Annotated in this window: 49 protein-coding genes, 4 tRNA genes and 1 riboswitch (2 of these 54 only partly in view); of the genes, 38 read left to right on the forward strand and 15 right to left on the reverse strand. The window is 59.7% G+C overall.

All coding sequences use genetic code 11. The features are described 5' to 3' along the window. Positions 1–4,640, reverse strand: partial view of a leucine-rich repeat domain-containing protein gene (locus tag HBO23_RS22510; protein ID WP_170039818.1) — the 5' portion only. It extends 397 nt beyond the left edge of the window; only the first 4,640 of its 5,037 coding nucleotides appear in the window; its start codon is at positions 4,638–4,640; its stop codon lies beyond the left edge, outside the window. Positions 4,641–4,939: 299 nt separating this feature from the next. Here HBO23_RS22510 and HBO23_RS22515 point away from each other — a divergent pair, with 299 nt between their 5' ends. From HBO23_RS22515 to astE, 7 genes are all read left to right on the forward strand, one after another. After that, positions 4,940–6,160, forward strand: coding sequence for an aspartate aminotransferase family protein (locus HBO23_RS22515; RefSeq protein ID WP_017138425.1), 1,221 nt, complete (start codon positions 4,940–4,942; stop codon positions 6,158–6,160). 246 nt (positions 6,161–6,406) lie between these two features. Further along, positions 6,407–7,426 carry an arginine/ornithine succinyltransferase subunit alpha gene (gene aruF, locus HBO23_RS22520; protein ID WP_017138424.1) on the forward strand — a complete coding sequence of 340 codons (1,020 nt, stop codon included), beginning with the start codon at positions 6,407–6,409 and terminating at the stop codon, positions 7,424–7,426. Positions 7,427–7,475: 49 nt separating this feature from the next. Continuing rightward, positions 7,476–8,501 carry an arginine N-succinyltransferase gene (gene astA, locus HBO23_RS22525; RefSeq protein ID WP_017138423.1) on the forward strand — a complete coding sequence of 342 codons (1,026 nt, stop codon included), beginning with the start codon at positions 7,476–7,478 and terminating at the stop codon, positions 8,499–8,501. After that, positions 8,498–9,967, forward strand: a complete 1,470-nt coding sequence (gene astD, locus HBO23_RS22530; RefSeq protein WP_170039867.1) for a succinylglutamate-semialdehyde dehydrogenase — start codon at positions 8,498–8,500, stop codon at positions 9,965–9,967. Before astA ends, astD begins: the two co-directional genes overlap by 4 nt. A 153-nt stretch (positions 9,968–10,120) precedes the next feature. Next, complete coding sequence (astB, locus tag HBO23_RS22535; protein WP_170039820.1) at positions 10,121–11,467, forward strand: N-succinylarginine dihydrolase; 1,347 nt, start codon at positions 10,121–10,123, stop codon at positions 11,465–11,467. 37 nt (positions 11,468–11,504) lie between these two features. Further along, positions 11,505–11,795: a hypothetical protein gene (locus HBO23_RS22540; RefSeq protein WP_003214319.1), complete on the forward strand. Its 291-nt coding sequence runs from the start codon at positions 11,505–11,507 to the stop codon at positions 11,793–11,795. A gap of 11 nt (positions 11,796–11,806) precedes the next feature. After that, positions 11,807–12,811: a succinylglutamate desuccinylase gene (gene astE / locus HBO23_RS22545; protein WP_170039822.1), complete on the forward strand. Its 1,005-nt coding sequence runs from the start codon at positions 11,807–11,809 to the stop codon at positions 12,809–12,811. A gap of 166 nt (positions 12,812–12,977) precedes the next feature. On the opposite strand, the gene HBO23_RS22550 is transcribed toward astE, so the two are convergent. Next, positions 12,978–13,487, reverse strand: a complete 510-nt coding sequence (locus HBO23_RS22550; RefSeq protein WP_003233516.1) for a 6,7-dimethyl-8-ribityllumazine synthase — start codon at positions 13,485–13,487, stop codon at positions 12,978–12,980. 114 nt (positions 13,488–13,601) lie between these two features. Next, positions 13,602–13,771, reverse strand: a riboswitch (FMN riboswitch). A 182-nt stretch (positions 13,772–13,953) separates the two neighbouring features. Here HBO23_RS22550 and ltaE point away from each other — a divergent pair. The 8 genes from ltaE (at position 13,954) to mgtE (ending at position 21,694) form a co-directional block, all read left to right on the forward strand. Next, on the forward strand, positions 13,954–14,958 hold the full coding sequence (gene ltaE, locus HBO23_RS22555) for a low-specificity L-threonine aldolase (RefSeq protein ID WP_138450940.1): 1,005 nt from the start codon (positions 13,954–13,956) through the stop codon (positions 14,956–14,958). Between the two features lie 146 nt (positions 14,959–15,104). Beyond that, positions 15,105–17,723 (forward strand): alanine--tRNA ligase, encoded by a 2,619-nt coding sequence (alaS, locus tag HBO23_RS22560; protein ID WP_138450939.1) that lies wholly within the window; start codon positions 15,105–15,107, stop codon positions 17,721–17,723. Between the two features lie 97 nt (positions 17,724–17,820). Continuing rightward, positions 17,821–19,062, forward strand: coding sequence for an aspartate kinase (locus tag HBO23_RS22565; RefSeq protein WP_017138417.1), 1,242 nt, complete (start codon positions 17,821–17,823; stop codon positions 19,060–19,062). A gap of 174 nt (positions 19,063–19,236) precedes the next feature. After that, positions 19,237–19,425 carry a carbon storage regulator CsrA gene (gene csrA / locus HBO23_RS22570; RefSeq protein ID WP_003175645.1) on the forward strand — a complete coding sequence of 63 codons (189 nt, stop codon included), beginning with the start codon at positions 19,237–19,239 and terminating at the stop codon, positions 19,423–19,425. A 62-nt stretch (positions 19,426–19,487) separates the two neighbouring features. Then, positions 19,488–19,578: transfer RNA gene (locus HBO23_RS22575), tRNA-Ser, on the forward strand. Positions 19,579–19,686: 108 nt separating this feature from the next. Next, positions 19,687–19,763 (forward strand) — tRNA-Arg (locus HBO23_RS22580). Positions 19,764–19,835: 72 nt separating this feature from the next. Next, a tRNA-Arg gene (locus HBO23_RS22585) sits at positions 19,836–19,912 on the forward strand. Positions 19,913–20,251: 339 nt separating this feature from the next. After that, a complete protein-coding gene (gene mgtE / locus HBO23_RS22590; protein ID WP_017138415.1) occupies positions 20,252–21,694 on the forward strand; it encodes a magnesium transporter in 1,443 nt (480 codons plus the stop codon). A gap of 123 nt (positions 21,695–21,817) precedes the next feature. Here the strand turns inward: mgtE and HBO23_RS22595 are convergent, their stop codons facing one another. From HBO23_RS22595 to HBO23_RS22605, 3 genes are all read right to left on the reverse strand, one after another. Next, positions 21,818–22,144, reverse strand: a complete 327-nt coding sequence (locus HBO23_RS22595; RefSeq protein WP_003193592.1) for an Arc family DNA-binding protein — start codon at positions 22,142–22,144, stop codon at positions 21,818–21,820. Positions 22,145–22,536: 392 nt separating this feature from the next. After that, positions 22,537–22,716, reverse strand: coding sequence for a PA3371 family protein (locus HBO23_RS22600; RefSeq protein WP_170039824.1), 180 nt, complete (start codon positions 22,714–22,716; stop codon positions 22,537–22,539). Positions 22,717–22,727: 11 nt separating this feature from the next. Then, positions 22,728–22,955 (reverse strand): hypothetical protein, encoded by a 228-nt coding sequence (locus HBO23_RS22605; protein WP_099548206.1) that lies wholly within the window; start codon positions 22,953–22,955, stop codon positions 22,728–22,730. 325 nt (positions 22,956–23,280) lie between these two features. Here HBO23_RS22605 and HBO23_RS22610 point away from each other — a divergent pair. Both HBO23_RS22610 and HBO23_RS22615 read left to right on the forward strand, forming a co-directional pair. Next, positions 23,281–23,357: transfer RNA gene (locus tag HBO23_RS22610), tRNA-Arg, on the forward strand. Between the two features lie 282 nt (positions 23,358–23,639). Further along, positions 23,640–25,031 (forward strand): MFS transporter, encoded by a 1,392-nt coding sequence (locus HBO23_RS22615; RefSeq protein WP_017138393.1) that lies wholly within the window; start codon positions 23,640–23,642, stop codon positions 25,029–25,031. Positions 25,032–25,092: 61 nt separating this feature from the next. On the opposite strand, the gene HBO23_RS22620 is transcribed toward HBO23_RS22615, so the two are convergent. The 4 genes from HBO23_RS22620 to flgA all read right to left on the reverse strand — a co-directional run bounded on the left by HBO23_RS22620 (position 25,093) and on the right by flgA (position 27,702). Then, positions 25,093–25,842, reverse strand: a complete 750-nt coding sequence (locus tag HBO23_RS22620) for a flagellar brake protein (RefSeq protein ID WP_170039835.1) — start codon at positions 25,840–25,842, stop codon at positions 25,093–25,095. A 96-nt stretch (positions 25,843–25,938) separates the two neighbouring features. After that, a complete protein-coding gene (locus tag HBO23_RS22625) occupies positions 25,939–26,409 on the reverse strand; it encodes a flagellar protein FlgN (protein ID WP_170039837.1) in 471 nt (156 codons plus the stop codon). Positions 26,410–26,457: 48 nt separating this feature from the next. Further along, on the reverse strand, positions 26,458–26,784 hold the full coding sequence (flgM, locus tag HBO23_RS22630; protein WP_138452185.1) for a flagellar biosynthesis anti-sigma factor FlgM: 327 nt from the start codon (positions 26,782–26,784) through the stop codon (positions 26,458–26,460). A 159-nt stretch (positions 26,785–26,943) separates the two neighbouring features. Next, positions 26,944–27,702 carry a flagellar basal body P-ring formation chaperone FlgA gene (gene flgA / locus HBO23_RS22635; protein WP_026013793.1) on the reverse strand — a complete coding sequence of 253 codons (759 nt, stop codon included), beginning with the start codon at positions 27,700–27,702 and terminating at the stop codon, positions 26,944–26,946. Positions 27,703–27,797: 95 nt separating this feature from the next. Between flgA and HBO23_RS22640 the strand changes: the two genes are divergently transcribed. Further along, a complete protein-coding gene (locus HBO23_RS22640) occupies positions 27,798–28,730 on the forward strand; it encodes a chemotaxis protein CheV (RefSeq protein WP_017138388.1) in 933 nt (310 codons plus the stop codon). Positions 28,731–28,774: 44 nt separating this feature from the next. After that, positions 28,775–29,602: a protein-glutamate O-methyltransferase CheR gene (cheR, locus tag HBO23_RS22645; protein ID WP_017138387.1), complete on the forward strand. Its 828-nt coding sequence runs from the start codon at positions 28,775–28,777 to the stop codon at positions 29,600–29,602. Between the two features lie 89 nt (positions 29,603–29,691). Here cheR and HBO23_RS22650 read toward each other — a convergent pair whose 3' ends face one another. Continuing rightward, the gene (locus HBO23_RS22650; RefSeq protein WP_170039839.1) at positions 29,692–30,471 is read right to left on the reverse strand and encodes a hypothetical protein; all 780 of its coding nucleotides are present in this window, start codon (positions 30,469–30,471) and stop codon (positions 29,692–29,694) included. A gap of 325 nt (positions 30,472–30,796) precedes the next feature. Here HBO23_RS22650 and flgB point away from each other — a divergent pair, with 325 nt between their 5' ends. From flgB to HBO23_RS22675, 5 genes are all read left to right on the forward strand, one after another. Then, positions 30,797–31,204, forward strand: coding sequence for a flagellar basal body rod protein FlgB (gene flgB / locus HBO23_RS22655; RefSeq protein ID WP_003214246.1), 408 nt, complete (start codon positions 30,797–30,799; stop codon positions 31,202–31,204). A 3-nt stretch (positions 31,205–31,207) separates the two neighbouring features. Further along, positions 31,208–31,660, forward strand: coding sequence for a flagellar basal body rod protein FlgC (gene flgC, locus HBO23_RS22660; RefSeq protein ID WP_017138385.1), 453 nt, complete (start codon positions 31,208–31,210; stop codon positions 31,658–31,660). A gap of 16 nt (positions 31,661–31,676) precedes the next feature. Next, entirely contained in the window at positions 31,677–32,408 is a 732-nt protein-coding gene (flgD, locus tag HBO23_RS22665) for a flagellar hook assembly protein FlgD (protein ID WP_017138384.1), read from the forward strand. 31 nt (positions 32,409–32,439) lie between these two features. Beyond that, on the forward strand, positions 32,440–33,750 hold the full coding sequence (gene flgE / locus HBO23_RS22670; RefSeq protein ID WP_017138383.1) for a flagellar hook protein FlgE: 1,311 nt from the start codon (positions 32,440–32,442) through the stop codon (positions 33,748–33,750). A 327-nt stretch (positions 33,751–34,077) separates the two neighbouring features. Continuing rightward, positions 34,078–35,013 (forward strand): hypothetical protein, encoded by a 936-nt coding sequence (locus HBO23_RS22675; RefSeq protein WP_262378213.1) that lies wholly within the window; start codon positions 34,078–34,080, stop codon positions 35,011–35,013. Positions 35,014–35,098: 85 nt separating this feature from the next. Here HBO23_RS22675 and HBO23_RS22680 read toward each other — a convergent pair whose 3' ends face one another. Then, entirely contained in the window at positions 35,099–37,993 is a 2,895-nt protein-coding gene (locus HBO23_RS22680; RefSeq protein WP_099548171.1) for a ribonucleoside-diphosphate reductase subunit alpha, read from the reverse strand. 716 nt (positions 37,994–38,709) lie between these two features. Here HBO23_RS22680 and HBO23_RS22685 point away from each other — a divergent pair. Next, positions 38,710–39,435, forward strand: coding sequence for a response regulator (locus tag HBO23_RS22685; protein WP_138451494.1), 726 nt, complete (start codon positions 38,710–38,712; stop codon positions 39,433–39,435). Next, positions 39,432–41,042, forward strand: a complete 1,611-nt coding sequence (locus tag HBO23_RS22690) for an ATP-binding protein (protein ID WP_017138380.1) — start codon at positions 39,432–39,434, stop codon at positions 41,040–41,042. The genes HBO23_RS22685 and HBO23_RS22690 overlap by 4 nt, the downstream gene beginning before the upstream one ends. Positions 41,043–41,131: 89 nt before the next feature. Here HBO23_RS22690 and HBO23_RS22695 read toward each other — a convergent pair whose 3' ends face one another. After that, complete coding sequence (locus tag HBO23_RS22695; protein WP_017138379.1) at positions 41,132–41,848, reverse strand: 4'-phosphopantetheinyl transferase superfamily protein; 717 nt, start codon at positions 41,846–41,848, stop codon at positions 41,132–41,134. Between the two features lie 138 nt (positions 41,849–41,986). Between HBO23_RS22695 and HBO23_RS22700 the strand changes: the two genes are divergently transcribed. Genes HBO23_RS22700 through HBO23_RS22710 form a run of 3 tightly spaced genes read left to right on the forward strand, consistent with a single transcriptional unit; the run spans position 41,987 to position 44,334 of the window. Next, positions 41,987–42,295, forward strand: coding sequence for a hypothetical protein (locus tag HBO23_RS22700; RefSeq protein ID WP_170039843.1), 309 nt, complete (start codon positions 41,987–41,989; stop codon positions 42,293–42,295). Between the two features lie 18 nt (positions 42,296–42,313). Beyond that, a complete protein-coding gene (locus HBO23_RS22705; protein WP_017138377.1) occupies positions 42,314–42,991 on the forward strand; it encodes a response regulator in 678 nt (225 codons plus the stop codon). Further along, complete coding sequence (locus HBO23_RS22710; protein WP_058420767.1) at positions 42,988–44,334, forward strand: ATP-binding protein; 1,347 nt, start codon at positions 42,988–42,990, stop codon at positions 44,332–44,334. The genes HBO23_RS22705 and HBO23_RS22710 overlap by 4 nt, the downstream gene beginning before the upstream one ends. A 360-nt stretch (positions 44,335–44,694) precedes the next feature. Here HBO23_RS22710 and HBO23_RS22715 read toward each other — a convergent pair whose 3' ends face one another. Then, a complete protein-coding gene (locus tag HBO23_RS22715) occupies positions 44,695–45,693 on the reverse strand; it encodes an AraC family transcriptional regulator (protein WP_017138375.1) in 999 nt (332 codons plus the stop codon). Positions 45,694–46,032: 339 nt separating this feature from the next. On the opposite strand from HBO23_RS22715, the gene HBO23_RS22720 reads away from it, so the two are divergent. From HBO23_RS22720 to HBO23_RS22730, 3 genes are all read left to right on the forward strand, one after another. Continuing rightward, positions 46,033–47,364: a dicarboxylate/amino acid:cation symporter gene (locus HBO23_RS22720; RefSeq protein WP_017138374.1), complete on the forward strand. Its 1,332-nt coding sequence runs from the start codon at positions 46,033–46,035 to the stop codon at positions 47,362–47,364. A 138-nt stretch (positions 47,365–47,502) separates the two neighbouring features. Then, on the forward strand, positions 47,503–48,489 hold the full coding sequence (locus HBO23_RS22725) for an XdhC family protein (RefSeq protein ID WP_017138373.1): 987 nt from the start codon (positions 47,503–47,505) through the stop codon (positions 48,487–48,489). After that, positions 48,489–49,076 carry a nucleotidyltransferase family protein gene (locus HBO23_RS22730; RefSeq protein ID WP_170039845.1) on the forward strand — a complete coding sequence of 196 codons (588 nt, stop codon included), beginning with the start codon at positions 48,489–48,491 and terminating at the stop codon, positions 49,074–49,076. Before HBO23_RS22725 ends, HBO23_RS22730 begins: the two co-directional genes overlap by 1 nt. A 173-nt stretch (positions 49,077–49,249) precedes the next feature. Here the strand turns inward: HBO23_RS22730 and rne are convergent, their stop codons facing one another. Then, on the reverse strand, positions 49,250–52,426 hold the full coding sequence (rne, locus tag HBO23_RS22735) for a ribonuclease E (protein ID WP_170039847.1): 3,177 nt from the start codon (positions 52,424–52,426) through the stop codon (positions 49,250–49,252). 756 nt (positions 52,427–53,182) lie between these two features. Between rne and rluC the strand changes: the two genes are divergently transcribed. From rluC to HBO23_RS22750, 3 genes are read left to right on the forward strand one after another with little or no spacing between them, the layout of a single operon-like run. Continuing rightward, positions 53,183–54,142: a 23S rRNA pseudouridine(955/2504/2580) synthase RluC gene (gene rluC, locus HBO23_RS22740; protein WP_056861649.1), complete on the forward strand. Its 960-nt coding sequence runs from the start codon at positions 53,183–53,185 to the stop codon at positions 54,140–54,142. Then, positions 54,129–54,788, forward strand: a complete 660-nt coding sequence (locus HBO23_RS22745; protein WP_017138370.1) for an HAD-IA family hydrolase — start codon at positions 54,129–54,131, stop codon at positions 54,786–54,788. Before rluC ends, HBO23_RS22745 begins: the two co-directional genes overlap by 14 nt. Positions 54,789–54,812: 24 nt before the next feature. Continuing rightward, the gene (locus tag HBO23_RS22750) at positions 54,813–55,796 is read left to right on the forward strand and encodes a S49 family peptidase (RefSeq protein WP_017138369.1); all 984 of its coding nucleotides are present in this window, start codon (positions 54,813–54,815) and stop codon (positions 55,794–55,796) included. A gap of 133 nt (positions 55,797–55,929) precedes the next feature. On the opposite strand, the gene HBO23_RS22755 is transcribed toward HBO23_RS22750, so the two are convergent. Beyond that, positions 55,930–56,508 carry a nucleoside triphosphate pyrophosphatase gene (locus tag HBO23_RS22755; protein ID WP_138449123.1) on the reverse strand — a complete coding sequence of 193 codons (579 nt, stop codon included), beginning with the start codon at positions 56,506–56,508 and terminating at the stop codon, positions 55,930–55,932. Positions 56,509–56,613: 105 nt separating this feature from the next. Here HBO23_RS22755 and HBO23_RS22760 point away from each other — a divergent pair, with 105 nt between their 5' ends. The 3 genes in view from HBO23_RS22760 to plsX are tightly spaced (at most 13 nt apart) and all read left to right on the forward strand, a layout consistent with a single transcriptional unit that may run on beyond the window. Further along, positions 56,614–57,144 (forward strand): YceD family protein, encoded by a 531-nt coding sequence (locus tag HBO23_RS22760; protein WP_005790551.1) that lies wholly within the window; start codon positions 56,614–56,616, stop codon positions 57,142–57,144. Positions 57,145–57,157: 13 nt separating this feature from the next. After that, positions 57,158–57,340: a 50S ribosomal protein L32 gene (rpmF, locus tag HBO23_RS22765; protein ID WP_004371305.1), complete on the forward strand. Its 183-nt coding sequence runs from the start codon at positions 57,158–57,160 to the stop codon at positions 57,338–57,340. 4 nt (positions 57,341–57,344) lie between these two features. Beyond that, positions 57,345–57,671, forward strand: the beginning of a protein-coding gene (plsX, locus tag HBO23_RS22770; RefSeq protein WP_170039849.1) for a phosphate acyltransferase PlsX. The gene runs 684 nt beyond the window's last position; 327 of the gene's 1,011 nt are visible here — the first part of the coding sequence; it begins with the start codon at positions 57,345–57,347; its stop codon lies off the right edge, out of view.

Consider the following 57,671-nt stretch of genomic DNA (forward strand, 5'->3'; position numbering starts at 1 on the left):
AAGGCGTCGGCGCTGGTTGCGGTCAACCGCATACGGCTATGGGACAGGATCAGTGTCTTGAGTTTGGTCAGCTTGAACACATCGGCAGGAATGTCCGGCAGGGCATAACGATGAATATGCAGGGTTTCCAGGTTGGGAAAACGCACAAGAAAGCCTTCGGGAATTGAGGTGGCTTGCTCTGCGCTCAACTCCAGTTTCGACACATGTTTAAAGTCCATGTTCAGCACCGGTAAATCGCCGAGTAAAGGCAGTTTCAGCGCCATTTCATGATCGGTGGTCGGCGGCTCCTGGCTTGAATCCAGACCGGTCTCCCGTCGCCAGCTTTCTTCCAGCAAGGCCTTGAGCTGGTGGCGAAGCAGTTGCTGTTGCGCTCGTACGCCTTCGTCCATGGGCGTGTCTATGAACGGGTACCGTTCAGGTATATCCAATGCCCACTCCTGCAAGTCTGTTTGCAGTCGCTCGTAGTCGGTTTTCAAGCGCAGGAGTGCGGGCATTGAGTCATTCAGCTCACCGGGCAACCTGAAGATAAAGTTATTCGCCTCGTCGTCAGTGAAGGTGGGGTAAAGCTCATGAACCAAGCGGCGCTCGAATGGGTTGGCGTCTGCGCCGAAGTGTTCGCCGGTTCTCTGGCAGTAACGTTTGATCTTTTCCAGGGTGGCGCGTGAAAGGGGGTTGCCCGACAAATCAAACGCTCTAGCCCGTTCGGCGGGCAGGCTGAACAGCGCGTCGGGTAGCCTGCTCAGGTAGTTGCCGCTGAGGTCGGCGCTCGTGAGCTGAGGGCGATTGATCAGGTGTTCGGGGAATAGCGAAATATGCGTCTGGCTAAGGTTCAGCGTCTGCAACTCAGGCATTTGCCCAAGGTTGGGAGAAAGTGACAGCTGGTAGTTGCGGGAAAGGTCCAGGCTTCTCAATTGGCTCAAAGTGGCAAGCTGTGCACGGCTTTGTGTGGTCAGGTTAAGGTTGCAATTGCTCAGCGTCAGCCGATTGAGCTGGGTGCGCGCCATGACTTCGGGAGGCAGTGTGTTGAGTGCTATGTCGCTAATATCCAGCGTGCGCAGGTTGGGGAAGTGGGCCAAAAAGGCGGGTACGCCTTGGGTGGTGGGATAACCCTTCAATCTCAGGTTGCAGATGTGGTCGAAGTTGGCACTGATGGTGGGCAGTTCGCTTTGCAAGGGGGCGTCGAGGTGCAATTGGCGGCCAAGAGAAAACTCGCTGTCCTCCGGGGTCTCGTGCCGCCAGGCACGGAGCAATTGGTGGGTCCAGATCCAGCGATTAAGTTTCTCTTCGGCAACGGTTGAGGAGAAAAGCGGTACTTCGGTGTTGAGGAAGGTTTGAGAGAGGTTGGAGCGCCAGGTCGCGAGGTCGGTTTCCAGTCGTGAAAATTCAGCCTTCAAATAATGAAGCGTCTGTAAGGGCGAGCCAGGGTGGCTTCGCATGGCGTTCAGTACATAGTCCACTTCTGCTGGGGCGAGACGGGGATACAGTTCGTGTACTAACAGCGCCTCAAGGTTATTTGTGTTGCCAGGGGCACTGGCGTCGTAACCCTCCATGCCGCCGGGCAAGCGCATCAGCTTAGGGTCGTAAAAGGGCTTGCGCACTGGCGCAGTTGCCAGCAGCTCCCCCAGCGGCTCACGGGCCAGCGCGTACTGGCGCAAGGTCTGTTTCAGCAGTGGGCCTTGGCCAATGTGGATACCCAGCGCGTCGCGTTGCGCGTCGGGCAGTGCCTGGAGCACGGCGGTATAGAGGTCGGTTTCGCCGAACAGGGTGCCCTTGCCGTCTTCGGGAACGTAACCGCCATCAATGGCGCGCACCAAGGTGCGTTGGATCGGTGCCTGCAGCGGGCCGATGGTGTCCCGTACCGTACCGGTGCGGCTGAAGTCGCGCACTTCCAGGCGTACCTGCGGCGACCACCCCGGCAGCTTTTCCAGGGAATGCAGCGCGAGTTGTTCTGTGTCGTTGCTTTCCAGGGCATCCATGTACAACCCTTCATACGCTCGACTGATCCTGACCTGATGCGTAGCCCAGCGTGCGCGCTCCACCAGATGGGGTGGCAGACTACCTTGATCCATGGCCAGCAGGTCTTGGCCGCTGGCGCCGAACAGCACCTCGTGCGCCGCACTGGTGGGCAGGCCGGGCGCACTGTCGATGATTTTTTGCAGGCGCGGGTCATCGGTGGTTTCCAGCCCTCGGTAGCGGGAGTCAAACAATGAAGCGCGCTTGGCCTGGGCTTGGCGTGCCAGCTGTTTACGCAGTTTGGCCGCGCGCACGTGCAGTTGGGTGGCGGGGGTGCCGAATTCTTCCTCAAGCAGGATTTTGCGTTCTGATTCGTCCAGGGTTTCCAGCAGCGTTTTGAGAAAATCACCATTTTTCATCTGGGCTTCATGTATCTGCGCCACCGCCGAGTTTTCCTGGCCTTTATGCTCCCAGACGGTCTCACCTTTCGCGTTGAGAAAGCGCAAGGTCTTGGACTCGGGCCACAGGCCGGTCTGACTCAACAGCCAAAGCTGGGTTTGCGGGTCGGCTTTTTGATACTGCGCAGGGTCGTCACTGTTCATCTGGTCGATAAAGTCTTGCAGTTGCTGATCAATGGCGACGCGCTTGAGGGTGTCGGCCAATAGTGGAGGCGGTGGTTGGCGGTCCATATGCAGCTTGCGCAGGGCGGCATCGTCGGCGCCGCTGATGCGATGCGCCCATTCCAGGCGCGTCTCACTGAGTGTGTCAGCCGGTGGGCCGAGTCGACGCAGCAAGGTGCTGCGATCCCAGGTCAGCGGGCGATCTGTTGCTGTCAGCCAGGAGCCCTTGCCGTTGCTGATGATTTGCGGGCGGTAAGCGTGCGCGCGGGTAGGGTGGGCAAGGAAAGTGTTACCCAATTGCTGCTTGATGGAGAAGTGTTGTCCATTGAGTGTCAGGATCTGTTTATCCGCATGGGCATATAGCCCTTCGTGATTGGGGCGTGACTCGGGCGGTAGTTGAATGTCATGGGTGTAGGGCGCCAGGTCGGGCTTCCACAGGCGGGTCTTGCCGTCAGTTGTGACCGGGGTGAGCCGCTCAAAAAAGCGCCACAGTTCGTTGGGCAGTGCCTGTCGCAGCAAACCTTCGGCAATCGGTGCGCCGACTGCGAACATACCCAGTTGCACCATTTGCTCGAGGATCGACATCAGGTGCCCGAAGGCTTCACGCTTGAGGCCCTCAGCCCAATCGATGATGCCCTCGAATACGTCGTCGAGCAGTTGGTAAGCGGTGTAGCCCAGCATCAGCGCGCCCAGTGGTGGAAGGAAAGGGGTCACGATGAAGGCGGCGACTTCGAGAATGGCGTTAGCGACCTTCTGCACAATGTCCCAGCGTTGCCAGCGTGCCTTGCTGTCGGCGTCTGCGGTGGAGATGGCGGTTACCCGAGCGTCATTGAGCAGCTTGTCGAGCTTGGTCTCGTACAGGTGTTCGTAAAGATCACCGGTGATTTTCGTTGCATAGAACTGCAGGTTCGGGTTGACCACCGGTTCGTCGCGCCAGGCGGGGCGTGAGTCGCCGGGCTGCGGCGAGTGCCAGACGACTTTGGATAGCCGGCTGTTGAGGTCTGCAAAGAAGTAGCCGCGGTATTCTTGGTTGACGAAGCGGCTGAAAAACGCCTGGTAGTCGGCGTCGCGCAGCTTGTCGGCCAGGTCGCGCATGAATGCTGTGCCGTCGGGGTAATACTTGAGGGGCGCCAGTGGGTCGCCGGGAATGTACGCCACTATGGGGACTGCGCTTCGGTGCTGCTCCAGGTCGGCGGCGAACAGCACTATGCCGGTCAGCGGTGCGCCCATCAGGCTCAGGTCGTGGTTGAGCAGTACCTTGCCCTGGAGTGTCAAGCCTCTGAGGCCGTCGAGCTGCGCCTGGAGTGTGCGCAGCGTCGATTCGCTCGCGTCTTTTTTCAGGCGCGCCATGTGCACGCAGGTTTGCGCCTCGGCTTTGAGATTGGCGATTACCTTGCTGCGCAGCGATGCCTGCAGCGTGGCGTTCTGGAAGCCGAAAAAGCCTTTGAGGTAGCGTTGGTACTGCGCGCCGATGTCCAGCTCGCGGCACAGTCCGACGAATTGCGCGATGCTGATTTTTTCGGTCACAGCGGGCAGGGTGTCGAATTGCCCAGCGGCTGAGGGTTGGGTGATGAAGGTGGAGTCGGTGGTGTAAGCGGCTTTTTCGCCTTCGGCGGCGTCGAAATTGTGCAGCGCTGCGTCCACCAGCGACACGGTCCAGGCCTTGACGCCTCCCAAGTCCACAGGGAACAGCGGAACCGTCACGGGGGCGTAGAGGCGCAGGTAAGTGGCGGTGACATCCAGCTCAATGCCAAAGCGGGAAGTAAGACCCTGTTGCAGCAAGGGTGCCGCGAACGCTTGGGGCGCTTGCAGCGCTGCCAGGGCGGTATCGAGCTGGTTTTGCGTGGCCCAGCTCTCGGCCATGGCTTGCTGGAGGGGGGCTTGTTGCTGGCGGCGGGTGTCGGCCTGCCAATCGGCAAACTCAAGCCGGGTGTTTTTCAAAGTCTCGCGCCGCGCGCTTGAGGCGTTGCCCAGCCATTGCGGCAGGCGGGTGTGAGCCCCGGCGGGCACCCTGCTGGCGGTGAGTGTCAGGTGTTGGGTGAGCGTGGTTTGAGTCAGGGGAGGCACGTGGCTGATCCTTCAGTGGGTTGAGTCACCGTCATCACAGCAAGTCTGATTGGCGTACAGGGGGCAGATAGTTAATACAACCTTCGAAATCAGCAGGCGATGCCCCTGCCTCTCAAACGATGCAACGTTTAAACTGCGCCATTGCGACGCTATTTGTCGCATTGGCGTAAACCCGCCAAAAACGCGGGTTGGCGCTATAAGAAGTTGTCGCTTGGCGGCAAGGCCGCGCTGAAAACTGTCCTTACAATCCCTGCATCGCCCGCCAGTTCCAGGCAGGCGTTCCTCTTCAGGAGACTCCGATGTCCGTTGAGCAAGCCCCGGTGCAACGTGCCGATTTCGACCAGGTGATGGTGCCCAACTACGCACCTGCCGCCTTCATTCCCGTGCGTGGCGCAGGTTCGCGCGTTTGGGACCAGGCCGGTCGCGAGCTGATCGACTTTGCCGGCGGCATCGCGGTTAACGTATTGGGCCATGCCCACCCGGCGCTGGTCGGTGCACTGACCGAACAGGCCAACAAGCTGTGGCACGTCTCCAACGTGTTCACCAATGAGCCGGCCCTGCGCCTGGCCCATAAGCTGATCGACGCCACCTTTGCCGAACGCGTGTTCTTCTGCAACTCCGGCGCCGAGGCCAACGAGGCCGCATTCAAGCTGGCCCGTCGCGTTGCGTTCGACCGTTTCGGCACCGAGAAGTACGAGATCATCGCCGCGTTGAACAGCTTCCACGGCCGTACTCTGTTCACCGTCAACGTCGGTGGCCAGTCCAAGTACTCCGATGGTTTCGGGCCTAAAATCACCGGCATTACCCACGTGCCTTATAACGACCTGGACGCGCTCAAAGCGGCCGTGTCGGATAAAACTTGCGCCGTGGTGCTGGAGCCGATCCAGGGCGAAGGCGGCGTATTGCCAGCCGAACTGGCTTACCTGCAAGGCGCCCGCGAACTGTGCGACGCCAATAATGCGCTGCTGGTGTTCGACGAAGTGCAAACCGGCATGGGCCGCAGCGGCCACCTGTTCGCCTACCAGCATTACGGCGTGACGCCGGACATCCTCACCAGCGCCAAGAGCCTGGGCGGTGGTTTCCCGATCGCAGCCATGCTGACCCGTGAAGACCTGGCCAAGCACCTGGTGGTCGGCACCCACGGCACCACTTACGGCGGCAACCCGCTGGCGTGTGCGGTCGCCGAGGCGGTGATCGACGTGATCAACACCCCAGAAGTACTGGCCGGTGTGAACGCCAAGCACGACCTGTTCAAGGCGCGTCTTACGCAGATCGGCAAGCAATACGGGATCTTCACCGAAGTGCGCGGCATGGGCCTGCTGATTGGTTGCGTGCTGAGCGACGCGTTCAAAGGCCGTGCCAAGGACGTGTTCAACGCGGCCGAAAAAGAAAACCTGATGATCCTGCAAGCCGGCCCGGACGTGGTGCGTTTCGCCCCAAGCCTGGTGGTGGAAGAGGCGGATATCAACGAAGGCCTGGACCGCTTCGAACGTGCTGTGAAGACGTTGACGCAAGCTTGATGGACCGCTTGGCGCCTGGTGATCCGGGCGTCGAACAAAAATTCTAAAGGCCGGACCGGATCAAATGTGGGAGCCGCTTGTGTGGCGAGGGAGCTTGCTCCCGCTGGAGTGCGAAGCGCTCCCAAAATCTTGGGGCCGCTACGCAGCCCAGCGGGAGCAAGCTCCCTCGCCACACAAGCCCTCTCTGATTGAAAACCTGTCCGGCATTTTTTCCCCTATGAGTTTTTCGAGTTAAGGAGTGACACCATGCTGGTGATGCGCCCCGCGCAAATGGCTGATCTGGGCGAGGTACAGCGTCTGGCTGCGGACAGCCCGATTGGTGTCACCTCCTTGCCGGACGATGTGGAACGCCTGAGCGATAAAATCGCTGCCAGCGAAGCGTCTTTCGCGGCCGAGGTGAGTTTCAACGGTGAAGAAAGCTATTTCTTCGTGCTCGAAGACACCGAGACCGGCAAGCTCGCCGGCTGCTCGGCCATCGTCGCGTCGGCCGGTTACTCCGAACCGTTCTACAGCTTTCGTAACGAGACCTTCGTGCACGCTTCCCGCGAGCTGAAGATCCACAACAAGATCCACGTGCTTTCCCAGTGCCATGACCTCACCGGCAACAGCCTGCTCACCAGTTTCTACGTGCAGCCTGCGCTGGTTGGTTCGCCGTGGTCGGAACTCAATTCCCGTGGCCGCTTGCTGTTCGTCGCCAGCCACCCCGAGCGCTTTGCCGACTCGGTGGTGACCGAGATTGTCGGCTACAGCGACGAGAACGGTGATTCGCCGTTCTGGGACGCCATCGGTCGCAACTTCTTCGACCTCAATTACGCCGCCGCCGAGCGCCTGTGCGGGCTTAAAAGCCGCACCTTCCTCGCCGAGCTGATGCCGCATTACCCGATCTACGTGCCGCTGTTGCCGGACGAAGCCCAGGAAGCCATGGGCCAGGTGCACCCGCGTGCGCAAATCACCTTCGACATCCTCATGCGCGAAGGTTTTGAGACCGACCACTACATCGACATCTTCGACGGCGGCCCAACGTTGCACGCACGGGTTTCGGGCATTCGCTCGATCGCCCAGAGCCGCGTGGTGCCGGTAAAAATCGGCGAGATGGTCAAAGGTGTCGGCCGCCAGTACCTGGTGAGCAACGCGCAGTTGCAGGATTACCGCGCGGTGATGCTGGAACTGGACTACGCGCCCGGCAAGCCGGTGACCCTGGACCTGGAAGCGGCTGAAGCCCTGGGCGTTGGCGAAGGCGCAAGTGTGCGTCTGGTAGCGGTTTAAAAAGAGAGTTTCGCGGGTGGCTGCAAAGCGGCCCGTCTGAGGAGATAGCATGATCGTTCGTCCCGTACGCAGCAGCGATTTACCGGCCCTGATTGATCTGGCGCGCAGCACCGGCACCGGCCTCACCACCTTGCCGGCCAACGAGGAGCGCCTGACCCATCGAGTTGGCTGGGCGGAAAAAACCTTTCGCGGTGAAGCCGGGCGGGGTGATGCCGACTACCTGTTCGTGCTGGAAAACGACGAAGGCCGTGTGGTGGGCATTTCTGCCATTGCTGGTGCCGTCGGCCTGCGTGAGCCTTGGTACAACTTCCGGGTCGGCCTCACGGTCAGCGCTTCCCAGGAGCTGAACATTTACCGCGAGATTCCGACGCTGTTCCTGGCTAACGACCTTACCGGCAATTCCGAGTTGTGCTCGTTGTTCCTGCACGCCGATTACCGCACCGGCCTCAACGGCCGCATGCTGGCCAAGGCGCGCCTGCTGTTTATCGCCGAGTTCCCGCAACTGTTCGGCAACAAGATCATTGCCGAGATGCGTGGCGTGTCCAACGACGCCGGGCGCTCACCGTTCTGGGAAAGCCTGGGCCGGCACTTCTTCAAGATGGAGTTCAGCCAGGCCGATTACCTCACCGGCGTGGGCAACAAGGCGTTTATCGCCGAGCTGATGCCGAAGTTTCCGCTGTACAGCTGCTTCTTGTCTGAAGACGCGCGTAATGTGATCGGCAAGGTCCACCCGGACACCGAGCCTGCATTGAGCATGCTCAAGAGTGAGGGCTTCAGCTACCAGGGTTATGTCGATATCTTCGACGCCGGCCCGGCGGTGGAATGTGAAACCAGCAAAATCCGTGCGGTGCGCGACAGCCAGTCGCTGGTGTTGGCCATCGGCACGCCGGGGGACGACGCTACGCCGTTCCTGATCCATAACCGCAAGCGCGAGGAGTGCCGCATTACTGCCGCTCCGGCCCGGCTGGCGGCAGGCACGTTGGTGGTCGATCCGCAAACCGCCAAACGCCTGCAACTGGTGGTGGGTGATCAAGTGCGCGCTGTTGCGTTGTCTGCTGCTCGGGAGTCGAAATAATGAATTCGCTGTATATCGCAGGTAGCTGGCTGGCCGGCCAGGGTGAGCTGTTTGAGTCGCGCAACCCGGTGACCCAGCAGGTGCTGTGGACTGGTAATGGCGCCACTGCCGAGCAGGTCGAGTCGGCCGTGCAGGCGGCGCGTCAGGCATTTCCAGGCTGGGCTCGCCGCCCGCTGGAAGAACGCATCAGCGTGCTGGAAACCTTTGCCGCCGCGCTGAAAACGCGCGCCGATGAAATCGCTCGCTGCATCGGCGAGGAAACCGGCAAGCCGCTGTGGGAATCGGCCACCGAAGTCACCAGCATGGCCAACAAGATTGCCATCTCGGTGCAAAGCTACCGCGAACGTACCGGCGAAAAGAGCGGCCCGTTGGGCGACGCCACGGCCGTATTGCGCCACAAGCCCCACGGTGTGGTGGCGGTGTTCGGCCCTTACAACTTCCCGGGCCATTTGCCGAACGGGCATATCGTCCCGGCCTTGCTGGCGGGTAACACGGTGTTGTTCAAGCCGAGCGAACTGACCCCCAAAGTCGCCGAGCTGACCGTGCAATGCTGGGTCGAAGCCGGTTTGCCGGCGGGCGTGTTGAACCTGCTGCAAGGTGCGCGGGAAACCGGTATCGCCCTGGCGGCCAACCCTGGCATTGACGGGTTGTTCTTCACTGGCTCCAGCCGCACCGGCAACCATCTGCACCAGCAGTTCTCCGGGCGCCCGGACAAGATCCTGGCCCTGGAAATGGGTGGCAACAACCCATTGGTGGTCGATGAAGTGGCCGATGTGGATGCGGCGGTCTACACCATTATTCAGTCGGCATTCATTTCGGCTGGCCAGCGCTGCACGTGCGCCCGGCGTTTGCTGGTGCCCGAAGGCGCCTGGGGCGATGCCTTGCTGGCGCGTCTGGTGGCGGTCAGTGCGACGATTGAAGTCGGTGCATTCGACCAGCAGCCGCCACCGTTCATGGGGTCGGTGATTTCCCTCGGCGCGGCCAAAGCCTTGATGGACGCCCAGGAGTGGATGCTGGCCAATGGCGCGGTGGCGCTGTTGGAAATGACTCAGCCGCAGGCTCAGGCCGCCTTGCTGACCCCAGGCATCATTGATGTAACCGGCGTGACCGAGCGTGAGGATGAAGAGCTGTTCGGCCCATTGCTGCAAGTGATCCGCTACGCTGATTTTGCCGGGGCGATTGCCGAGGCCAACAACACTCAATATGGCTTGGCTGCGGGTCTGTTGTCGGACTCCGAAGCGCGCTACCAGCAGTTCTGGCTGGAAAGCCGCGCCGGTATCGTCAACTGGAACAAACAGCTGACCGGCGCTGCCAGTACCGCACCGTTCGGTGGTGTGGGTGCTTCGGGCAACCATCGCGCCAGTGCGTATTACGCGGCGGATTATTGCGCGTACCCGGTGGCGTCGCTGGAGACCCCGAGTTTGGTATTGCCAGCGACACTGACGCCAGGGGTAACGCTGATCTAAATGTGGGAGCTGGCTTGCCTGCGATGCAGGCGCCTCGGTTTTTCAGTAAAACCGAGGTGATGCCATCGCAGGCAAGCCAGCTCCCACACAAGGTCAGTGGTGTGTTCAAGTAACTTGATGCCTATAAAAACAGATGTTCGTGGAGCCTCGCCGATGAAATCCTGTGAAGTCAATTTTGACGGTCTAGTGGGGCCGACCCATAACTACGGCGGTTTGTCCTATGGCAACGTCGCGTCCCAGAGCAACAGCCAGCAGTCTTCGAACCCCAAGGTTGCGGCGTTGCAGGGCCTGCAGAAAATGAAAGCCCTGATGGACATGGGCTTTGTGCAAGGCGTGCTGGCGCCGCAAGAGCGCCCGGATGTGGCCGCCTTGCGCAGCCTCGGTTTCAGCGGCACTGACGCCCAAGTGATCCAGCAGGCCGCCAAGCAGGCGATGCCATTGCTGGTGGCCAGTTGCTCGGCGTCGAGCATGTGGGTGGCCAACGCTGCCACAGTCAGCCCGAGCGCCGATACGGCGGATGGCCGCGTGCACTTCACCGCCGCCAACCTCAACTGCAAATACCACCGCAGCATCGAGCACCCGACCACCAGCCGTGTGCTGGGGGCGATGTTTGCCGATGGCAAGCACTTTGCCCACCACGCCGCGTTGCCGGCGGTGGCGCAGTTCGGCGATGAGGGCGCCGCCAACCACACGCGTTTTTGCCGTGACTACGGCGAGGCCGGGGTTGAGTTTTTCGTGTTCGGGCGCAGTGCGTTCGACACCCGTTACCCGGCGCCGCAAAAATACCCGGCGCGCCAGACCCTCGAAGCCTCCCAGGCAGTTGCACGCCTGCACGGCTTGAAAGATGACGGCGTGGTGTACGGCCAGCAGAACCCGGCGGTAATCGATGCCGGTGTGTTCCACAATGACGTGATCGCGGTGGGCAACGGCGAGGTGTTGTTCTACCACGAGGACGCGTTTCTCAATACCGAGCAGATGCTCGCCGAACTGCAAGGCAAGTTGGGCAAGCGGGGTGGCAACTTCCAGTCGGTGTGTGTGCCACGCGCCGAGGTCAGCGTCGAGGACGCGGTGCGTTCCTACCTGTTCAACAGCCAGTTGCTGACCCGCGCCGACGGCTCGATGCTGCTGATCGTGCCGGAAGAATGCCACGCCAACGAGCGCGTCTGGCAGTACCTGCAAGGCCTGACGGCCTCCGGTGGGCTGATCCGCGAAGTCAAGGTCTTCGACCTCAAGCAAAGCATGCAGAACGGCGGTGGCCCGGCGTGCCTGCGCTTGCGCGTGGCCTTGAATGAATCGGAACTGGCGGCGGTGAACCCAGGCGTTATCATGACCGCGCCGTTGTACGAAACGCTGACCCAATGGGTCGACAAGCACTACCGCGACAGCCTGCGTGAAAGCGACCTGGCTGACCCGCAATTGCTGCTTGAGTGCCGGACGGCACTGGATGAACTGACGCAAATCCTTAAACTGGGCTCGGTTTATCCTTTCCAGATCAATTAAATCTGCCTCTTTTTACACCCTATGCTGAGAACAATTTATGACCACCGACACCCTCAAACTGATCCTTGAAGACACCGACGGCACCCAGCTGGAAACCTCCTGCACCCGCGTCGCCGTGGTGTGGCAGGGCAAGGAGATCTGGATCCAGCACGACGGCCGTGGCCAACTGCTGATCGGCGTGGACGTGGAAGAAGGTGACGCTGAATACGCCAACCTGCTGATGCGCCCACTGGCCACCAACCTGATGAGCCTGCAATTGGAAATGGAACCGGCCGACGTTGAAGGTGATGACGACGATCACGTTCACGGTCCTGGCTGCAACCACTAAGGAAGCTGCTTATGCTCGCCCTCGGCAAACTGCTTGAACTGACCCTCGCCGGTCGCGAACCGGCGCAAAAAATTCAACTGACTGTCGACGGCGTGCAGATGCGCTGGCTCAGCGAAGGCGCGCTTGAAGTGCGCCCTCCGCAGGCCTTGGACAACGGCGGCGACCTGCTGTTGTCGTCCGGCATCCATGGCAACGAAACCGCGCCGATCGAATTGCTCGACCGCCTGTTGCATGGCATTGCCCGTGGGGAGATCAAACCCCGCAATCGTATTCTGTTCCTGTTCGGCAACCCCGAGGCCATACGCCGCGGCGAGCGTTACCTTGAGCTGGACGTCAACCGGCTGTTCAACGGCCGTCACGAACAAAACATCGGCCCGGAGGCCATGCGCGCCGCCGAGCTTGAGCAACTGGCTCGCAGCTTCTTCAGCCTGCCGGGCCGTTCGCGCCTGCATTACGACCTGCACACGGCCATTCGCGGCTCGAAGATCGAGCAGTTCGCGCTGTACCCGTTCAAGGACGGGCGCCAGCATTCGCGCCACGAGCTGGCGCGCCTGAACGCTGCCGGTATGCGGGCGGTGTTGTTGCAGAACAAAACCTCGATCACGTTCACCGCGTTCACCTACGAGCAACTCGACGCCGAAGCCTTCACCCTGGAATTGGGCAAGGCCCGACCGTTCGGGCAGAACCAGGGCGTGGATGTGTCACGCCTGGAGACACGGTTGAAGCAGATCATCGAAGGTGATGAGCCCGAAACCGAGAGCCTCGATGGCCTGCAATTGTTTGCCGTCTCTCGCGAAGTGATCAAGCACAGTGATGCCTTCCTGCTGCACCTGCCGGCGGATGTAGAAAACTTTTCGTCATTGGCCAAGGGCTACCTGTTGGCCGAAGACGTGGCCAAGACCCGCTGGGTGATCGAGGAGGAGGGCGCGCGCATCATCTTCCCGAACCCGAAGGTCAAGAATGGTTTGCGGGCGGGGATATTGATCGTGCCGACCACGGATGCTGGCCTGATATAGGTCCCAAGACAGCCGCGATCAAATGTGGGAGCTGGCTCGCCTGCGATGGCGGCGGCACAGGCAACAGTGATGTTGACTGACCTGCCGTTATCGCAGGCAAGCCAGCTCCCACACAAGCAAGCGCCCACAAAAAACCCGGCTCTGAGGCCGGGTTTTTTGGTGTTGCTTAGACCGCTACAGCACGCGGCTCGCTGCGACGGATCGCACGCACCTTGTGCAGCGTGTCGGCGCACGTGCGCGCGGCTTCCTGGCCCTTGTGTACGAAGTGCTCGTAGAAGAAGGTGTGGTGCTCGCTGCCCGCGTGGAAGTGATGCGGGGTCAGGGATACGGAGAACACTGGCACTTCGGTTTCCAGCTGCACCTGCATCAGGCCACTGACCACCGATTGGGCGACGAATTCGTGGCGGTAGATGCCACCGTCCACCACCAATGCCGCGGCGACGATGCCGGCGTAACGGCCGGTCTTGGCCAGCAGCTTGGCGTGCAGGGGCATTTCGAAGGCGCCGCCGACTTCGAAGAAATCGATGTCCGATTCCTGGTAGCCCTGGGCGATCATTTCGGCGAGGAAGCCTTTGCGCGATTGGTCGACAATATCCTTGTGCCAGCAGGCCTGGATAAATGCGACGCGCTCGCCGTGGTGGTTTTTGCTTTTGCTGTCGATTGCGGTGGGTTGCATGTTCTGACTCCTGTTTAAGAAAAAAACAGGGCGTTATGAATCGAATGGGATTTCAAGGGTACGAACAGCGGCATCATGCAGGCATGAGTTCAGCGCGCGGCCCTTGGGTGCCAATCCCGTTCTCTCTTCATCCGGACTATGACCGTCGGCCCCGGGATCACACCGGGTCTGCTGACCTTGTCGCCGTCCTGCGTGAGCAGTTCGAGGCGCCAAGCGCTCGCGGGCTATGCACATTGCGTGCAATTACCGCCGGTGGGGAATTACACCCCGCCCTGAGAACGTTGCCGCCAGAACCCTGGCGGCGGAGAGTTTTTAACATGCTTTTTCAGAAACTGCACGATCGCCGTATCGATAACCTATATCGGTTTGTTTGGTTGGTATTCGATTGAATGCACGTGGGGCTTGATATTGCGTGGCTTTGCCCGCAGTAATCGTCAATACGACAACCCTATTCAGAGGCCCCCGGATGACCGTCATAGACCTGCGCAGCGACACCGTGACCCAACCCACCGCCGGCATGCTCAACGCGATGGCCACTGCCGTCAGCGGTGATGACGTCTACGGCGAAGACCCGAGCGTCAACCATCTGGAAGCCGAACTGGCCAAGCGCCTGGGCTTTGCCGCTGCGTTGTTTGTGCCGACGGGCACCATGAGCAACCTGCTTGCCTTGATGGCCCACTGTGAGCGTGGCGAGGAATACATCGTCGGCCAGCAGGCCCACACCTACAAATACGAAGGCGGTGGCGCGGCGGTGCTCGGCTCGATCCAGCCGCAGCCGCTGGAGGTGCAAGCCGACGGTTCGCTGGACCTGGACCACGTACTGGCGGCGATCAAGCCCGATGATTTCCACTTCGCCCGCACCCGCCTGTTGGCGTTGGAAAACACCATGCAGGGCAAAGTGCTGCCGCTGGCGTACCTGGCGAAAGCGCGGGCGTTTACCCGTGAACATGGCCTGGCCTTGCACTTGGACGGCGCGCGACTCTACAACGCGGCGGTGAAGCTCGGTGTGGATGCGCGGGAGATTGCCCAGCATTTCGACTCGGTGTCGGTCTGCCTGTCCAAAGGCCTCGGCGCGCCGATCGGCTCGGTGCTGTGCGGCTCCACCGCGCTGATCGCCAAGGCGCGGCGCCTGCGCAAGATGGTCGGTGGCGGCATGCGCCAGGCCGGCTCGCTGGCGGCGGCGGGCTTGTATGCCCTGGATCATCAGGTGCAGCGCTTGGCGGATGACCACGCCAACGCCCAATGGCTGGGCGATGCACTGCGCGACGCAGGCTTTGAAGTGGAGCCGGTGCAAACTAACATGGTGTACGTGCAGATTGGCGATCAGGCCCAGGCGCTGAAGGCCTTTGCCGCCGAACGCGGGATCAAGTTGAGCGCCGCGCCGCGTCTGCGCATGGTCACTCACCTGGATGTCAGCCGAGTGCAGATGGAGCAGGTGGTGCAGACATTTGTCGAGTTTTCCCGAAAATGATCGTGCAGACCGTCTAATTGACTGTTTCTATCGCATAAACACGCTGTACCACCGGCAAAGGGCCGATATAATGCGGCCCTTTGCCGTCGCTCCGTCTGATGATGTTGCGCACTGGCCTTTGGCCGCAGACTCCGTGGAAGAACCTAATGAAAAGCGCAGAAATCCGTGAAGCCTTCCTTCGCTTCTTCGAAGAGCAAGGCCACACCCGTGTAGCCTCCAGCTCCTTGATCCCAGGCAATGACCCAACCCTGCTGTTCACCAACGCGGGGATGAACCAGTTCAAGGACTGCTTCCTGGGCCAGGAAAAGCGCGCCTACACCCGCGCCACCAGCAGCCAGAAGTGCGTACGCGCCGGCGGCAAGAACAGCGACCTGGAAAACGTTGGCTATACCGCTCGCCACCACACCTTCTTCGAGATGCTGGGTAACTTCAGCTTCGGCGACTATTTCAAGAAAGATGCGATTACCTTCGCCTGGACCTTCCTGACCGGCGTGTTGAAGCTGCCCAAGGAAAAGCTCTGGGTCACGGTCTACGCGACCGACGACGAAGCCTATGACATCTGGACCCAGCAAATCGGTGTGCCCGTCGAGCGCATGATTCGCATCGGCGACAACAAGGGCGCGCCTTACGCTTCCGACAACTTCTGGACCATGGGCGATACCGGCCCGTGCGGCCCGTGCACCGAGATTTTCTATGATCACGGCGCCGACATCTGGGGCGGCCCACCGGGCTCGCCGGAAGAAGACGGCGACCGTTACATCGAGATCTGGAACAACGTTTTCATGCAGTTCAACCGCACCGCCGATGGCGTGTTGCATCCGCTGCCGGCGCCGTCGGTGGACACCGGCATGGGCCTGGAGCGGATCAGTGCGGTGATGCAGCACGTGCATTCCAACTACGAAATCGACCTGTTCACCAACCTGCTGAGCGCGTCGGCGGCCGCCATTGGCTGCGCCAATGACAACCAGTCTTCGCTCAAGGTGGTGTCGGACCACATCCGTTCGTGCGGTTTCCTGATCGCTGACGGTGTGCTGCCGTCCAACGAAGGCCGCGGCTATGTGCTGCGCCGCATCATCCGTCGCGCCTGCCGCCACGGTAACAAGCTGGGCGCCACCGGCAGCTTCTTCTACAAGATCGTTGCCGCGCTGGTCGCCGAGATGGGCGATGCCTTCCCGGAACTCAAGCAGCAGCAGGCCAACATCGAGCGCGTGCTCAAGGCTGAAGAAGAGCAGTTCTCCAAGACCCTGGAGCACGGCCTGAAGATCCTCGAGCAGGACCTGGCTGAACTCAAAGGCACCGTGGTGCCGGGCGATGTAGTGTTCAAGTTGTATGACACCTACGGTTTCCCGATGGACCTGACCGCCGACATCGCCCGTGAGCGCGAGCTGACCATCGATGAGGCGGGTTTTGAGCGTGAGATGGAAGCCCAGCGCGTGCGTGCCCGTTCCGCCAGCTCCTTTGGCCTGGACTACAACACCCTGGTCAAGGTTGACGTGCCCACCGAGTTCACCGGTTACGCGGCGACCGTTGGCGCGGCCAAGATCGTGGCCATCTACAAAGATGGCAAGTCGGTCGACGTATTGAGCGAAGGCGACGAAGCGGTGGTGGTCCTCGACCAGACGCCGTTCTACGCCGAATCCGGTGGCCAGGTGGGTGACTGTGGTTTCCTGAGCTCGACCTCCGGGCGTTTTGAAGTGCGTGACACCACCAAGACCGGCGGCGCGTTCCTGCACCACGGTGTGCTGGTGTTGGGCAACCTGACGGTCGGTGCTCCGGTCGACACTCAAGTCGATGCCGACGTGCGGCATGCAACTGCTTTGAACCATTCTGCCACTCACTTGCTGCACGCTGCGTTGCGCCAAGTGCTGGGTGAGCATGTGCAGCAGAAGGGTTCGTTGGTCGATAGCCAGCGCCTGCGTTTCGACTTCAGCCACTTTGAAGCGATCAAGCCTGAGCAGATCAAGGCGCTGGAAGACATCGTCAACGCCGAGATTCGCAAGAATACCCCGGTTGAAACCGAAGAAACCGACATTGAAACCGCCAAGAAGAAAGGCGCCATGGCGCTGTTTGGCGAGAAGTACGGCGACGAAGTGCGCGTACTGAGCATGGGCGGCAGCTTCTCGGTGGAACTGTGTGGCGGTATCCACGCTAACCGTACGGGCGATATCGGCCTGTTGAAAATCATCAGCGAAGGCGGCGTGGCCTCTGGTGTACGGCGTATTGAAGCGGTCACCGGTGCTGCGGCCCTGGCTTACCTCAATGCGGCTGAAGAACAACTCAAGGAAGCGGCCGGCCTGGTCAAGGGCAGCCGCGACAACCTGATCGACAAGCTGTCGGCCGTGCTGGAGCGCAACCGCGCACTGGAAAAACAGCTGGAGCAGTTGCAAGCCAAGGCGGCGAGCGCAGCGGGCGACGATCTGTCGGCCTCCGCGCTGGACGTCAAGGGCGTGAAAGTACTGGCTGTGCGCCTGGACGGCCAGGACGGCAAGGCGCTGTTGGCCTTGGTCGATCAGTTGAAGAACAAGCTCGGCCGCGCAGTGATCCTGCTCGGCGGTGTCCATGAGGAAAAGGTCGTTCTGGTTGCCGGTGTAACCAAAGACCTGACTGGCCAACTCAAGGCCGGTGATTTGATGAAGCAAGCCGCTGCGGCAGTGGGCGGGAAGGGCGGTGGTCGTCCGGACATGGCGCAAGGCGGTGGTGTAGACGCAGGCTCCCTGGACGCGGCCCTGGCCCTGACCGTGCCGTTTGTCGAGGCCGGCATTTAAGGCACTGTTAATGAGCCCATGGTCTAGTCATGGGCTCGTTTGGGTGCTGGACGATTTGTTTATTGGGCGCCCCTTTACGGGCTGAGGCGGCTTAGAAATGGCTTTGATCGTACAGAAATTTGGAGGCACCTCGGTCGGCTCTGTCGAAAGAATCGAGCAGGTCGCCGACAAGGTTAAGAAATTCCGCGACGCCGGCGATGACCTGGTGGTGGTGCTGTCGGCCATGAGCGGCGAAACCAATCGCCTGATCGATCTGGCCAAGGCAATCAGTGGTGACCAACAGCCGCTGCCGCGTGAGCTGGATGTGATCGTGTCCACCGGCGAGCAGGTAACCATTGCCTTGCTGGCCATGGCACTGAACAAGCGTGGTGTGCCGGCAGTGTCCTACACGGGTAGCCAGGTGCGCATCCTCACCGACAGCGCGCATACCAAGGCACGCATCCTGCAGATTGACGATCAGAAAATCCGCACAGATCTGAAAGCCGGCCGCGTGGTAGTTGTAGCAGGCTTCCAGGGTGTGGATGAGCAGGGCAACATCACCACCCTCGGGCGTGGTGGTTCGGATACCACCGGCGTGGCGCTGGCAGCGGCGCTCAAGGCCGATGAATGCCAGATCTATACTGACGTGGACGGCGTGTACACCACCGACCCACGTGTGGTGTCCGTGGCCCAGCGCCTGGACAAGATCACCTTTGAAGAGATGCTGGAAATGGCCAGTCTCGGTTCCAAGGTGTTGCAGATCCGCGCGGTGGAGTTCGCCGGCAAGTACAACGTTCCGCTGCGCGTATTGCACAGCTTCAAAGAGGGTCCGGGCACCCTCATTACTATTGATGAAGAGGAATCCATGGAACAGCCGATCATTTCCGGCATCGCTTTCAACCGCGATGAAGCCAAGCTGACGATCCGTGGCGTGCCAGACACCCCGGGCGTGGCGTTCAAGATCCTCGGCCCTATCAGTGGCGCGAACATTGAAGTCGACATGATCGTGCAGAACGTTTCGCACGATAACACCACCGATTTCACCTTCACTGTGCACCGCAACGAGTACGATGCTGCCGAGCGTATCCTGCAGAACACCGCGAGCGAGATTGGCGCCCGTGAAGTGGTCGGGGATACCAAGATTGCCAAGGTGTCGATCGTGGGCGTGGGCATGCGTTCCCATGCCGGCGTTGCCAGCCGCATGTTCGAGGCGTTGGCCAAGGAAAGCATCAACATCCAGATGATCTCCACCTCGGAAATCAAAGTCTCGGTGGTGATCGAAGAGAAGTACCTGGAGCTGGCAGTGCGCGCACTGCACACCGCTTTTGAGCTGGACGCTCCGGCCCGACCGGGCGAGTGATGCGATACCAGGAAGGCGCGGTATACCGCGCCTTTCATTTTTTGTGGAGCGCATGGTCTTTTGCGTGCGCTCGACAATACTTAGGTCGTTAGGGCTATGGCCATCAGGTTGTAGGTCGAACGCCTTTTTTTTGCAGACTGTTGTTCCTGAACTGAAATGCGTGAGGTGAAAGCTATGCTGATTCTGACTCGTCGGTGCGCAGAAAGCCTGATTATCGGTGATGGCGAAATCACCGTGACCGTGCTCGGCGTCAAAGGCAATCAAGTACGTATCGGGGTTAACGCTCCGAAAGAGGTAGCTGTCCACCGCGAGGAAATCTACCTGCGGATCAAGAAAGAGAAGGACGAAGAACCAAGCCTTTAATTTTTATCGTTTTTTATGTTTGCAAACGGGGATGAACGTGGTTAATATACGCCCCGTGTTGCGGAGAGCTGGCCGAGTGGCCGAAGGCGCTCCCCTGCTAAGGGAGTACACCTCAAAAGGGTGTCGGGGGTTCGAATCCCCCGTTCTCCGCCATTATTTGCTTAGTACGTTGCAATCTGGTTTTTTCGCTAAGTTGTTGAAATTAAACGAAAAAATAGCTTTACATAGAGATTGAACGGCCTATAATGCGCGGCAACAAATGCACTCGTAGCTCAGCTGGATAGAGTACTCGGCTACGAACCGAGCGGTCACAGGTTCGAATCCTGTCGAGTGCACCATTTAAGAGTCAGTTGCAGCAATGCAGGTGACTTGGCTTCAACCAGTTGTGATCTGGTCTAAAAACACAATCTGCACTCGTAGCTCAGCTGGATAGAGTACTCGGCTACGAACCGAGCGGTCACAGGTTCGAATCCTGTCGAGTGCACCATACAAACAAAAAGCCCGCCTAGTGCGGGCTTTTTGCCGTCTGGGGTTTGTGTAGGATTTCAACTCTTTCTCCTGTCTCATGTGTTTTCCTTTCGGGCTGTGTCGTCGCAGTTCATAGATGCAGCCAATGCTCAGCTTTGGCTCGCAAGCGCTTGTTCTTTCCAGTTTTTTAACGTTTAAAGCGCGCGCAGCGTGTATCATTGCGCCCGTCAGCCCCGCCGGGGCTTGTGGAATACCTCCATGGACTTACCCAGTAGTTGCTCAGTACCCCGTTTTACCAATCATGAATTGACTGATTGATCCTTCCGGCGTGCCCCGCTGCTGGGAGTGGAGTTCGCCTATGACCGAAGTAGAAGTAAAGAAAACACAAGACAGCCTGCAGGATCGCCTGGCTCAAGTCATCGAGCTGCTGCAGCGTCAGCGCGTGGTCGAAGACCTCACGCACCGCCAGGAAGGTCCGCACCACGACCGCGTCGAAAACCTGGTTCACCGGCAAAACCTCGTTGAGCTGCAACGCAAGCTCGATGATCTGCACTCCGCCGACGTCGCTTATATTCTTGAAGCCTTGCCACTCGATGATCGACTGACCCTGTGGCAGTTGGTCAAGGCTGACCGCGACGGCGACATCCTCCTTGAAGTATCCGACTCGGTCCGTGAAACCCTGATCGCCGACATGGACGATCACGAGCTCCTGGCCGCTGCCAAGGAGATGGACGCCGACGAACTGGCTGACCTGGCGCCTGAGCTGCCGCGTGATGTTGTCCATGAGTTGATGGAGGCCCTCGACAGCCAGCAGCGTGAGCGTGTGCGCTCCGCGTTGTCTTATGACGAGGATCAGGTCGGCGCATTGATGGACTTCGAGATGGTCACCATCCGCGAAGACGTCAGCCTGGAAGTGGTCTTGCGTTACCTGCGTCGGCTCAAAGAGCTGCCGGGCCATACTGACAAACTGTTCGTGGTCGACTACGAAGGCATTCTCAAGGGCGTGTTGCCGATCAAGCGCCTGCTGGTCAATGATCCGGAAAAGAAAGTAGCGGATCTGATGGCCAGCGATACGGTGAGTTTTCACCCGGATGAAGACGCCTACGAGGCTGCCCAGGCATTTGAGCGTTATGACTTGATCTCGGCGCCTGTGGTCGACAAGAACGGCAAGCTGATTGGCCGTTTGACCATCGATGAAATGGTCGACCTGATTCGTGAAGAGAGTGAAACCGAAGTCCTCAACATGGCGGGTCTGCGTGAAGAGGAAGATATTTTTGCGTCAGTCTGGCGCTCCCTGCATAACCGTTGGGCGTGGCTTGCGATCAACCTGATCACGGCGTTCATCGCTTCGCGCGTGATCGGGTTGTTCGAAGGTTCCATCGAGAAGCTTGTCGCCCTCGCGGCGCTGATGCCGATCGTGGCAGGTATTGGGGGTAACTCCGGTAACCAGACCATCACCATGATTGTGCGTGCCATGGCACTGGACCAGGTGAGTACGGCCAACTCCTCGCGCCTGTTGCGCAAAGAATTGGCCGTGGGCCTGATCAATGGCTTGGTGTGGGGCGGGGTGATCGGCGTGGTGGCCTACTTGCTGTATGGCAGTTGGTCGCTGGGCGTGGTGATGACGGCTGCCATGACCCTCAACCTGCTGTTGGCGGCGTTGATGGGCGTGTTGATCCCCATGACACTGGCACGCCTGGGGCGCGACCCGGCCATGGGTGCCAGTGTGATGATCACGGCCATGACCGACAGCGGTGGCTTCTTCATCTTCCTGGGCCTGGCGACGATCTTTCTGCTCTGATCCCCTGTGGGGGCGGGCTTGCTAGCAAATGCAAGCTCGCTCCCACACAAGCCCTCTGCGGTGCCCTCAAATTTCACGCAAAAAAAAGCCAGCATAGCGCTGGCTTCGGCTTTCAGTTGCAGATCAATTGGCTTCTGCGGCCGCCTCAACGTCGTGCGCGATAAGCGAGACGAGAGCATTTTGCTGGCGGTGGGAGAGCTGACGAAAACGCTGCAGCAGTTCGCGTTCGTGTAGTGACAGCTCAGGGCTGTCCAGGCGCATGCTCAACTCTTCGCCCAACGCACCTTCCTGAATAAGGCTCTGCTCCAGGCGCGCGATGATTTCGGAGTTCATGCTGCGGTGATGATTGCGAGCCACCTCGGCAATGCGTTCCCGCATTCCGTCTGGCAGACGTACGACGAACTTGTCAGCCGTACGGCTGGAATAAATTGCCTGTTTCAATGGGCGCATATATTTAACCGGTTAGTTCAGGGGAGCGGTTTTTGGAATTGGCCGCAAGATGAGTGTTAAGACAAGGCTCACGACCAAAGTTCAACCCGAATTGCAAAGAGGCCGCATCATGCCTCAGATTTGACATTTCCTTGGCGTCAATTCTGTGACAAATATTGAACTGACTAAAGGCTTAATGCCAGCACTCATTTGCATTTTTGCGGACTGGTTGGAAAACTTTTCAACGCGTCATTCCTCTGGGGAACTTCCCGTAAGTCCAGGCTCGCGCAGGGATTGAGGCCGCATATCCTAAAGCAAAGTGGCCTTTTGCCCTTATCTTTAAGACTAGTGGCAATTTGCCGATTTGCTAGGGCGGGGCGACATAAGGTCGAGGGAGGGAGGTGGCGCAGAGATTACCGCAAAACGGGGTCGAATTTGATTTTGCGGCCCATGAAAAGCGTCAGCACAAGCAGGCTCGTGAATACGCCGGCTGCGACCATTGCAGCAGTTTGTCCATCTTCGGAGCTGGCGCCCAGGCCCAGGAGGCCAGTGGCGACAGTCAGGCATAAAAACAGCCAGGCGGATTTGCTCATGAATGGCGTCCTTAGAAAACCCAATGTTCGGATGCCGGTGCAGTCTGGGTGCCTTGGGTCAGGCGTACCGGCGATTGCGCGTTGGGCGTCATCACCGCCAATTGCGGGCGTTGTTGCAGATGGTGCGGCACGGCCTGGCTAAGTTGCGCAGGATCATTACTGCCGGTGGATTGGAAATGAAACATCACCAGTGCAGCCAAGGCTATGGTGTTGAGGGCTAACAGAAGGGCACTGTTCATGGTCATGTTCTCCGCTAAACGCCGTGGCTGGATGGGTTTGTAGGAGAAGTATTGCAGGTCCCGTGCCAATCTATTATTTCATTAAAATCAATGACTTGAGTCTACTTTAAAGCGGCGTCGGGTTGCAATTTGCAATGATGGCATTTTGGGGTAATGCATTTTGCACGACAGCATCCAGGCCCCGTGGCTGCGGGGCAACGCGGGCCTCGGTCGAACAAGGATCGGCCTACACTCAAAAAGCCCACGGACGACATGACAAAACCCACCTTGGCCGTTAACATGCACGCCGTCCGTCGCTGTGCCCCGTGCCCGATGGCTGTCATTTGTCCCAGTAGCTCAATTGGATAGAGCATCCCCCTCCTAAGGGGAAGGTTGGCCGTTCGAACCGGCCCTGGGACACCATCTTCAAAAGCCCTGCACAGGTTGTCCTGGCAGGGCTTTTTTGTGCGTGCCTGCAACACCGGTCGAACCTTGCCGCCTATCAGGGTTCACAGCAGGTGCGCAGTGTGTTTCTCGTCGCTTTTGTACGTTGCATATGTACCTTGCATGCGGCCAGGCAGCGTCTGAACGATTAAGCAAAATATTCCCCGGAAAACGGCCCGCTGCGTCTGTCCGCTCCCGGCAACCCCGGACTATCATGCTGATAGCCCTGTCCCTCACTGCAAGGAGCCGCTCGGAACGCCGATGCGCCAGATCTGGAAATCTTTTCGAGCCCTTTATTTCGCCTCCTTGATGATGTTGATCGGGTCCGGCCTGCTCAGCACTTACCTTGCCTTGCGTCTGGCAGCCGACCACGTCGACAGCCTGTGGGTGGGTGCGCTGATGGCGGCCAACTACTTCGGCCTGGTGCTGGGCGGCAAGATCGGGCATCGCCTGATTGCCCGCGTCGGGCATATTCGCGCGTATGCCACCTGTGCCGGGATTGTCGGCGCGGCGGTGTTGGGCCACGGCCTCATCAACTGGCTGCCGGCCTGGATTGTGCTGCGGATGATCGTGGGCCTGGGGATGATGTGCCAGTACATGGTTATCGAAAGCTGGCTCAATGAGCAGGCGGACGCCAAGCAGCGCGGCGTGGTGTTCAGCGGCTACATGATCGCCTCCTATCTCGGGTTGGTATTGGGTCAGTTGATCCTGGTCATGCACCCGCAGCTTGGCCTCGAATTGCTCATGCTGGTGGCGCTGTGCTTTGCCTTGTGCCTGGTGCCGGTGGCCATGACCCGACGCATTCACCCGGCGCCGCTGCACCCTGCGCCTATGGAGCCGCGCTTCTTTATCAAGCGTGTGCCGCAGTCGCTGAGTACGGTGCTGGGCGCGGGGCTGATCGTTGGCTCGTTCTACGGCCTGGCGCCGTTGTATGCCTCGCAGCAAGGCTTGAGCACCGAGCAGGTCGGTCTGTTCATGGGTAGCTGCATCTTTGCCGGTCTGTTGGTGCAGTGGCCATTGGGTTGGTTGTCGGACCGCTATGATCGCGCCTTGCTGATTCGCTGCTTTGCCTTGTGCCTGGCGGTGGCGGCGTTGCCATTGGCCGTGATGACCCAAGTGCCGCTGGAAGTGCTGTTTGTGGCTGGCTTCCTGTGTTCGCTGGTGCAGTTCTGCCTGTATCCGTTGGCTGTGGCGTTCTCCAATGACCATGTGGAAGGTGATCGCCGCGTGTCGCTGACGGCCATGTTGCTGGTGACCTACGGCATCGGCGCGAGTGTCGGGCCGCTGTTGGCGGGTGTGGTGATGAAGCTGTTCGGCAGCCACATGCTGTACGCCTTTTTCAGCCTGTGTGCATTGGTCCTGGTATGGCGGATCCGGCCGAAGGCGGTGACTAACCTGCATCAGGTGGACGATGCGCCGCTGCATCACGTGGCGATGCCCGACAGCATGTCCAGCTCGCCGCTGGTGGCCTGCCTTGACCCGCGGGTGGATGAAGCGGTGGTGCAGGAGCAAATGCAGAGCGTGGTGCCCGACCCGGAACCTGAAATCGAAACTGACCCGCAACAACCCGCGGATGAACCGGCTTTTGAAGGGCCGCCGGAGCCTCTGGGGCCGGACGAGCATCCCCACGACTTGAGTAGGGCACGCCCCTGAAAGCAAAAACGGGCAGATCCCATCAGGATCTGCCCGTTTTTATTCATACGGCCTTTAAGGCTTAAAGGTCGTCGTCTTTGTCAAAGCGCCGCGCTTCACGCTGCAACTGATACACAAAACGTTCAACCTGGCGCTGAACCAAGCCGCTCATGTTATGGAAGCGCACGCCGGCGAAGGTGGTGTTGATCTTGTCTTCGACGTGCAAGTAACGCAGCTCCACCGAGGTGGTCATGCTGCCAAAGGGCAGGGCGGCGATAAAGCGGTCATAGACCTGGCCCAGCTGCAGGCGATCGGAAATGTCGCCTTCAAAACGCAGCTTGCAGCCGGTGGCGGAGATGTCCAGCAGTTTGCCGTTGATCGGTGCCTTGAGCTTTTCGCCACCCAGCTCGATGCTTACCAGTTGGGCCAGCTTCAACGCTGCCCGAAAGGCATTGCGACGCTGATGGTAGACCACCTCGTCGGGCATGCTGCCGGTGTAGATGCGGTGGCCGCCTTTTTCACTGATGGTCAGTGTGCCGTTGCTTTCCCAGGCGACACGCACACCGTCATGGAAACCTTCAATGCGGAACGGTTCGCCGTTCTCAAGGTAGCGTTCACCGTCGCGGGGGATCATTTCGTCCAGGGCGAGCGTTTTGCTGTCCCGATCTATATCCACCAGATAGCTTTGGAACCGCTGGCTGCGTTCATGGAAAGTGATAATCAGCGGGTCATGGCTTTCTTGCAGCATTCGCAACGTGCTGGCGATTTCCAGAGGCGTGGTGAGCACCTTGGGTGGCTGCGGAGCATCTTCCGCATTAAGGGCGTTGAACACGGTTCTTCCATCTCCAGGCAAAATACGACTACACGCAAGAACCGGCATTTTGCCAGCATGTAGCGCGCCTTGGATAGGGCGCGCTGTAAACCGGTGTCAGGCTTGGCTGCGGGTGCTTGGCTTGACCAGGCGCGAGGTCGACCCTTGGGCGTTGTACAGCGCCGGAGGCTCTCCGCCGTGGAGTATACGCAACTGGTTGGCGGTCGTTGCCTGCTGTAGCTGGATCGATTGGCCGTTGAGCAGGTTGGCTTCCTGGCACTGGGCGAGCAATTGATTGAGTGCGGTGCTCTGCGCCAGCAACTGTGCGCCTACCGAGGAGTGGCTGGCCAGTTGTGCCAGGCCGTCATGATCAGCCGGCAGGCCCAGGCTGATGAGAATTTCGCTGCGCTTCTTGCCATGCTGCTCCAGCAGCACGATCAGCGACTGTTTGCGCGCCAGGATTTCCTCCAGCAAGCGCATATCCCGGCCATAGAGGGCCAGGGATTCTTCTTTGAGCAGCTCGAGCAGAAGTTGCGTCGGCGCCAGATCATCAATGATCAGTTCAAGCAGATGTTCGTCGTGGTGCATGGCTGGCCTTGGGTTTTAAGCGTCCACAAGCCCTGCGCAGGCCTTTGCCTAGCGCTCGGCTTCGAAGTTAAGCAGCTTGCTGGCTACACGGTTGCTGTCGACCTTATAGCTGCCATCAGCGATTGCCTGTTTCAATTCGGCCACGCGGGCTTTATTGACAACGGGTTGATCGCGCAGCGAGTCAGTGACCTTCTGCAACTGTTGAGCCTCATTGCTCAGGTGTACCGATTCCCCGCTCTGGCTGGCGCTGGCCTGTTCTGTCTTGGCCGCAGGTGCTGGCTGGGACTTGGCTTCTACGCCGTCCTTTGCCCCGCTGGTGCGCGTATTGCCCGGCAAAGCCTGGGTGTTATTTAAACGACTGAAATCAATGACCATGTTAAAAAAACCTCTGGGTATTTGGACGCTTGCCATGTTTTCGGCCATACCCGGACAAACTTTAGGCTCGTTTGACAATAAACCTGTACAGGTCGACATCCCACGCACAGTGTAGGAAAACCTGGCGTTTCACACCAGTGATCTCACAGCGGTGATCTTCTATAGCGCCACCTCAACCTGGCCCGGCGCGGTCACCTGCGCCTTGATCACACGGTTGGAATTGAGGTTCTTGACCCGGATCTGCTCGCTCATCCCGCCGTTGGACAGCGCCTCCCCCGGCATTTTTACCATCAGCCCGCCGCTGCTGGCGGAAATCACCACCTGGTCGCCCTTGCGAATCACCTCAGCCTGTTCCAGATGCACCAGCGTAATGACCTGGTCGGTGACCATTGGTCGGGTCAGTTTCTGCCCGATGGCTTGGTCCACAGCGGTGAGGTAACCCTGGTTGATCAGGCTGATGTCGCGTTCACGCAGGGCCACGTCTTCAAAACCAATGATGCCGGTGCGTTTGAGCGGGCGTGTGACCACAACCACATCGCGGAACAGTTTGACCTGTGCCGGTACAAACACGGTCCAGGGTGAGGCGCCCTCGCAGCGCACTTTTACCGTCACGCGGCCGATGGGCTGGGCCGGGCTTTCGAGGCTGGCCGTCAATTCCTTGTCGCACATAGGCATGCGCAGGCGCGGGTCCAGTTGGTTGACCTGGATTTCGTAACGCCCCGGCGTTTGGGTGGTCGCCAGATAATCTTCTACAGTGAACTCAAGAAAGCCTTGGGTGACGCCGATAAGGAGATCAGGCAAGGTGACATTATCTGCGCGAGCCGTGGTGCCCGAGCCCAAGGCAAGCAAAGCCATCGTTGCGCAGAGCAATCTGCGATACCGTGGGATGCGTCGGAAAACTGTCGTTTTAAGGTTCATAGACCAATAAATAGCAAAGCCCGTGCCGTTTAGTGTTGGGTGAGCGTCGTTGCCCTTGTAGGTATAGCCAAAGGTTTTAGCGTAGGAGTCAAGGCATGGCAGGAGTAATGGACTCAGTAAACCAGCGCACACAGCTGGTAGGGCAGAATCGCCTGGAACTGTTGCTTTTCCGCCTGGACGGCAAGCAGCTGTACGGCATCAATGTGTTTAAAGTGCGGGAAGTGCTGCAGTGCCCCAAGCTGACCATATTGCCTAAATCCAGCCCGGTGGTCTGCGGCGTAGCGAATATCCGAGGCGCGACCATCCCGATTCTCGACCTGGCCATGGCCACCGGTTCCTCGGGGTTGCAGGACCGCGAAAGCCCCTTTGTGATCATCACCGAATACAACACCAAGACCCAGGGTTTCCTGGTGCGCTCGGTGGAGCGCATCGTCAATATGAACTGGGAGGAGATCCATCCGCCGCCCAAGGGCACCGGGCGCGATCACTACCTCACGGCAGTGACGCGGGTCGACAACCAGTTGGTCGAAATCATCGACGTGGAAAAGATCCTCGCCGAAGTCGCACCCACCTCGGAAACCATTTCGGTTGGCGTGGTAGACGCCGAAACCGCGCACAAGGCAGTGTCACTGCGTGTGCTGACGGTGGATGACTCCTCGGTGGCACGCAAGCAGGTCAGCCGTTGCCTGCAAACGGTCGGCGTGGAAGTGGTGGCCTTGAACGATGGTCGCCAAGCCCTGGATTACCTGCGCAAGCTGGTGGACGAAGGCAAGAAGCCGGAAGAAGAGTTCCTGATGATGATCTCCGACATTGAAATGCCGGAAATGGACGGCTATACCCTCACGGCCGAGATACGTAACGATCCACGCATGCAAAAATTGCATATCATCCTGCATACTTCCTTGTCGGGCGTATTCAATCAGGCGATGGTCAAGAAGGTCGGTGCTGATGACTTCCTGGCCAAATTCCGCCCTGATGACCTGGCATCCCGGGTAGTCGACCGGATCAAGGCAGCAGATCACGGCTAGGGGGATTTCCTCCTGGCGGTCACACGATTTAAGAGGCGGTATCATTGTCTACGGGTAATTTGGATTTCGAACAGTTCCGGGTCTTCCTGGAAAAAGCCTGTGGCATATTGCTCGGTGAAAACAAGCAGTACCTGGTATCCAGCCGTCTCAACAAACTGATGGAACAGCAGGGCATTAAATCCCTGGGTGAGTTGGTCCAGCGCATCCAGGGGCAACCGCGCAGTGGGCTTAAGGAAATGGTGGTAGATGCCATGACCACCAACGAAACCTTGTGGTTTCGTGATACTTACCCCTTTGAAGTGCTCAAGAACAAAGTGCTGCCGGAGGCCATCAAGGCCAGTCCCGGCCAGCGCTTGCGCATCTGGTCGGCCGCCTGTTCGTCGGGGCAGGAGCCGTACTCGATCTCGATGTCCATCGATGAGTTCGAGCGCACGAACATGGGCCAATTGAAGGCCGGCGCGCAAATTGTCGCCACCGATTTGTCCGGCACCATGCTCACCAACTGCAAGACCGGCGAGTACGACAGCCTGGCCCTGGGCCGCGGTTTGTCCCAGGAACGCTTGCAACGTTTCTTCGACCCCAAAGGGGCAGGACGCTGGGCGGTCAAGGCGCCGATCAAGAGCCGGGTGGAATTTCGCTCGTTCAACCTGCTCGACAGCTATGCCAGCCTGGGCAAGTTCGACATGGTGTTCTGCCGCAATGTGTTGATCTACTTCTCGGCAGAGGTGAAGAAAGACATCCTGTTGCGCATTCACGGTACGCTCAAGCGTGGTGGTTATTTGTTCCTGGGTGCATCCGAAGCGCTCAACGGCTTGCCGGATCATTACCAGATGGTGCAGTGCAGCCCCGGGATCATTTATCAGGCCAAATAAAGGTGGCTTGAGCATAAAAAAAACGGGAAGCCCCGCAAAGGCTTCCCGTTTTTTATGCGCGCCAAGCGCCAGTTTTTTACGGGCGGTGGTCAGGGTTTGGGTGTCATTCGGATATTGCCCAAGAATAGAAGATGGTTCCTGCTGGGGATGGTCTCGTTGAAAATACCCAAATGCACGGTGCCGGTACTGCTTGCGGTAAATGTCCCGGTTCCGGTTTGTGTTGATGCGTTGGTTATGTTTTGTACGTTGGCGCCGATTCGGCTGCCGTTAACCGTCAGGTACAGCGTCGAGCCATCTCCGGCGGCTGTACCACCCAGGACGTCAAAGCTGACATCGTAGATGCGCCCAGCGATGACCGATACGGGTTGGGTGATGATGTGAGCCTTGGTTACCTGGCTGCTGGGCAGGTCAACGACCACGCTGCCGTTGACGATGTGCAGCACCCTGCCTGCATAAACTGACTGAGGTACCCAGCCCTGGAAGGTGCCATCGGCGAAATCCCACACTGTGCCAGGAACAGGCACAACGATGCCGCCGGCATCGATGGACACGGTTGCGTTCGGCGCAAAGTACACGTCGCTGCCACGTCGAACGCGTAGTATTAAAACAACATTGGTGCCTGACTTACCGACAATGATTGAACGGTGAGTCAAAAAGTTGAGCCCGGCCTCGTCTTTCTCCACCTCAAAGCTCAGGTTGTACGTTCTGCCTCTTTCGCCGATCAAATTTGCGTTGACGAAATCACCCTGCTTGACGGCAAAGGGGCAAAACAATTCAACCGCATTGCCGATCAGCAGTCTGGTCGAGAGGTTTGGAATGGGTAGCGCGTTGTCCTGCAGGACGAATCTGAGGGGGGGAATAGTCAGCATGGTGTGCCTCTGCTTTATGCATGTAGGGGGTCACCCGATGAGGCACGCAAAGACGTAGGCGCAACAACTGTCAGAAATGACAGTGCAGACGAGCGGTCAAGGTATCTGGCGCACTGGGGCAGCCTGTTGAAGGATTGCCACCGGGTGTAAAAGCGGCAACCGCCATTGCCGCTTTACTGGCGCCACGCGGAAGCCCATTGCCGCTTTTCTGGCATTGCCGCCGGCAAACCTTGCGCAAACCCTTGTAATACGGGCCTTCGGCGAATTGGCATGGGCCTTGCTATAACCCAGATACGAAAAGCAGGTCAGCCTAAAGGTTTCCGCCATGAGCATCAGCTTCGATAAAGCGCTCGGTATCCACGAACAAGCCCTGGGCTTTCGCGCCCAACGTGCCGAAGTCCTGGCCAACAACATTGCCAACGCCGACACCCCGAACTACAAGGCTCGGGATTTGGACTTCTCCGCCGTGCTCGCCGCACAGCAGGACAAGACCAAGAACGGCACCTTTGCCTTGAACATGACTAACAGCCGTCATATCGAAGCGCAAGGCCTGGGCAATGGTGACGAGTCGCTGCTGTATCGCACGCCGATGCAGCCGTCGATCGACCAGAACACCGTCGACGCCCAGCTGGAGCAATCGGCCTACGCCGAGAACTCGGTGAACTTTCAGGCCAGCTTCACCCTGCTTAACAGCAAATTCAAAGGGCTGATGTCAGCCCTGCGCGGAGAGTAAGCCATGTCCCTCGCCAGTGTTTTCAATATTGCCGGCAGTGGCATGAGCGCGCAGACCACGCGTTTGAACACCGTCGCCAGTAACATCGCCAACGCCGAGACCGTGTCTTCGAGCATTGACCAGACCTACCGCGCCCGTCACCCGGTGTTCGCCACCATGTTCCAGGGCGGCCAGGCCGGCCAGAGCGGCAGCGGTGATTCACTGTTCCAGAACCAGGATGCGGCGGGCCAAGGCGTGCAGGTGCTCGGCGTGGTCGAAGACCAGAGCAACCTGGAAGCCCGCTACGAGCCTAACCATCCGGCCGCGAACGAAAAGGGTTACGTGTACTACCCCAACGTCAACGTGGTCGAGGAAATGGCCGACATGATTTCCGCCAGCCGCTCGTTTCAGACCAACGCGGAAATGATGAACACCGCCAAAACCATGATGCAGAAGGTCCTGACCCTGGGTCAGTGATAAGGGGCGCCAAATAATGGCCATTGTTGATACCACTTCTACACCCAACACGGCGGTTCAGGACCTGTTCAACTCCAAGGTCAAGACTGCCACAGACAACAGCGGCCTTGATGGTGCCGCCAAGGCGGCCACGGGCAACCAGGCGCTGGGCAAGGATGCGTTCCTGCAACTGCTGGTGACCCAGCTGAAAAACCAGAATCCGCTGTCGCCTCAAGACAACGGCGCGTTCGTGGCGCAGCTGGCGCAGTTCAGCAGCCTGGAAGGCATCAACACCCTGAACGACTCGGTGAATGCGATCTCCAGCAACTTCAGCTCTTCGCAAGCGTTGCAGGCCTCGTCACTGGTCGGGCGTTCGATCATCACCCAGACCGACAAGGCCATGGTTGATACCAGCAAGAGCATGACCGGCTCGGTGGCGGTGACGGCAGCGACAGGTAACGTCTCGGTAAAAATCACCGACAAAGACGGCAACGTGGTGCGCACTATCGACATGGGCGCCCAAAGCGCCGGCAATTCAAGCTTTATATGGGATGGCAAGAACGACAAAGGTGAAGTCGCCCCCGCCGGCACTTATACCTTCGCGGCCAGCACCAAGAATGACAAAGGCGACTCGGTTGCCCTGTTGACGTCGCTGCCGGCAACGGTCACCAGCGTGACGTTGAGCAAGACCGGCGGCGAAATGCTGCTCAACCTTGCAGGCGGCATGGGCAGCGTCAAGCTGTCGCAAATTCAGACTATCGGTACATAGAGCCGGCTAAATACGGCAGAAGGAGAGAAACATGTCTTTTAACATCGGCCTTAGCGGCCTCTATGCGGCCAACAAACAACTGGACGTGACGGGCAACAACATTGCCAACGTTGCGACCACCGGTTTCAAATCGTCCCGTGCGGAGTTTTCCGACATCTACGCGGCGTCCAAACTGGGCACTGGCCAGAACAGTGTCGGCAGCGGCGTGAACCTGGCGGCGGTGTCCCAGCAATTCACCCAAGGTGACGTCAACAACACCGGCGGCTTGCTGGACATGGCGATCCAGGGCGGTGGCTTCTTCGTGCAGAAGGGCAGTGACGGTTCGCTGGAATACACCCGCAGCGGCACCTTCCGTTCGGACAAAGACGGCTACATCACCAACAACACCGGCACCTCGCGCCTGCAAGGCTACGCCGCGGACGCCGATGGCAACATCATCAAGGGCGCGCTGACCGACCTGCAATTGAACCTGTCGAACCTGCCGCCCAAGGCGTCCACCAAAGTGGACTCCACCAGTAACCTGAACTCTTCCTCGCCGGTGATCGATCAGGCGGCGCACCCGTTCGATCCAACCGAGTCCAGCTCGTTCAGCACCCAGTACAACACTACGCTGTACGACACCCAGGGTAACGCGCACCCGATGGTGCAGTACCTGGTCAAAACGGATTCCAATACCTGGAAGTCCTACACCCTGATCGACGGCCGTAACCCAGACGGTTCGGCGCCTACCGGCACAGGCTCGACGCCACCGGTGGCATCGACGTTGAGCTTTGACGGTGCTGGCAAACTCACCGGGATTGTCACCGGGGGCACCTCCAGCACTACCTTGCAGCTGACTGGCTGGGTGCCGGGTACAGTGACCAATGGCGTGTGGACCAAAAACGGCGCGAATGCCAACCCTGGCGGTATTGCCATCAACATGGGCAACATCACCCAGTACAACTCGGCCACCTACCGTAACCCACCGGTCACCGATGGCTATGCCACCGGCCAGATCACCGGTCTGAATATCGACGGTAACGGCGTGCTGTTCGCCACCTTCAGCAACCAGCAGAGCAAGGCCATCGGTCAGCTCTCCCTGGCCAGCTTTAACAACGAGCAGGGTCTGCAGCCGTCGGGTGGCACCACTTGGAAAGAGACCTTCGCCTCGGGCCAGCCGGGTTATGACGCCCCGCAATCCGGCACCTTGGGTTCGATCGTGTCCAAGTCCCTGGAAAACTCCAACGTCAACCTGACCAACGAGCTGGTGGACCTGATCAAGGCCCAGAGCAACTACCAGGCGAACGCCAAGACCATCTCCACCCAGAGCACCATCATGCAGACCATTATTCAGATGACCTGATGCGGTTGGCCTGACACTGCTGTGAATGAAAGCCCCTCTAGCGAGGGGCTTTTTTTTGCCTGCTATTTGGATCAGCAACCATTCCCACCCTTTGCTCAATTGCGAGCTGACAGGCCTTTGTGGAACCGACCTCGCCGTTCTTTCCACTTATCGGACTTAAAGGTGCTGGATCTTAGGGGGCGGGGTATGTGGAATTTGTCGGTGTCTGGCCCTGGGGCTGGAAGTGTGCGTTATGACGTCAGTGGCGCGGGGCAAAACCTGTGGGGCGCTAACCCTACAGAGGAAAAAAAGGATGACGTAGAGGCCGATAAAAAAACCGTCGCCCAGATGCTCAAACAGCTGGATGACGCCGAAAAGGGCAACAAGAACCAAACTGCCCAGGACTTGCGGGACAAGCTCAATGAAAAGCGTAAAGCGCTGGGGGAGGAGAAGTTCAAGGAGATCCTTGAGCAGTTGAAGAAGGACGCGTCCACCGATTTGCTCGCGTTGTTGAAGAGGCTGTTTCCGGATTTATTTGCGGATGAGCCGTCTCCAGCGCCAGCTCCTGGACCGTCACCAGGTGGTGGTGGTGGTGGTGGTGGTGGCAGGGTAAATCCGAAGAATTTCGGCGGTAGCGAACCCATGAGTAATCTACCGATTACCGACGGTTCCAAGCATTTCAACTACAAGCCAGATGCAAGCAACCCAGGTAAAAAGCCGGACAATATCTGGAGTGGTTTCAGCCAAGGCCCTGACGGCAATTGCGTCACCGTTTCCGCGATAAAGGGGGCGATGATGAAGTTTGGTCAAAAACCTACCGACGTCTTCAAGGATGTGAAGGAGACGGGAGGGGGTTACTACGTAAAAATGCGAGACGGTTTCGAGCTTACTTTATCTAAGGGTGAGTTAAGGCATGCAGCCGCTTACGCGCAGTTCAAGGGCGATAATCCGGGCATGATTACCGACGCAAACTTCATGTATGCCGCGAGCGCCAAGCGGGCTCAAATGGAGGGCAATGGCTACGATGACAACCCCAATGCTGCAAAACAGAGTTTCGCTCATGCGATGCAAAGTTTGAACAATGGCGAAATGGGTTGGGAAGCGCTGGACCGGCTTGGCCTGAAAGACCTCTACAGGCGGTCTTCGAGTTCCGAGTTGGCAAGTGGCAAGCTGGGTGTTGTGGATTATGGCCACCATTCAATGGCGGTGATTGGCGGGCGTATTGAATTGTGGGGTGGGCGCGGTGAAGGGCCCCAGGAAGGCAACGCCTACGCATTCGTGTAGCGCAAAAAAAACCGATAAACCCAAATGCATTCAGGTTTATCGGTTTTTTTACATCCCGGGCGTTCAAGCCCGGGACTCACTCAGCTTATTGGCAAGCTTCGCAATCCGGCTCATCAATCGCGCAAGCCTTTGGCACGGGTGCCGGGCCGGCTGGAGCAGCCAGCACCGAATCATCACCGTGGTTGCCGCTGGAAACAGCGTTGAGCTTACCGGTGTTGATGGTCGACTTCTCGGTGCTGGTCGCGGCCAGGGCACGGAGGTAGTAAGTGGTTTTCAGGCCACGGTACCAGGCCATGCGGTAGGTCACGTCGAGCTTCTTGCCCGATGCACCGGCGATGTACAGGTTCAGCGACTGAGCCTGGTCAATCCACTTCTGGCGACGACTGGCGGCGTCAACGATCCACTTGGTGTCCACTTCGAAGGCGGTCGCGTAGAGCTCTTTGAGTTCTTGCGGGATGCGTTCGATCTGCTGCACCGAACCGTCGTAGTACTTCAGGTCGTTGATCATGACCGAGTCCCACAGGCCGCGGGCCTTGAGGTCACGAACCAGGTACGGGTTGATCACGGTGAATTCGCCCGACAGGTTCGATTTCACATACAGGTTCTGGTAGGTCGGTTCGATCGACTGCGACACGCCAGTGATGTTGGCGATGGTTGCGGTCGGTGCGATGGCCATGATGTTGGAGTTACGAATACCTTTCTGCACACGGGCACGTACCGGCGCCCAGTCCAGGGTTTCGTTCAGGTCAACGTCGATGTACTTCTGGCCACGCTGCTCAATCAGGATCTGTTGCGAATCCAGCGGCAGGATGCCTTTGGACCACAGCGAGCCCTGGAACGTCTCGTAGGCGCCGCGCTCGTCGGCCAGGTCGCAGGAAGCCTGGATCGCGTAGTAGCTGACCGCTTCCATGGACTTGTCGGCGAACTCGACGGCAGCGTCCGAACCGTAAGGAATGTGCTGCAGGTACAGCGCGTCCTGGAAGCCCATGATGCCCAGGCCGACCGGACGGTGCTTGAAGTTGGAGTTCTGCGCCTGTGGCACCGAGTAGTAGTTGATGTCGATAACGTTATCGAGCATGCGAACGGCGGTGTTGACGGTGCGTTCCAGCTTGGCGGTGTCCAGCTTGCCGTTGACGATGTGGTTCGGCAGGTTGATCGAGCCCAGGTTGCAAACGGCGATCTCGTCCTTGTTGGTGTTCAAGGTGATCTCGGTGCACAGGTTCGAGCTGTGGACCACGCCCACGTGCTGCTGCGGGCTGCGCAGGTTGCACGGGTCTTTGAAGGTCAGCCATGGGTGACCGGTTTCAAACAGCATGGACAGCATTTTGCGCCACAGGTCTTTGGCCTGGATGGTCTTGAACAGCTTGATCTTGCCTGGGTACTGGGACAGGGCTTCGTAGTACTCGTAACGCTCTTCGAAGGCCTTGCCGGTCAGGTCGTGCAGGTCCGGCACTTCGGACGGCGAGAACAGGGTCCACGGGCCGTCATCGAAGACGCGCTTCATGAACAGGTCAGGGATCCAGTTGGCGGTGTTCATGTCGTGGGTACGACGACGGTCATCACCGGTGTTCTTGCGCAGCTCGATGAACTCTTCAATGTCCATGTGCCAGGTTTCCAGGTAGGCACATACAGCGCCTTTGCGCTTGCCACCCTGGTTCACGGCTACAGCGGTGTCGTTCACTACTTTGAGGAACGGTACAACGCCTTGGGACTTGCCGTTGGTGCCCTTGATGTAAGAACCCAGTGCACGCACCGGCGTCCAGTCGTTACCCAGGCCGCCGGCGAATTTGGACAGCATGGCGTTGTCGTGGATCGCGTGGTAGATGCCCGACAGGTCATCCGGCACGGTGGTCAGGTAGCAGCTCGACAGCTGTGGACGCAGGGTGCCGGCGTTGAACAGGGTTGGGGTCGACGACATGTAGTCGAAGGACGACAACAGGTTGTAGAACTCAATCGCGCGGTCTTCTTTTTGCTTCTCTTCAATCGCCAGGCCCATGGCCACACGCATGAAGAACACTTGCGGCAATTCGAAGCGGATACCGTCCTTGTGGATGAAGTAACGGTCGTACAGGGTTTGCAGGCCCAGGTAGGTGAACTGCTGGTCGCGCTCGTGGTTGATCGCCTTGCCGAGTTTTTCCAGGTCGAAGGTGGCCAGGATCGGGTTCAGCAATTCGAATTCGATGCCCTTGGCGATGTAGGCCGGCAGGGCCTTGGCGTACAGGTCAGCCATCTCGTGGTGGGTGGCGCTGTCGGCCACGCCCAGGAAGCCCAGGCCTTCGGCACGCAGGGTGTCCATCAGCAGGCGCGCGGTCACGAACGAGTAGTTCGGCTCACGTTCAACCAGGGTACGGGCGGTCATCACCAGGGCGGTGTTGACGTCGGTCAGGGCCACGCCGTCGTACAGGTTCTTCAGGGTTTCGCGCTGGATCAGGTCACCGTCGACTTCTTCCAGGCCTTCGCAGGCCTCGGTGATGATGGTGTTCAGGCGGCCCAGGTCCAGCGGAGCAAAGCTGCCGTCGGCCAGGGTGATGCGGATCGATGGGTGAGCTTGCACGGCCGATTCTTCAGCCGGGGAGCGCACGGCACGTTCCTTGGAACGGGCGTCACGGTAGATCACGTAGTCGCGTGCAACTTTCTGCTCGCCGGCACGCATCAGGGCCAGTTCGACCTGGTCCTGGATTTCTTCGATGTGGATGGTGCCGCCCGACGGCATGCGACGTTTGAAGGTCGCGGTAACCTGTTCGGTCAGGCGGGCAACGGTGTCGTGGATGCGCGACGAGGCAGCAGCGGTGCCGCCTTCAACTGCAAGAAACGCTTTGGTGATGGCGACGGTGATTTTGTCATCGGTATAAGGAACGACAGTGCCGTTACGCTTGATCACACGCAGTTGGCCAGGTGCAGTGGCGGACAGATCCAGGTTCGAATCAGCGGCCTGCGGCACGGAGCCTTGCGGGTTCTCGCGAGTTGTGTCGGTTTGCATGGGGGGTTGTCTCCACATTCTATATTTATTTGGGCACCATCACGGTGCCCACCGTTCCGTCCTGAAGCACTTACAACAGGCCTGGGCCTGGCATAACAACTTCGGGACAGGAGGAAGGGAGCTATTCGCGCCGCTTCCATGCCGAAGTCTTCGGTTCGGGGCTTGAAAGAGCCCTTGGCCGTATTCCTGCCGGGTGACAGTTGCTCGCTGCAAGCACTGCAACACCCGTACCGTTTTCTGCCAATCGGGCTGGAAAACGGTTGCCATCCGCGTGCGCGGTTTGGGCTTTTAAAAAATGCTTTGGTTCAACCAAACAGGAGCAAGAAAGCGCTTGAGTTTCTTGTCTGATTTGTGTTTGGTTTTTTGCTTAAAACCCTACATGTAGGGTTTTTTTAGCGCCGAGGTACAAGATAATGCGTTTTGGGGGGCTTAGCAACGCACTACCTGTGGATAACGCTGTGGGTAAAATGTGTATGAAACGTGGAACACCCGTGTAGGCCGCAGTACTGCTGGATTACGCCGTTTGTCACCGAATATTCCAAGGCAAAAACCGTCTGTTGGTTTTTTGAGGGCGCGAACCCTATCACAAAAAAACGCGATCACCGAATGGATTTCCCGGCTTGTGTTTAAGGGTTGGCCCATGGCTACAATCGGCCTTCATATAGAGGCAGCAGTGTGTTTGCTGCACATGACAATAATGAGAACCGAGGTAGCGCATGGAGCAAGAAGCCTGGCAGATATTGATCGTCGAGGACGACGAGCGACTGGCCGAGTTGACCCGTGATTACCTGGAGAGCAACGGCTTGCAGGTGTCGGTGGAGAGCGACGGCGCCCAGGCGGCGGCGCGCATTGTCGCCGAACAACCGGACCTCGTGATCCTCGACCTGATGCTGCCCGGCGAAGACGGCCTGAGCATCTGCCGCAAAGTCCGCGAACGCTACGACGGCGTGATCCTGATGCTCACCGCCCGCACCGATGACATGGACCAGGTGCAGGGCCTGGACATGGGCGCCGACGACTATGTGTGCAAACCCGTGCGCCCGCGCTTGTTGCTGGCGCGTATTCAGGCATTGTTGCGGCGCAGCGAGCCGGCACTACCCGCCGCCGTGGAAAGCCAGCGGCGCCTGCAATTCGGCCCGCTGGTGGTGGACAACGCCCTGCGCGAAGCCTGGCTGCATGACGGCGGCATCGAGCTGACCAGTGCCGAGTTCGACCTGCTGTGGCTGCTGGTGGCGAATGCCGGGCGTATCCTGTCCCGCGAAGAAATCTTTATTGCCTTGCGCGGGATTGGCTACGACGGCCAGGACCGCTCTATTGATGTGCGCATCTCGCGTATTCGACCCAAGATCGGCGACGACCCGATTCACCCGCGCCTGATCAAAACCATTCGCAGCAAAGGCTACTTGTTCGTCCCCGAAGCTGCCGCCGACATGCCGCTGTGAACTCGATCTTCCTGCGCATCTACGGCGGCATGTGCGCGGCGCTGATCCTGGTGGCGTTGCTTGGCGTGCTGGCCCTGCACCTGCTCAATGAAGTGCGCAGCGGCCAGTACCGTGAGCGCCTGGCCCACGGCACCTTTGCGCTGATGGGCGACAACCTGCAACCGATGAGCGCGATCGAGCGCCAGCGCGCCCTGGCGGTGTGGGAGCGCTTGCTCGGCATTCCCCTGGAACTGCGTCCGTTGGCGGACGCGCAGTTGGACCTGACCCAGCGCAACCGCCTGCAGCGTGGCCAGGTGCTGGTGGAGCAGACCGGCCCGCATGCCGCGCGCGTGCTGCGCCTGGTCAGTGAACAGTCGCAGCTTGTGCTCACCGGTGAAGTGCAGCAGATCAGCGAGCAGCTGGCGCGTGCGACGATTTACCTGTTGGCTGACGAACTGGTGCGTTTTCCGGTGGCCGAGCAGCCGCAACGCCTGGCGGACATAAAAGAGGCCAAGGGCTTTGGCTTTGAGATGCACCTGATGACGCTGGATCAGGCGGATATGGATGATGACCAGCGCCGCCGGGTTGCGGAAGGCGACACGGTGATGGCCCTGGGCAAGGGCGGCGACTCCATCCGCGTATTCGCCGGCATGGTCGGCACGCCGTGGGTGCTGGAAATAGGCCCCTTGTATCAAATGAACCCGTACCCGCCGCAGTGGCTGATCCTGATCGCGTTGATCAGCCTCACGCTGATCGGTTTGATCGTCTATTTATTGGTGCGCCAGCTTGAGCGCCGCCTCAAAGGCCTGGAGGCGGCGGCCACGCGCATTGCCAAAGGCAACCTGGAAGTGCGCGTACCGGCCCGGGGCGCCGATTCGGTGGGGCGTTTGGCCGCCGCCTTTAATGGCATGGCCGAGCACTTGCAGCAATTGCTGGCGATCCAGCGCGAACTGGTGCGCGCCGTCTCCCACGAATTGCGCACCCCGGTGGCGCGCCTGCGTTTCGGCCTGGAGATGATCGGCGACGCCGCCACCCCAGAGGCGCGGCGTAAATATATGGACGGCATGGACAGCGATATCCAGGACCTCGACGGCCTGGTCGACGAAATGCTCACCTACGCCCGCCTGGAGCAGGGCGCGCCGGAACTGAATTTCCAGCGGGTAGACCTCAGCGCCTTGCTCGATCAGGTGATCGGCGAATTATCGCCACTGCGCCCGCAGGTCAGTGTTGCCCGTGGCATCTGCCTGTCTTCGGCACACTGGGACGATGCCTGGGTCGACGCCGAGCCGCGCTACTTGCACCGCGCCCTGCAAAATCTGGTGGGCAATGCCATGCGCCATGCCCAGGGCCGGGTGCTGATCAGCTATCAAGTGGGGCAGGTGCGTTGCCGCATCGATGTGGAAGATGACGGGCCGGGGGTGCCGGAAAGCGCCTGGGAGCGGATTTTCACGCCATTTTTGCGTCTGGACGATAGTCGCACGCGAGCTTCAGGCGGGCATGGCCTGGGTTTGTCGATTGTGCGGCGGATTATCTATTGGCACGGCGGGCGGGCGTTGATCAGCAAGAGCAACAACCTGGGTGGGGCGTGTTTCAGCTTGAGTTGGCCCAGGGATCAGGACAAGACTTAAGACCGCTATCGCAGGCAAGCCAGCTCCCACATTTTGGATGTATTCGCACATCAAAGGTGGGAGCCGGGCTTGCCCGCGATAGCGATCTATCAGGCGCCGACAGCCACCAGACTCAACAACTGCTCCCCCTCCACCGCAAACTGCCCCTCCAACTCAGTGCCATAACACCACTCAGCAGACAGCTCCGTCAGCAACCGCAACCGCACATGGCCTGCCTGCGACCACTCAAGCACCTCGGCGTGCTCAAAGTAGAAACGCTTGTGCACAATCGGATACAGCGCTTTGAACAGGCTCTCCTTGACCGAAAACGTCAGCGTCACCAGCAGGGCATTCTGCTCGCGCGGCCCCAGTGACATGCGCTGCAATTCGTCGGCCGTCAGAATCTCTCCAGCCAAACGTTCCGCTCGCTCCCGTGACAGCACATTTTCGAGGTCCATCCCCAGCCCGCGCCATTGCGCCTTGTGCCCGACAATGGCCGCCGCGTGCCCGGTGCTGTGGGTAATGGAACCGCTGATATGCCCAGGCCATACCGGCGCACGGTCGTCACCGATGGCCGGTACGCAATCGAGCTGATCAAGCTGTTGCAACGCCGCCCGTGCGCACAGGCGACCGGCAAGGAACTCCGCCTGGCGTTTGGCCACCGAGCGCTGGATGCTGGCCGGAGGCGGCACGGCGCTGCGCTGGAAGTCATCGGCGAGCAACAAGGCCGGGTCGAATCGCGTGCTCAAGAACACCGTGCCCGGCAGCGGGATGGGCAGTGGCCAATGGGCATCGAGCGGAGTGCAGCAAGCGGGTAGAGGCGTCATGGGCGGTATTTTGCGTCAGTTGGCGCGCCGGTGGATAGTCCGTAACGGTTCAGGCCTGGTTCAGAGCCCGTTCAGGGGGAGTTCAGGGGCGCCTGCGTAGTCTGGCTTCAACAGCCAAAACGCGTAGAGGTAAGCCCCATGACTGCGATCAAAAAGCTGATTCTGGCCTTAAGCATGCTCGGCGCCACTGCCGGGGTTCAGGCTTCGGACGGTGCGTTTGCCGCTTTCGGCAGCGAGAAAACCAGGAAATCCAGCAACCTGATCCAGCGTGTGAGCTTCGACGAGGTGGCTGGCCAGGCGGCGCCGTGGGGCCAGTCTTTGGGCATGACCACGCCGCAACCGGCCTACCGCACCGGCTACGAACACCTGACGGGCCAATACAATGGCATTAAACTGCGCCCGCAAGACTTGCAGGGCCGCTATGATATCCCCCTGTCGGACAGTTGAATCGCCTTGGAGAGCCTTATGAAATTGCTGGTCGTGGAAGATGAGGCGCTGCTGCGTCATCACCTGTTCACCCGCCTGACCGACAGCGGCCACGTGGTCGAAGCCGTGGCCAATGCCGAGGAAGCCCTTTACCAGACCGGCCAATTCAACCATGACCTGGCGATTATCGACCTGGGCCTGCCCGGCATGGGCGGCCTGGACCTGATCCGCCAACTGCGCAGCCAGGCCAAGACTTTCCCGATCCTGATCCTCACCGCGCGCGGCAACTGGCAAGACAAGGTCGAAGGCCTGGCTGCCGGTGCCGACGACTACGTGGTCAAGCCGTTCCAGTTCGAAGAACTGGAGGCGCGCATGAACGCCTTGCTGCGCCGCTCCAGCGGGTTCACCCAGTCGACCATCGTCGCCGGGCCTTTGCTGCTCGACCTCAATCGCAAGCAGGCGTCGCTGGATGAGCAACCGTTGGCGCTGACGGCCTACGAGTACCGGATTCTCGAATACCTGATGCGTCACCATCAGCAGGTGGTCGCCAAAGACCGCTTGATGGAACAGCTCTACCCTGATGACGACGAGCGGGATCCGAACGTGATCGAAGTGTTGGTGGGTCGCCTGCGCCGCAAGCTGGAAGGCCCGGCCGGGTTCAAACCGATCGACACCGTGCGTGGCCTGGGCTACCTGTTCAATGAGCGCTGCCGTTGATTCGCTCGCTACGTGTGCGCTTGATGCTCGCGGCCACCACCCTGGCCGTGCTGTTTATGCTGGGCTTGTTGCCCGCCATGCAAGGCGCGTTCAGCCTGGCGCTGCAGGATTCCATCGAGCAGCGCCTGGCCTCGGATGTCACCACGCTGATTTCCGCCGCGCGGGTCGAAAACAACCGCCTGCTGATGCCTGCGCAGTTGCCGGACGAACGCTTCAACCTCACTGACAGTCGCCTGCTCGGTTACATCTACGACCGTGAGGGGCATCTGGTGTGGCGCTCGCGGGCGACCCAGGAAGAAAACATCAACTACAAGCCGCGCTACGACGGGCGCGGTAATGAATTTGCGCGGATTCGCGAAGCCAATGGCCAGGAGTTTTTCGTGTACGACGTCGAGGTCAAGCTGCTGGGCGGCAAGAGCGCGGCGTTCAGTATCGTGGCGCTGCAACCGGTGCGTGAATACCAACTGACCCTCGAAGGCCTGCAGGAAAACCTCTACCTGGGCTTCGGCGCGGCCTTGCTCGTATTGTTGACGCTGTTGTGGCTGGGCCTGACCTGGGGCTTGCAAGCGTTGCGGCGCTTGAGCCAGGAGCTAGACCAGATCGAAGGCGGCACCCGCGAAAGCCTCACCGAGGAACACCCACGCGAACTGTTGCGCCTGACCGGCTCGCTCAACCGTTTGCTCCACAGCGAACGCGAGCAACGGGCGCGCTACCGCGATTCCCTCGACGACCTGGCCCACAGCCTGAAAACCCCGCTGGCGGTGTTGCAGGGCGTGAGCGAAGACATGGCCCAGCGCCCGGAAGAACGCGGCCAGGCCTGGGTGCTGCAATCGCAGATCGAACGCATGAGCCAGCAGATCGGCTACCAATTGCAGCGCGCCAGCCTGCGAAAAAGCGGCCTGGTGCGGCACCAGGTACGCCTGGAGCCGGTGTTGCAAAGCCTGTGCGACACGTTGGACAAGGTTTACCGCGACAAGCGCGTGACCGTGACCTTTGAATTACCGCCCGAGTGCGATGTGCCGATCGAGAAGGGCGCGCTGCTCGAAATGCTCGGCAACCTGCTGGAAAACGCCTATCGCCTGTGCCTGAGTGAAGTGCGCATCAGCCTGACGGAGAACCTTGAAGGCACTGAGCTGTGCATCGAAGATGACGGCCCTGGCGTACCGCCCGATCAGCGTGCGCGGATTCTGCAAAGGGGCGAGCGGCTGGACCGCCAGCATCCGGGGCAGGGCATTGGCCTGGCGGTGGTCAAGGACATCATTGAAAGCTACAGCGCGCGGTTGACCCTTGGGGATTCGCCTTTGGGTGGCGCGGCGTTCAAGATTCACTTTCCGGCGGCGTGATCTTTATAGGCCGTGCCGGCCTCATCGCAGCATAGGTATCTACACAACCGATTAACACGAAGTCTGTGGCAGGTGGGCTGTTGTGGCGAGCAGGCTTGTCGAATCGTCGCACCGCCTGCGTTGGGCTGCGAAGCAGACCCAAATCCAGACGCTGAGTTTTTTCAGGAAAATTGCAGTGTTTTTACTGGGGCCGCTTCGCAGCCCAACGCAGGGCAAGCCTGCTCGCCACAGGAGAAATAGGCTGCTTTTAAAAGTTGCGTAGATCGCAGGCAAGCCAGCTCTCACCTTTTTGATTGTGTGAACTCGATCAAAGGTGGGAGCCGGGCTTGCCCGCGAGAGGCCCGCCCAAGCACTGCACCTCTAACTCTCCTGTGCCCGGTAAGCCCCCGGCGTCAATCCGGTCCACTTCTTGAACGCCCGATGAAACGCCGACGGCTCAGAAAACCCCAACTGCTCGGCAATTTCCTGTAACGACAAATCCGCCCGCCCCAAGTGGTAAATGGCGATGTCCCGCCGCAACTCATCCTTGAGCGCCTGAAAACTGGTGCCTTCCTCACGCAAATGCCGGCGCAGGGTTTGCGGGCTGATGTGCAGGTGCTGGGCGACGGCCTCCAGGTCCGGCCAGGGCGTGCGGTCGCGGCTGAGCAAGCGGCGCAGCTGGCTGCTTAAACTGTCGCCCTCATCCGGTCGCGACAACAGGTCAGCGGGCGAGCGCTCGAGAAAGTGCTTGAGGGTGCGCTCGTCCTGCAACAACGGCAGGCTCAGGTAACGGGCGGGAAACACCAGGCTGCTGTTCGGCGCGCCAAATACCTGAGGGCAGGGGAACAGCAGGTCATATTCGCCCGCATGGGCCGGCATCGGATAGCTGAACGTGGCTTGCTGTAGCCGGATGCGCTGGCCGATCAGCCAACTGCCCAGGCGATGCCAGATCACCAGCAGGCACTCGCTGAGAAAGTGGTCCGGGTCCCACAGCTGCGAATCGTCCAGGCTCAAGCGGGCCAAATCGCCTTCTCTGGTCAGCTGCCAGCGCGGACCCTGCGGGAATAGGCTATAAAATAATAAGCCGCGTTCCAGAGCCTTCTCCAGGGTGCGGCAGTGAATCAGCGCGTGGCACATCATGGCGAAGGTGCCGCGCTTGCTCGGGCCTTCGGCAAACCCCAGGTATTCGTCGTCCAGCCCCAGCCACAGCATTTGCAACAGCCGGGTAAATTGCTCGGGGGCGATGCGGGCGCGGGGTTCGCTCAGCAGTTCCGGGGTGATGCCCACTTGCAGCAGCAGGCCCGAATAGTCGTAACCCGCGCGGCGCGCACCGCCCAGGGCGGCGCGGGCATAGTGACTGGCGATGGTACGTTCACGCATGTGAGGGCCTCGTCCATGGAGTGGCGGATGTTAGCCATCACCGGGTGGGGCGACAAGGCGGATATCCGCCAAATTGTAGGACGAGAGGGGATGAGTGGGCGGAATTCCGCCACCTCACCGACGGCGTCGATGGCGTGGCCATGGACCTCGGCCCTGATGTCTAAAGGCCTTCAGACAGTTTGAGCAAAGTGGCACGGCGTTTGCGATAAGGATTACAGCGCAGGTTTATTCCTACAGACCTCGCAAACAACAAATCCCTCCAGTGCAGGAGGGTTCGCAATTCAAGTGTCGTGGGCAATGGCGGATCTTTGTCACACGGTGCGATTGAGGAACTTTGCAATGACGACTCGTCAGCCAATCTACAAATCCCTGTATTTCCAGGTGATCGTCGCAATCGTTATCGGTATTTTGCTCGGTCACTTCTACCCGCAGACCGGTGTGGCCCTCAAGCCACTGGGTGACGGCTTTATCAAGCTGATCAAAATGGTCATTGCCCCGATCATCTTCTGCACCGTTGTCAGCGGCATCGCTGGCATGCAAAGCATGAAATCGGTGGGCAAAACCGGCGGCTACGCGCTGCTGTACTTCGAAGTTGTTTCCACCATTGCCCTGCTGATTGGCCTGATCGTCGTTAACGTTGTGCAACCGGGCGCCGGCATGCACATCGACGTGGCGACCCTGGACGCCTCTAAAGTCGCGGCCTACGTGACCGCTGGTGCAGACCAGAGCGTGGTTGGCTTTATCCTCAATGTGATCCCGAACACCATCGTCGGTGCCTTCGCCAACGGCGACATCCTGCAAGTGCTGATGTTCTCGGTGATCTTCGGTTTTGCCCTGCATCGCCTGGGTGCCTACGGCAAGCCGGTGCTGGACTTTATCGATCGCTTCGCCCACGTGATGTTCAACATCATCAACATGATCATGAAGCTCGCGCCAATCGGTGCCCTGGGCGCCATGGCGTTCACCATCGGTGCCTACGGCGTAGGTTCCCTGGTGCAATTGGGCCAACTGATGATCTGCTTCTACATCACCTGCATCCTGTTCGTGGTCGTGGTGCTGGGCGCCATCTGCCGTGCGCACGGTTTCAGCGTGTTGAAGCTGGTTCGCTACATCCGTGAAGAGCTGCTGATCGTTCTGGGCACTTCCTCCTCCGAATCCGCACTGCCACGCATGCTGATCAAGATGGAGCGTCTGGGCGCGAAGAAATCCGTAGTAGGCCTGGTGATCCCGACCGGCTACTCCTTCAACCTCGACGGTACGTCGATCTACCTGACCATGGCTGCCGTGTTCATCGCCCAGGCGACTGACACCCACATGGACATCACCCATCAGATCACCTTGCTGCTGGTGCTGCTGCTGTCCTCCAAAGGCGCTGCAGGCGTGACCGGTTCGGGCTTCATCGTGCTGGCTGCGACCCTGTCGGCCGTAGGCCACCTGCCGGTTGCCGGCCTGGCGCTGATCCTGGGTATCGACCGCTTCATGTCCGAAGCCCGCGCACTGACCAACCTGGTCGGTAACGCCGTTGCCACCATCGTTGTGGCCAAGTGGGTTAAAGAGCTGGATACCGACAAGCTGCACAGCGAGCTGGCGTCCGGCGGCACCGGTATCTCCGACACCCGCCCGGAAGATGACCTGGGCGTGGCTGAAGGCCCTGCTCCTGCTATCAAGTAAAAAATTGCCCAAGGTGTGAACAACACCCAAAGCCTGCAAACGCCCCGACTGGTTCGGGGCGTTTGCGTTTCTGGCGTGGCGCTTTGGGTTTTGCTTGCTTTACAGTAAGTGAATACTTCATTCGCCGTAGGAGACCTGATGGACAGTGTGGATCTTAATGTCCTGCGCAGCGTGCTCGAATGGCGCCGTGCCGGGCACCGAGTAGTTTTGTACAGCGTGGTCCAGACCTGGGGCAGCGCCCCACGCCCGCCGGGGGCGATGTTGGCCTTGCGTGGCGATGGCGTGGTGATCGGCTCCGTGTCGGGTGGTTGCATCGAGGACGACTTGATCGCGCGCTTGCAGGATGGCCGCTTGCCGGAGGATGGCCCGCCGGTGCAGTTGGTGACCTATGGCGTCACCCGCGATGAGGCGGCGCGTTTCGGCCTGCCGTGCGGCGGCACGTTGCGCCTGACTGAGGAACGCGTGGATGAATTTGGCTGGGTCTCGCAGCTGCTGGCGCGCTGCGAAGACCATCAGATCGTCGCGCGTGAACTGGACCTGAGCAGTGGCACGGTGACCTTGAGCGGCGCGGCCAAGACCGACGTCGTGACCTTTGATGGCGAGCGCCTGCGGGCTATCTACGGCCCGCGTTGGCGTTTGTTGCTGATCGGCGCCGGGCAGTTGTCGCGCTACGTGGCTGAAATGGCGCGGCTGCTGGATTTCGAAGTGCTGATCTGCGACCCGCGCGAAGAATTCGTCTACGGCTGGGAAGAGCAGCATGGCCGCTTTGTGCCCGGCATGCCGGATGAGGCGGTGCTGAATATCCAGACGGATGAGCGCACGGCCATCGTCTGCCTGACGCACGACCCTCGATTGGACGATATGGCGCTGCTGACGGCGCTGAACTCATCGGCGTTCTACATTGGCGCCCTCGGTTCGCGGGTCAATACGCAGAAGCGCCGGGAAACCCTGGCGGCGCTGGGGTTGTCGGCGGAGGCGATCGCGCGTCTGCATGGGCCGATCGGACTGCATATCGGTAGTCATACGCCGGCCGAAATTGCTCTGTCATTGATGGCGGAAATTGTCGCGATCAAGAATGGCGTGGCACCGATGCAGAAGAAACCGTTGCCGGTGGAGGCTGAGTAATGGTGACGGCGATTGTGCTGGCGGCGGGGCAGGGCAGTCGCTTTCGCGCTGCGGCCGGTGCTGATCAAGACAAGCTGCTGGCTGATTGCATCGGGCTTGACGGCGTAACGCGGCCAGTGATTGAGCAGGTGTTGATGAATTTGCCAGGGCTCGTTGTAAGGCGTTGGCTGGTCACTTCGCCGGACCGCCTGGCCGTTATTCGCTTGGCCAAGGCGTATGGCTGTGAAGTCTTGCTGCTCGAATCGGCCGGTATGGGTGACAGCATCGCGGCGGCTGTCGCAGCCAGTGGTGAGACCGATGGCTGGTTGGTGGTGTTGGGGGATATGCCGTTTATTCAGCCGTCGACCATTGAGCGGGTGGTTGATGCGGTCCAGGACGATGGCATCAGTGTGCCGGTGCAGGCGGGTAAATACGGGCATCCGGTGGCTTTTGGCCGGGCGCTTGGGCCGCGAATGATGGCATTGAGCGGTGATCGTGGCGCAAAGCCGTTATTCGCCCAGGCGAGTGTGCAGGAGGTGCGAGTGGAAGATCCCGGTGTGCTGTGGGATGTGGACCTGCCGCAAGCATTGAGTTTCAGCGCGGACTAACTGTGGGAGCGGGCTTGCCCGCGATGCAGGCACCTCGGTGTGTCAGACACGCTGCGGTGATGCTATCGCAGGCAAGCCAGCTCCCACCGTTGATCTCCACAAGGCAAAAGTTGAACGCCCATAAAAAAGCCCCGCCTGATCACTCAGGCGGGGCTTTTTAGTGGCGGATGGAATCAGACGAGGGGTTTAGGCTCGTGCTCTGTTTCCAAGGCCTTGTGCTCAACCGGGGCTGGAGCCTCGATCGCTTCGGCAGCCGGTGCGGCAGCGGCTGCAGCAGCGGCGGCTTCAGCTTCCTTGCGGCGACGACGCACTTCACGTGGGTCGTTTGGCGCACGGCCGTTTTCGGTCAGGGCGCTGGCAGGCGCGGCTTCAACCACGGGCGCTGCGACTTCGGCAACCACTGGCGCTTCAATCACGGGTGCAGGCTCAACCACTGGGGCGGGCTCGGCAACCACTTCGGCAATCGGTGCAGGCGCTTCTTCCACCACAGGGGCAGGTGCTGGCGCTTCAACCGGTGCAGCTGGCTCGGCAGTCCACTGGAAAGCGGTCTGTTCTTCGCGAACTTCACGCACTGCCGGGGCGGCTTCCTCGACAACCGGCGCGTCAACGACGGCTTCAACCACTGGCTGAGGCTCGACTACCGGTGCAGGCTCGACAGCAGTCACTTCGACTTCTGGTTGAACGTCGCGCACTGGCGAGGCAACTTCCACTTCCGGAACCACTGGGGCTTCGATCGGGGCAGTGGCTTCGACGACTGGCGCTTCAACAACCGGCGCTTCAACCGCTGGCGTCTCGGCAACCGGTGCTTCTGCAGCAGCCGTTTCTTCAACAGCAGCGGTAGCGCGTTCAGCTTGCTCATGCGCCTGGGCTTCAGCCGGTGCACTGATCACGGTGCTGGCAACTGCGGCGGTCACAGCCAGGCCGGCAGCCAGTTCGGCGCCCGTCGGTTCTGCGGTTGCAGCTTCGCCGTTCTCGCCGGTCTCTTCCGAGCCTTCGATCACATTGCCGTTGGCATCACGCTGACGTTCACGGCGGTTGCTGCGGCGACGCTGGCCACGGGAGCGGCGGCGTGGACGATCGCCTTCGGCGTTGTCCTGACCGTCTTCCTGCAGTTGCTCTTCACCGGTCAGCACTTCTTCTTCGCTGGTGGCAGCGGCTTGCTCGGCACGTGGTTGACGCTCTTCACGCGGTGGGCGCGGCTGGCGCTCTTCACGTGGGGCGCGTTCTTCACGCGGCTGGCGAGCCGGGCGTTCTTCGCTGGCGGCTTCGGCAGCGACGGCAGCTACCGCTGGTGCGGCGTCCAGCGGCTCGCGCAGTTCACGCACACGTTCTTCACGCTCGCCACGTGGCTTGCGGTCTTCACGTGGGGCGCGTGGAGTACGTGGCGCGCGCTCTTCGCGCGGTGCACGTTCTTCACGGGCTACAGTCGGGGTCTCTTCACGGGCTTCGCGAGGTGCACGCTCTTCACGTGGTGCGCGTTCTTCACGCGGTGCACGTTCTTCGCGGGGCTTGCGCTCTTCGTCACGGCGACCGTTGCGGTTACGGCTCTGTTGACGGCCGTTGCGACGTTCTTCGTTGCGGGCCGGGCGCTCGGTGGCCGGTTTTTCAACCACAACCGGCGCAGCAGGCTCTTCTTTACTGGCGAACAGGCTGACCAGTGACTTCACCAGGCCTTTGAACAGGCTTGGCTCAGGCATGGCGGCCGGCGCGGCAACCGGTGCAGCCACTTCGGTCGGTACCGGAGCGTTGGCACGTGCCGGTGCGGTCTTAACGGCCGCTTCCTGGCGAACCAGGGTGCGGGTCGCGGCGGCTGGCTGGACTTCTTCCACTTCGGCAGCGGCAGCAGCGATTTCGTAGCTGGACTGGCCGCTGTGGGCTTCCGGGCTGTCATCACGCAGGCGTTGCACTTCGAAGTGCGGCGTCTCGAGGTGATCGTTCGGCAGGATGACGATGCGGGCACGGGTGCGCAGTTCGATCTTGGTGATCGAGTTGCGTTTTTCGTTAAGCAGGAAAGCGGCCACCGGGATCGGCACTTGCGCGCGAACTTCGGCGGTGCGGTCTTTCAGGGCTTCTTCTTCGATCAGGCGCAGGATCGCCAGCGACAGCGATTCAACGTCACGGATGATGCCGGTGCCGTTGCAACGCGGGCAGACGATGCCGCTGCTCTCGCCCAGGGAGGGACGCAGGCGCTGACGGGACATTTCCAGCAGGCCGAAGCGCGAGATACGGCCGACCTGTACGCGGGCACGGTCAGCTTCCAGGCATTCGCGGACTTTTTCTTCCACGGCGCGCTGGTTCTTGGCTGGGGTCATGTCGATGAAGTCGATCACGATCAGGCCGCCGATGTCACGCAGGCGCAACTGGCGGGCGATTTCTTCAGCCGCTTCCAGGTTGGTCTGCAGGGCGGTTTCTTCGATGTCGCTGCCTTTGGTGGCGCGCGCCGAGTTGATGTCGATGGACACCAGGGCTTCGGTCGGGTCGATCACGATGGAGCCGCCGGAAGGCAGTTCGACCACGCGCTGGAAGGCGGTCTCGATCTGGCTTTCGATCTGGAAACGGTTGAACAGCGGAACGCTGTCTTCGTACAGCTTGATCTTGCTGGCGTACTGCGGCATCACCTGGCGAATGAAGGTCAGGGCTTCGTCCTGGGCTTCAACGCTGTCGATCAGCACTTCGCCGATGTCCTGGCGCAGGTAATCGCGGATGGCGCGGATGATCACGTTGCTTTCCTGATAGATCAGGAACGGCGCGGAACGATCCAGGGAGGCTTCTTTGATGGCGGTCCAGAGTTGCAGCAGGTAGTCGAGGTCCCACTGCATTTCTTCGCTGCTGCGGCCCAGGCCTGCAGTGCGCACGATCAGGCCCATGTCGGCAGGAGCAATCAAGCCGTTCAGCGCTTCACGCAGTTCGTTGCGTTCTTCGCCTTCGATGCGACGGGAAATGCCGCCGGCACGTGGGTTGTTCGGCATCAGCACCAGGTAACGGCCGGCCAGGGAGATGAAGGTGGTCAGGGCAGCGCCCTTGTTGCCACGTTCTTCTTTTTCGACCTGAACGATGACTTCCTGGCCTTCGCTCAGGACGTCCTTGATGTTCACGCGGCCTTCGGGGGCTTTCTTGAAGTATTCGCGGGAGATTTCTTTGAGGGGCAGGAAGCCGTGGCGCTCGGAGCCGAAATCGACAAAGGCAGCCTCAAGGCTTGGTTCGATGCGAGTAATACGGCCTTTATAGATGTTGGCCTTCTTTTGCTCGCGTGCACCGGATTCGATGTCCAGGTCATAGAGGCGTTGGCCATCTACCAGTGCAACACGCAACTCTTCGGGTTGAGTTGCGTTAATCAGCATTCTTTTCATGTTGTACCGTCGGTTTCCGGGCTGCCGGAAACGGCGTTCGGCACACACGACTTCTCACGGTCGGTGTCAGGTGCGTCAAGAGTGGTTGGCCACTCCAGTGTCCAGCAATAACGAGCCAATTGGGCCGGTATCGCGACGGACGCGTCCTGCTTGTTAGCGGTGGTGACAAAGGCACCACTTCAACAAAAGCTAAGGTCAGGAGGAGGAATCAACCGGCGACTGTGGACGAGATGAAGCGTCTTATAAGCCTAATGCTACACGGTCCGACGGTTGTGCATCTCCACCCTACACGTATCCCTGATAATTCGGGTGCTGCCGCGCGCAGAATCCGCAGCGGGTTGGCATTTACCGTGTACTCCAATGGGGAGTCCACGCTCATGGCTAAACAAGACTAGGTGTGGGCGACTGCGCTCTCACTCAGCTCTTAACAGGCGTTGTTTCCGAAGCATTCGCCGTGGTCTGGCTCAAGACTGACTGCACTTTGTGAACTGGCCGTAAATATCGGCGCAGAACGCGAGTATTCACTCTGCTTTCTGCACTCGCTTCAGGCCTCATGTCACCTGCGCTTGTTACAATCCTGAGCCTTCCAGGGTGGCAAAAGCCCCGTAGGACGGCCTCGCGTCCTGATGAATTGCGATGGTCAGGGCCGGCAGTTTGCCGCAAGTCCTCTGTCCAGGCCGCTTTTGGCGGCGTTCGCGACTATAGCAGCAATGATTAAGTGCTTCAATTCCATAAAAAATTGTTATCATCGCCGCCATGACGACTACCGCCCCCCAGACCCCCAGCGTCCAGCTGCTCGAGGTCTCGCCGGAATATGCCGGCCAACGCATCGACAATTTTCTCCTGGCCAGGCTCAAAGGCGTGCCCAAGACCTTGATTTACCGCATCTTGCGTAAAGGTGAAGTGCGCGTGAACAAAGGCCGGATCAAGCCCGAGTACAAGCTGCAGGCGGGCGATATCGTCCGTGTGCCGCCGGTGCGCGTGCCTGAGCGTGACGAGCCGGTGCCATTGGCCCAGGGCCTGTTGCAGCGCCTGGAAGCGTCGATTGTCTTCGAAGACAACAAGCTGATCGTGATCAACAAGCCTTGCGGCATTGCGGTTCACGGCGGCAGTGGCCTGACGTTCGGGGTGATCGAAGCCTTTCGTCAGTTGCGACCCGATGCCAAGGAGCTGGAACTGGTCCACCGCCTGGACCGCGACACCTCCGGCCTGCTGATGATCGCCAAAAAACGCAGCATGTTGCGTCACCTGCACACCGCCTTGCGTGGCGATGGCGTGGACAAGCGCTACATGGCATTGGTGCGTGGTAACTGGGCCAGCTCCATCAAGAGCGTGCGTGCGCCGCTGCAGAAGAGCAACCTGCGCTCCGGCGAGCGCATGGTCGAAGTGGACGAGGAGGGCAAAGAAGCCCTGACCCTGTTCAAGGTGCTGCGCCGCTTCGGTGACTTCGCCACTATGGTCGAGGCCAAGCCGGTGACCGGGCGTACCCACCAGATTCGCGTGCACACCCTGCACGCGGGCCACTGCATCGCCGGTGACACCAAGTACGGCGATGAGGATTTCTCCAGGGAAATTCGTGACCTGGGCGGCAAGCGCCTGTTCCTGCACGCCTACATGCTCACCGTGCCGCTGCCCGATGGCGGCGAGCTGAAGTTGCAGGCGCCGGTCGATGAGATGTGGGCCAAGACCGTGGAGCGTTTGAGTGTCGCACCCTGACTACAAGCTGCTGATTTTTGATTGGGACGGCACGCTGTGCAATTCCATTGGGCGCATCGTCGACTCAATGCACGCGGCGTCGACCCGTTCGGGTTTCGAGTTATGCACTGATCTGGCGGTAAAAGGCATTATCGGCCTGGGCCTGCCCGAGGCGATCCGTACCTTGTACCCCCGGATCAGCGATGCGCAACTGGTGACCTTTCGTGATCATTACGCTGATCACTACATCGCGCTGGAGGCCACGCCTTCGCCGCTGTTTGACGGCGTAAGGCAATCCCTGGAAGCGTTTCGCGCCGAGGGTTATCACTTGGCCGTGGCCACCGGCAAGGCCCGTCGCGGGTTGGATCGGGTGCTCAAGGCCCACGGGTTTGAAGATTATTTCAGTATCACCCGTGCAGCGGATGAAACCGCCAGCAAACCTCACCCTCTGATGCTGGAGCAGATCCTGGCGCATTGCGGCGTAGCGCCGCGTCAGGCGTTGATGGTGGGTGACGCTTCCTTCGACCTGATGATGGCACGCAATGCTGGCATGGACAGCGTGGCGGTCAGCTACGGTGCTCAGGCAGCCGAAGCCTTGCAGGCATACGAGCCCAGGCTGACGATTGATCATTTTTCTGAACTGCAAGCCTGGCTCAGCCGGGCCTGATAAGTCTTTGCTGGGGTTAATGGCATGAGTGACGAGTGGAAAGCGCCCGAAAAGGCCGAAAGCGGTGATGATAAAAGCTGGAAGTTGTTGGAGAAGACCCTGCTGGCCAGTGTTCAGGAGCAGCGCCGTGCACGGCGTTGGGGGATTTTCTTTAAGCTGCTGACGTTTATCTGGCTTATCGCCATGCTGGCGTTGTTCAGCCCGCTGATGGACATGGAAAAAAGCGCCACCCGTGGCAACAACTACACCGCCTTAATCGACGTGAACGGGGTGATTGCCGATAAGGAGTCCGCCAGCGCCGATAATATCGTCGGCGGCCTGCGTGCAGCCTTCGAAGATCCCAAGGTCAAGGGCGTGATCCTGCGCATCAACAGCCCAGGCGGCAGCCCTGTGCAGTCTGGCTATGTGTATGACGAGATTCGCCGCCTGCGCGGGCTGCACCCGGACATCAAACTGTACGCGGTGATTTCCGATCTGGGCGCCTCGGGTGCCTATTACATCGCCAGCGCCGCTGACCAGATCTATGCCGACAAGGCCAGCCTCGTCGGTTCCATTGGTGTGACAGCGGCCGGTTACGGCTTTGTCGGCACCATGGAGAAGTTGGGGGTGGAGCGTCGCACCTACACCTCGGGTGAGCACAAGTCTTTCCTGGATCCGTTCCAGCCACAAAAGGCCGATGAAACCCAGTTCTGGCAGGGCGTGCTCGACACCACTCATCGTCAGTTCATTGCCAGCGTGAAGCAGGGGCGCGGCGATCGTCTGAAAGACAAAGACCATCCGGAGCTGTTCTCCGGCCTGGTGTGGTCCGGTGAGCAAGCGTTGCCATTGGGTTTGATCGATGGCTTGGGCAGTGCCAGTTCGGTGGCGCGCGATGTGATTGGTGAGAAGGAGCTGGTGGACTTCACTGTTCAGGAATCGCCGTTTGATCGCTTCTCCAAGAAACTCGGCGCCAGTGTGGCGCAGAAGCTGGCCTACTACATGGGCTTCCAGGGCCCGACGCTGCGCTGAAATATCAGCTTTGTGGTAGTTCAAAATGTGGGAGCGGGCTTGCCCGCGATAGCGCCGGGTCAGTCGACATTGAAAGTGACTGGCCCACCGCTATCGCAGGCAAGCCAGCTCCCACAGTGGTTTTGGGGTGGGCCTAGGGGATTTGCACGCCTTCAGCCAGGAGCATGTCCACCAGTCGAATCAGCGGCAGGCCGATCAGGCTGGTCGCATCCGGCCCTTCGGTACTCTGAAACAGGCTCACACCCAGCCCTTCGGCCTTGAAGCTGCCTGCGCAGTCATAAGGCTGTTCCACACGCAAATAACGCTCGATGCGTTCTACATTCAGTTCGCGCATCTGCACGGTAAACGGCACGCAATCTACCTGGCAGTGGCCCGTCTCACTGTTGAGCAGCGCCAGGCCAGTTAAAAAACTCACGCGTTTGCCGCTGGCTGCCAGCAATTGCTCGCGGGCGTTTTCAAAGGTATGAGGTTTGCCGATAATGCGGCCATCGAGCGCGGCCACCTGATCCGAGCCGATAATCAGGTGCCCTGGATGACTGGCGGCGAGGGCGCGGGCTTTCTCTTGCGCCAGGCGCTTGACCAGCTCAATGGCCGATTCATTTGCGCGATGGCTTTCGTCGATATCCGGCGAGCTGCAGATGAACGGTAGGTGCAGGCGGGCCAGCAATTCCCGGCGATAAACCGAGCTGGAAGCGAGTAATAAAGGCAGCATGGGTGTCTCCTCGAGGCAGCCGCCGATTCTAGCGGGGCGACCAGCTGACGCACAGGGCTGAATTTCCTTTGACATGGCTGGGTGCATCCCTATAATGCTGCGCCTATGTTGAATGACCCGATTCCACCTCACGTTGACCCGCGCAAATTGGCTGATCGTGGCACCACCCTTCAAGGTGAAGTGCTGCTGGCCGATTTGGAGAGACTCTGCGACCCGCTTTCCGACACTGTCGGTACGGTGCAGGCTAAATTCGTTTTTGAACGAGATGAACGTAAGTCTGTGGTAATCCACAGCTTTATCGACACCGAAGTCAAAATGGTTTGCCAGCGTTGTCTTGAGCTGGTCACCCTGCCGATCCACAGCGAATGCAGTTATGCTGTGGTGAAAGAGGGTGCGAATACCCAGTCGTTGCCGAAAGGTTATGACGTGCTGGAACTGGGCGAAGATCCTTTGGATCTGCATGCACTGATCGAGGAGGAGCTTTTGCTCGCCTTGCCCATTGTGCCTGCTCATCATCCGGAAGAATGCCAGCAGCCGGAGGGCCTTGATGACGAGGCCGAGCCGAGCGAGGACGAGGTAACGCGGTCCAACCCGTTCAGTGTATTGGCGCAGTTAAAGCGTGACCCAAACGTTTAGGAGTTAATCAATTATGGCTGTTCAGCAGAACAAAAAATCCCGCTCTGCCCGTGACATGCGTCGTTCGCACGATGCCCTGACGGCAAGCACTCTGTCCGTAGAAAAAACCACCGGTGAAGTTCACCTGCGTCACCACGTATCGCCAGAAGGCGTATACCGTGGCCGTAAAGTGATCGACAAGGGCGCTGACGAGTAATCACTTGTCTGCTCAAGTCATCGCGATTGACGCAATGGGCGGGGACTTCGGTCCCCGCAGCATTGTTCAGGCCTGCATTGCCAGCCTGTCCGCTACGCCCTCGCTGCACCTGACCCTCGTCGGTCAACATTCCCTACTTGAAGAACTGATTGCCAGCCATCCGGCGGTGGATCGCGCGCGCCTGACAGTTACTGCGGCCAGCGAAACCATCAGCATGGATGAAAAGCCCGCGGCGGCCTTGCGTGGCAAGCCCGACTCTTCAATGCGGGTGGCCCTTGGGTTGTTGCGTGATGGCAAGGTGCAAGCCTGTGTCAGTGCCGGCAATACCGGG

It is taken from the genome of Pseudomonas sp. WS 5532 (assembly GCF_012985445.1).
In the GTDB taxonomy this organism is placed as follows: domain Bacteria; phylum Pseudomonadota; class Gammaproteobacteria; order Pseudomonadales; family Pseudomonadaceae; genus Aquipseudomonas; species Aquipseudomonas edaphica.

Coding starts and splice junctions, on each gene's coding strand:
- HBO23_RS22675 (WP_262378213.1), top strand. CDS start 34,078: ATGCTCAAACAGCTGGATGACGCCGAAAAGGGCAACAAGAACCAAACT.
- HBO23_RS22515 (WP_017138425.1), top strand. CDS start 4,940: ATGTCCGTTGAGCAAGCCCCGGTGCAACGTGCCGATTTCGACCAGGTG.
- csrA (WP_003175645.1), top strand. CDS start 19,237: ATGCTGATTCTGACTCGTCGGTGCGCAGAAAGCCTGATTATCGGTGAT.
- HBO23_RS22695 (WP_017138379.1), bottom strand. CDS start 41,848: ATGACGCCTCTACCCGCTTGCTGCACTCCGCTCGATGCCCATTGGCCA.
- flgM (WP_138452185.1), bottom strand. CDS start 26,784: ATGGTCATTGATTTCAGTCGTTTAAATAACACCCAGGCTTTGCCGGGC.
- astE (WP_170039822.1), top strand. CDS start 11,807: ATGCTCGCCCTCGGCAAACTGCTTGAACTGACCCTCGCCGGTCGCGAA.
- HBO23_RS22705 (WP_017138377.1), top strand. CDS start 42,314: ATGAAATTGCTGGTCGTGGAAGATGAGGCGCTGCTGCGTCATCACCTG.
- HBO23_RS22605 (WP_099548206.1), bottom strand. CDS start 22,955: ATGAACAGTGCCCTTCTGTTAGCCCTCAACACCATAGCCTTGGCTGCA.
- flgE (WP_017138383.1), top strand. CDS start 32,440: ATGTCTTTTAACATCGGCCTTAGCGGCCTCTATGCGGCCAACAAACAA.
- HBO23_RS22550 (WP_003233516.1), bottom strand. CDS start 13,487: ATGCAACCCACCGCAATCGACAGCAAAAGCAAAAACCACCACGGCGAG.
- HBO23_RS22615 (WP_017138393.1), top strand. CDS start 23,640: ATGCGCCAGATCTGGAAATCTTTTCGAGCCCTTTATTTCGCCTCCTTG.
- HBO23_RS22725 (WP_017138373.1), top strand. CDS start 47,503: ATGGACAGTGTGGATCTTAATGTCCTGCGCAGCGTGCTCGAATGGCGC.
- HBO23_RS22600 (WP_170039824.1), bottom strand. CDS start 22,716: ATGAGCAAATCCGCCTGGCTGTTTTTATGCCTGACTGTCGCCACTGGC.
- flgC (WP_017138385.1), top strand. CDS start 31,208: ATGTCCCTCGCCAGTGTTTTCAATATTGCCGGCAGTGGCATGAGCGCG.
- HBO23_RS22650 (WP_170039839.1), bottom strand. CDS start 30,471: ATGCTGACTATTCCCCCCCTCAGATTCGTCCTGCAGGACAACGCGCTA.
- HBO23_RS22680 (WP_099548171.1), bottom strand. CDS start 37,993: ATGCAAACCGACACAACTCGCGAGAACCCGCAAGGCTCCGTGCCGCAG.
- HBO23_RS22755 (WP_138449123.1), bottom strand. CDS start 56,508: ATGCTGCCTTTATTACTCGCTTCCAGCTCGGTTTATCGCCGGGAATTG.
- HBO23_RS22750 (WP_017138369.1), top strand. CDS start 54,813: ATGAGTGACGAGTGGAAAGCGCCCGAAAAGGCCGAAAGCGGTGATGAT.
- rne (WP_170039847.1), bottom strand. CDS start 52,426: ATGAAAAGAATGCTGATTAACGCAACTCAACCCGAAGAGTTGCGTGTT.
- HBO23_RS22720 (WP_017138374.1), top strand. CDS start 46,033: ATGACGACTCGTCAGCCAATCTACAAATCCCTGTATTTCCAGGTGATC.
- HBO23_RS22730 (WP_170039845.1), top strand. CDS start 48,489: ATGGTGACGGCGATTGTGCTGGCGGCGGGGCAGGGCAGTCGCTTTCGC.
- HBO23_RS22700 (WP_170039843.1), top strand. CDS start 41,987: ATGACTGCGATCAAAAAGCTGATTCTGGCCTTAAGCATGCTCGGCGCC.
- HBO23_RS22625 (WP_170039837.1), bottom strand. CDS start 26,409: ATGCACCACGACGAACATCTGCTTGAACTGATCATTGATGATCTGGCG.
- flgB (WP_003214246.1), top strand. CDS start 30,797: ATGAGCATCAGCTTCGATAAAGCGCTCGGTATCCACGAACAAGCCCTG.
- rluC (WP_056861649.1), top strand. CDS start 53,183: ATGACGACTACCGCCCCCCAGACCCCCAGCGTCCAGCTGCTCGAGGTC.
- astB (WP_170039820.1), top strand. CDS start 10,121: ATGAAATCCTGTGAAGTCAATTTTGACGGTCTAGTGGGGCCGACCCAT.
- ltaE (WP_138450940.1), top strand. CDS start 13,954: ATGACCGTCATAGACCTGCGCAGCGACACCGTGACCCAACCCACCGCC.
- astA (WP_017138423.1), top strand. CDS start 7,476: ATGATCGTTCGTCCCGTACGCAGCAGCGATTTACCGGCCCTGATTGAT.
- HBO23_RS22760 (WP_005790551.1), top strand. CDS start 56,614: ATGTTGAATGACCCGATTCCACCTCACGTTGACCCGCGCAAATTGGCT.
- HBO23_RS22640 (WP_017138388.1), top strand. CDS start 27,798: ATGGCAGGAGTAATGGACTCAGTAAACCAGCGCACACAGCTGGTAGGG.
- rpmF (WP_004371305.1), top strand. CDS start 57,158: ATGGCTGTTCAGCAGAACAAAAAATCCCGCTCTGCCCGTGACATGCGT.
- HBO23_RS22715 (WP_017138375.1), bottom strand. CDS start 45,693: ATGCGTGAACGTACCATCGCCAGTCACTATGCCCGCGCCGCCCTGGGC.
- aruF (WP_017138424.1), top strand. CDS start 6,407: ATGCTGGTGATGCGCCCCGCGCAAATGGCTGATCTGGGCGAGGTACAG.
- HBO23_RS22595 (WP_003193592.1), bottom strand. CDS start 22,144: ATGCGCCCATTGAAACAGGCAATTTATTCCAGCCGTACGGCTGACAAG.
- flgD (WP_017138384.1), top strand. CDS start 31,677: ATGGCCATTGTTGATACCACTTCTACACCCAACACGGCGGTTCAGGAC.
- HBO23_RS22540 (WP_003214319.1), top strand. CDS start 11,505: ATGACCACCGACACCCTCAAACTGATCCTTGAAGACACCGACGGCACC.
- mgtE (WP_017138415.1), top strand. CDS start 20,252: ATGACCGAAGTAGAAGTAAAGAAAACACAAGACAGCCTGCAGGATCGC.
- flgA (WP_026013793.1), bottom strand. CDS start 27,702: ATGAACCTTAAAACGACAGTTTTCCGACGCATCCCACGGTATCGCAGA.
- HBO23_RS22685 (WP_138451494.1), top strand. CDS start 38,710: ATGGAGCAAGAAGCCTGGCAGATATTGATCGTCGAGGACGACGAGCGA.
- alaS (WP_138450939.1), top strand. CDS start 15,105: ATGAAAAGCGCAGAAATCCGTGAAGCCTTCCTTCGCTTCTTCGAAGAG.
- HBO23_RS22565 (WP_017138417.1), top strand. CDS start 17,821: ATGGCTTTGATCGTACAGAAATTTGGAGGCACCTCGGTCGGCTCTGTC.